Below are 57671 nucleotides of genomic sequence, written 5' to 3'. Positions count from 1 at the left end.
TCGCGATCTTTAGTCTGGAGATGGGAGCAGAACAACTTGTCATGAGGATGCTTTGTGCGGAAGGAAATATTGATGCACAAAATTTACGGACAGGTTCGCTTACAAATGAAGATTGGGGCAAGCTCACCATGGCGATGGGGAGCTTATCTAACTCAGGAATTTATATTGATGATACACCAGGAATTAAAATTGGTGAGATTCGCTCAAAATGTCGCCGTTTAAAACAAGAGCACGGACTTGGAATGATTTTAATTGACTATCTACAATTAATTCAAGGGAGTGGGAGTTCGAAGGAAAACCGGCAACAAGAAGTTTCCGAAATCTCTCGTTCACTAAAGGGTCTAGCCCGTGAATTAGAAGTTCCTGTTATAGCCTTATCACAGCTATCACGGGGAGTAGAGCAACGCCAGGATAAGCGCCCAATGATGTCCGATATTAGGGAATCAGGGAGTATTGAGCAGGATGCTGATATTGTGGCATTCTTATATCGGGATGATTATTATGATCATGAATCGGAAAACAAGAATATCATTGAAATCATCATTGCGAAGCAACGTAATGGTCCCGTTGGAACTGTCCAATTGGCTTTCGTCAAGGAATATAATAAATTTGTTAATTTGGAACGGCGTTTTGATGATTCTGCTGTTCCGTCGGGGGCTTAGAACGAAAAGGCAAGCACCATATTTCAGCAGTAATGAAAAAGCATCTTCCCCTTAATGAAAGGGAAAGATGCTTTTAATATTTCAAAATGAACGAAAAAAAGAAATCTCCATATAGTGATTGAGATCTTTTGAAAAATATGCTATATTAAAGAATGTGCCAAATTTGTAAAAGTCGTAATGTATATGTATCCATAATATATGTTACTACAAATCAAGTAGAATGTCAAGTAGATATTTTTTATAAAGGAGTGGTGTTGATGGAGCAGCGGAATGAGGAGTGGAAAAGGGAACAATCTCGGATAGAAATGATTCAGCAGGTAATTAAAGCAAAGCTTGAGAAGCTCCAAGAGCATATGGGAGGATTAAAGGAAGGGGTAATTGAGCTAAGACGTGATTTTTGGAAAGATGTCACGATCAATTTAGATCATCCCGATGATGTGATTGAGACCTTTACGAGTATTAAGCAGCAGGCTGAACTGTTAGCTGAACAAGAAAGAAACCATCGTCAGTCCTATCAGAAAGTGCAGCAACTTCTACGCTTGAATCAATCACCATATTTCGGCAGGATTGACTTTCAAGAGGAAGGAGAGCAAGGAGCGGAACAAATTTACATTGGAATTACCTCTCTAATGGATCAAGAAGACGAGGACTTTCTAATCTTTGATTGGCGAGCACCTATTTCAAGTCTTTATTATGATCACTCACCAGGACCTGCATCTTATCTAACGCCATCTGGCGAGATTAAAGGCAATATTGAATTAAAGAGACAATATATTATTAAAGGCAGCAAGTTAAAAGGAATGTTTGATACAGGTGTAACAATTGGGGACCAATTATTGCAGGAAGTATTAGGGGGAACAGCAAATACACAAATGAAAAGTATTGTGGCGACGATCCAACGGGAACAAAACCACATTATTAGAAATGAAAAAAGTCGATACTTAGTTGTACAAGGAGTTGCAGGAAGTGGGAAAACCTCCGCAGCTTTGCAACGTGCCGCTTATTTGTTATATCGCTATCGTCATACACTTACATCAGAAAATATTATGCTTTTTTCACCTAATCCACTATTCAATAGCTATGTGGCCACTGTGTTACCTGAATTAGGTGAAGACAATATGGTGCAAACGACATACCAGCAATACCTTATTTCACGATTTGGCAAAGGCTTTTCTGTAGAGGACTCCTATTCGCAAATTGAATATACACTAACAGCGATGGATGAACCAGAGTATAAGCAACGTCTGGAGGGTATTCGCTTTAAGACGAGTGTTGCTTATAAAGAGTGGATCGATGACTATGTAGCGAAACTCTCTACTAAGGGACTGAAATTTAAATCCTTTTATTTTCGTGGGGAACTGCTCTATTCCAGTGAAGAAATCCATGATTTATTTTATTCCTTTGACACAGATATTTCGATTCCCAATCGTTTAAAACTAACGTCAGAGAAGCTATTAAAGGACCTTTCAACTTTTGCAAAAATAGAACGAGAAAAGGATTGGGTTTTAGAAGAAGCAGAGCTTTTAGATAAAGAAGATTATTTAGAGGCCTTTCACCAAACACAAAAGCAAGAAGAAGACTTTGATGATATGGAACAGGAAGAACGCTTCTTAAAAAAGCGGATTGTTAGTAAGCATTTAAAATCAATTCGTCGGCAGTTGAAAGGATTGCAGTTATTAAATATTGAAGCACTTTATCGCATCTTTCTTCTATCAGAACATGTAGCTGGTCCTAAAGATTGGCCGGAGATTTACGAGTATACGATTAAACAAATAGATAATCGGGTCATCCCTTATGAAGATGCTACACCCTATCTATATTTACAGGATCAATTAGAGGGAAGAAAAGCAAACACATTGATTCGTCATTTATTTATCGATGAGGCGCAAGATTATTCACCATTTCAATTTGAATTTTTACGACAACAATTTCCCAATAGTAAAATGACGATCTTAGGTGATATGAATCAAGCCATCTATGCCCATTCTATACATGCGCCTACATTATTGAATGCAGAACTTGAAGGGGAGGAGAAAATCGTCCTTACGAAGAGTTATCGTTCCACTAAGCAAATTGTAGAATTCACTCGAAAAATGATTGCAGGTGGCGAACTTATCGAACCATTCAATCGCAATGGCGAAGAACCGACAGTTACAGAGGTAGACAATTTTGAAGCTTTGCATAAAGGGATTATGGATCGTGTTGAAACCTTGCAAAAGAAAGGGCATGAGACGATCGCGATTATTTGTAAGACCGCTGTGGAAAGTCAGCAGGCTTATGAGCAGCTAAACAAGCAAATAGATGTACGATTAATGAAAAAAGAAACAAATGCCTATGAAAAGGGAACGATAATTTTACCAGCCTATCTTGCAAAAGGAATCGAATTTGATGCAGTTATTGTCTATAATGCTTCCGAACAACAATATGGAAGAGAAATGGAAAGAAACTTATTCTATACAGCTTGCACAAGAGCTATGCATGAATTGCATCTTTATTCCTTAGGTATTTGTTCTCCCTTTATTAGTAAAGAGTAGTCTAAGGGAACTGTAATAACATTAGGTTTGCTGTAATTTTGTCGAAAGCTGTTGCCAAGCTAGAATATTCATGATAATATAAAAAACATTCATTACATTTTTCCTCAAGGAGTATTGCGATGACGTAGCCTCTCGCAATGCTTTTTTTATGCCAATTTTTACCATCCAACCTCTCTTACAGAATTGTTTGTAAATAAAATGTAATATAGATGATACTTTTTGTAATAAAACGTCTAAAACTTGTGCGATAAAGGGAATGAGCTGAAAATAGCGGTATAACAGGCCTTGCATGAGGTTTTGGGTTTCGCGTATTACAAGAAATGTCATCATTTATACATTTATATTACATTGTCTTATATTCCCTTTATTCCCAATATTTATATGGTAAAGTAAACCCGAAAAGAAAAAGATATAACTATTGACCTATACAGGCATGCTTGATCTAGAAAAGTACCTCCATAAATAGAGAGAGAATGGGGAAACGATCTTGGGAGGAAAAAGGGAAAATGAATTTTTATGAGAGAAAACGAGTCAATGGCGGAATATATCTTGTAGCAATGATGACAGTGTTTGCGCTGTTTATGAATGTATCGCTACCCGCACAGGCTGAAACGAGTTTAGATACGGTTTATCACGTGTATATGGATGAGGAGTATCTTGGTAATGTATCAAGCAAAGTAGTTGTAGAATCGGAAATCGATAAATTAATTGAAAAAGAAAAACAGCAATATCAAGAATATCAACTAGAATTAGTGAATGATATTACATATATAGAAGAGGACGTATTCCGTTCAGTCTCAGAGGATGACAGTATTCGCGAAAAAATTGCTGCGAAAGCAAAGTTTCAAGCTATTTCAACCGCCATTCTCATCGATGATGAGGCAGTTGTTTATGTGAAGAATGAAGAAGAAGCGAACAAGGTGCTTGAGCGTATACAACAAGAATATGTTACAGAAGATGAGTGGAAAGCATATCAGAAGCTCCAAGAAAACAAAGAGGAAGCTGCTGATCTAAAACCGGATGAATCAAGGATCATAAATATTAAAATCAAAGAAGAAACCAACTTGCAAGAAGTAACGGTTGATCCAAAAGATATATTGGTAGAAAAGGATGCTGTAGAACTTTTACAAAAGGGTTCATTAGAAGAAAAGCAACATGAAATCCTAGAAGGGGAAGTACTGGAATCTATTGCAGAAAAGTATGACCTATCTACGGAAGAATTAATGGAGCTAAATGAAGGCATTACAGAAGATACAGTTTTACAAATTGGGCAAACACTTCAAACCCTTGAGACAAAACCATTGCTTCATGTTTTAGTAGAAAAAGAGTTATATCAAGAAGAAACAGTTCCATTTGAGAAGGAAGTCATTGAAAATGATGAGATGCCGAAAGGTGAAACTGAAATAAAGCAAGAAGGCCAAGATGGAACAAGTGGATTTTTATATAATATCGTAGAGGAAAATGGAAGCGAAAAGAAGAAAGAAACGAAAAAGGAAACATCAATCAAAGAACCAGTAAAAGAAATTATTGAAAAAGGTACGAAGGCGATTCCAGCTCGTGGCTCAGGTAGTTTTGCTTGGCCAACAAATGGAGGATATATTTCCAGTAAAATGGGCCAACGTTGGGGTTCTCTCCATAAAGGAATTGATATTGCCCGTCCAAGTGATCGTACGATTAAAGCTGCGGATAACGGAGTAGTTGTATCAGCAGGCTGGGATGATGGTGGGTACGGAAATAAAGTGGTAATCGACCATCAAAATGGTTTTCGAACGGTTTATGCACATATGGACTCCATTAGTGTATCGGCTGGGCAAAAGGTAGAAAAAGGTTCCCAATTAGGTATTATGGGGTCCACTGGATTTGCAACCGGTGTTCATCTTCATTTCGAAGTTTATAAAGATGGTAGCCTGCAAAATCCATTAAGCTATTTGTAAAGTGAAAATAGCTCCAAATAGGGATAAATTACCACCAGATTATAAAGGGACAGATTCTAAAGAGTGACGAACTCCTTTGGACCTGTCTCTTTTCATATGGTAAAATAAATGAGATATCTAGAATTTTAAACAAATATGAATCATTTTATAGAATATAGTGAATGTCGTATTCATTTTAACCTATACAATGTCCGTAAACAGATAATGAGAGAGGACATTTTCGCGATGTTAATAAATTTCACCCCAGGATTGGCTGATTTTCTCTGGGTCTGTATTTAATTATTAGATGACGAAAGGGAGATTAGAAGCTATGGATAAGAAGATATTAGTTGTAGATGATGAGAGGCCCATTGCAGATATTTTACAGTTTAATCTGAAGAAAGAAGGATTTACTGTTCAATGTGCTTATGATGGTGATGAGGCATTGCAGCTTGTAGAAGAAATGAAACCAGATATGATTCTTTTAGATATTATGCTTCCGAATCGTGATGGAATGGAAGTTTGTCGAGAAGTACGCAAGAAATATGATATGCCGATTATTATGTTGACTGCGAAAGACTCGGAAATTGATAAGGTGTTAGGCCTTGAATTAGGGGCAGATGATTATGTAACAAAACCCTTCAGTACAAGAGAGTTAATTGCTCGGGTGAAGGCTAACTTACGTCGTCATACACAGATTGCTCAAAATGCAGAGGAAGAAGGAAATAATGAAATAACGGTAGGAGCCTTAACTATTCATCCAGATGCATATGTGGTCACGAAGAATGGAGAAACGATTGAATTAACCCATCGTGAATTCGAGTTAATCCATTATTTGGCAAAACATATCGGTCAAGTGATGACAAGGGAACATCTATTGCAAACTGTTTGGGGCTATGATTACTTTGGAGATGTCCGAACAGTGGATGTAACAGTTAGAAGACTGCGTGAAAAGGTAGAGGATAATCCAAGTCATCCAATGTGGATCGTTACAAGAAGAGGAGTCGGTTATTATTTGCGAACTCCTGATCAGGAGTAGGCTTCATGCGAAAGGTCAGCTTTTTTCGTTCGATTCACATTAAATTTGTCCTGATCTATGTCCTCTTAATTCTAATTGCTATGCAAATTATCGGTGTGTATTTTGTTGGGAAATTAGAAGATCAATTAGTTGAAAACTTTCAAAGTGGGATTAAAGGGCGTATCCCTTTACTAGAATACAATCTTAAAGAAGAGATGAATAAAGATCGTACAGGGGAAGATGTTCCACCACTTGAAGAAGAGATTAGGAACATCCTCTACGACTTTACCGCCAACGATATCTCAGAAGTTCAAGTTATTAATAACCGTAATGTTATTATTGGTACATCTGAGTCTGATAATCAAGGGGTCGTTGGACAAAAGATCCAAAACATGATGGTCAAAAGGACTATTTCCTTTGGGGAAGATTTGGATAAAATCCAGTTTGATAAGAAATCAGAAGGGCGAATTTGGGTTGTAACATCTCCGATTACCGCGAATGGAGAAGTAGTTGGGGCCATCCTCTTAGTCGCCAAAATTGAAACGGTCTTTGAACAATTAAGTGAAATTAATAGCATTTTCATTACTGGTACTGTGATTGCGATGTTGATAACCGCATTACTTGGTATTGTATTGGCACGCATGATTACAAAGCCGATTGCTGATATGAAAAAGCAAGCTACTGCCATGGCAAAGGGGAACTTTTCCCGCAAGGTACGTGTATATGGGGATGATGAGATTGGTCAATTGGCCAAATCATTTAACCATTTAACGAAGGGATTGCAGGAAGCCCAAGCAACTACTGAAGGAGAGCGAAGAAAATTATCATCCGTTCTTTCTTTTATGACAGACGGAGTTATTGCGACAGACCGGAAAGGCAGAGTGATTATCATCAATGAGCGGGCGGCAGAAATGTTGAATGTTTCACGTGAAACAGTGCTTTCTCAACCGATCGTTGAACTATTAGAGTTAAAAGAAGACTATAACTTTGATGATTTACTCGCTGAACAAGAATCGATTGTTCTCGATTATAGTACAAGGGAAAGTCATTTTATTTTACGAGCGAATATGTCTGTAATCCAAAGAGAGACAGGATTTGTGAATGGACTAATTGTTGTTTTACATGATGTAACAGAGCAAGAAAAATTAGACCGTGAACGTAGAGAGTTTGTATCCAATGTTTCCCACGAACTACGGACACCTTTAACAACGATGAGGAGTTATTTAGAAGCCTTATCAGATGGAGCAATAAAAGATGATGAATTGGGACCGCGCTTTTTAGGGGTAACACGTAATGAGACTGAGCGGATGATTCGATTGGTAAATGATCTCCTCGATCTTTCAAAAATGGATAGTCGTAATTTCACGATCAATCCTGATTGGATAAACTTTACCTCTTTTCTAAACCAAATCATTGACCGTTTTGAAATGTCTAAGGAAAGACATGTTCATTTTAAGCGTCTGCTGCCAAAAGAGGCAGTTTTTGTTGAGATAGACGAAGATAAACTGACACAAGTGATTGATAATATCATTTCAAATGCTTTGAAATATTCCCCTGAGGGAGGAACGATTACCTTCCGGGTCAAATTACTTGATGATCATATTGAAGTAAGTATTAGTGACCAAGGAATTGGAATTCCGAAGGATAATTTAACGAAAGTGTTTGAACGATTTTATCGGGTTGATCGTGCTCGGACAAGGCAGCTCGGTGGTACAGGGCTTGGTCTTGCCATTGCCAAGGAGATTATCGGTGTTCATGGCGGGGATATATGGGCGAAAAGCCAAGAAGGGAAAGGAACGACCATTATCTTTACATTGCCATATGACCCTGTACAAGAGGATGATTGGTTGTGAAATATGAAACGTTAAAATCTATAGTGCTGTTTCTATTAGTCGGTTTAAGTATTATACTGACATGGAGTTTATGGACGTATCAACCTAAATATGAATTTTTGGATCCAAGTAATGTGCATAACATCATGATTGCAGATCCCAAGGAAACTGCAGAGTTGATTAAGCCGAATCGGATTCTTTACCATAGGGACAATATGCATTACGGTTCTCAAAGTAAAGAAATTATTCGCTCAACGATAAAAGAAATTAGCTCATGGAATTTTTATGATATCGGTAATGGGACGGTCCGTGAGCCTAAGCAAATTCAAAAATTGCAAAATGGTGATGATCGGATTGTCATTGATTATCCAAGTAAGGTACCTTTTGAAGTGTACAAAGGAATTATTCAAGTAGAAGATCCAACACCTAATGCTGCCTTTGACCATGTTGTCATCCTCTCACCTGACGTATCAAAGGATGGGGCATCTGTCTATTTCATTTCCAACGAGGATAATCGTGTCTATGAAAGTCATATTAATCCTGATCGCTTAGAGCGGCTATTTGGTGCAATGGAGCAGAATTTAGGAACATTTAAGGAATATCAGGAGTTAGTAATGCCGGATGAGCGACTTCTCTATGTTCCGAAAGATAAAGTTGAAATGCCTAAATATAAGTATTATCCGGAAATGATTGATCTAAATGAATTTAAAAATGCACTCTTCCGAGATCCAAGTAAAGTGCAACGTGATCCTTTTACAAATGGGGTGCAATTTACAGACGATACAAGCATGATGAATGTGGATTACTTAACAGATGTGTTAAAGTATGTCAATCCAGGCCAAGATTCAGGTATTCATGTAGAACAAAGTAAAGCAGAAATTTTGAAACAAGGCATTGATTTTGTGAATGAACATGGTGGTTGGACGGATGATTACCGTTATGCAGAAATGTCTGTATATGAAAAGAAGTTAATTTTCCGCCTATATGTGGACAATTTTCCTGTATTTAATGAGAACGGAATGACTGAAGTTACACAAAACTGGGGAGCCGAGCAAATATCTGAATACAAACGCCCTTACTTTATATTAACAGTCCCGATACCTCCCCAAACGAAAGTAGAACTTCCTAGTGGGGAAACTGTTCTTGATTATTTGATTTCAGAAAAAAATCCGAAGCTTTTGCAGGATTTGGTGTTAGGCTATCGACTTTCAACAGATACAACGACGCAGAATGTAGTGGAATTGGAACCGACTTGGTATTATTTATATGGTGGTTCTTGGCTACCTTTTGATATAGAAGAAATGGGGAGGGGTCCAGATGGATTGGGGAAAGATTAAAGCCATTTTTATCATTGCCTTTCTGATTTTGGATATTTTCCTACTCACCCAATTACAGGTCAAAAGAGAGCAATATGAAGTGACATCAGATACTACTTTAGAGGAAAAATTAAAAGCTGATGGCATTGAGTATGGAGAGCTGCCGAAGGAAATTGTAGAGGATCATTATTTAAGTGCCAATACGATGGTATTTAAAAAAGAAATGTTTAAAGATTTGAAGGATCAACATATTCAACTGGATGATGGGACAATGATTCATAGTCAGTTGAAAAAGCCGCTTTTAGTAGAAGACTTTGAGGAATTTTCCGATCTCGATAAATTTGTAAAAGAGAATGTTTTAAATGGCGAGCAATATGCCTTTTGGAGTTATGATGAAGATGATTATGTCATTACGTATTATCAGCAAGTAGAAGACAAATTTATCTTTATGAATCAGAGTGCACAATTAACTTTCCACTTAAATATAGATGGAGAAATTACTTCTTATGATCAGACGATGTTAGATAATATTGAAACGATCAGTGATAAAGAAGAAGTGCTTGCACCAATCCGGGCCATAGAAGCTCTTTATCATCGGGGAGCTTTATCTAATAGTAAGGTGGAAGTGGATCTCGGCTATTATACACTTGTCAATATGGAAGCAACGCAAGTATTAACACCGACTTGGCATGTGCTAGTAGAAAAAGATGGTGAACAGATGGACATGCTTGTGAATGCTTATGAAGGAACTGTGATACAAGGGAAACCGGACAAGGAGAAAACGATATTGGAGTGAAGGGAATGTCAATGCAGTTTAGTGTACTCGCAAGTGGGAGTACCGGAAATGCCACTTATATAGAAACAGAAGATCATTCCATTCTTGTAGATGCAGGATTAAGCGGAAAACAAATGGATAAATTATTTGCCCAAATCGGACGAGACCCCGCCAATTTAGATGCCATTCTCGTGACACATGAGCATTCCGATCATATAAAGGGAGTCGGCATCATGGCTCGCAAATATAAATTACCCATTTATGCGAATGAAAAGACATGGAAAGCCATGGAGCATCAGTTAGGAACAATCGCGACAGACCAAAAGTTTGTTTTTGAAATGGAAACAGTTAAAAGCTTTGGTTCGTTGCAAATTGAATCCTTCGGTGTCTCTCATGACGCAGTAGAGCCTATGTTTTACAGCTTCCATTTAGGGGATAAAAAGCTAGTATTGATTACCGATACAGGTTATGTAAGTGATCGTATGAAAGGCACGATTGCCAACGCGGATATGTATGTATTTGAAAGTAATCATGATGTTCAGATGCTAAGAATGGGAAGATACCCATGGAATATTAAACGGCGAATTTTAAGCGATGTCGGCCATGTATCGAATGAAGATGCAGCACTTGCGATGTGTGACTGTATCGGCGATCGCACAAAGGGCATTTACCTAGCACATTTAAGCTTAGATAATAATATGAAAGATTTAGCCCGAATGAGTGTCCAACAAACATTAGAAGAAAAAGGCATGCCGGTTGGCAGCCAGTTTAAATTATTTGATACAGACCCAAGCAACGCGACAAAATTAACGGCGGTCTAAAAGATAAAATACCCTGCAAATTTGATTGTATTGTAGGGTGTTTTTTAGTGGAGAGAAAGGCCGGGGAGCCATTCTGATGATGAGGCACTGTGTAAATGGGGCATGACACTCTGATGGCAAATAAACAGGGACAATGATAAAAACAGGTAATGACGCGGAAAGGCGCATCGTGGTAAAAAAGCGACACGACGAATAAATCGAGATTAATGCCGCACAAAAGCAGCATGATGGCGAAAGTTCATTCTACCGGGCCATTTCACTTAAACTTAGAGGATCTTAGATATTCTCTATATCGCCATTATAAATGAACTTTATAAAGCGGATTTTATGGGATTCATGGCTTTCATAATATTGCTGATTAATTCGTGGAACAAGTTGATATCGATGATGATGTCCAAGAAGCGTTATCAAGCGACTTTTCACCTGAGCAAAATAGAACCTTCTGTCCTGAAAGTACTTTAGATTGGAGGTTCTTTGTTTGTCATACGAGAAAGATGGGAATAAGGTAGACAGAAAAGAATGCGATTCCTTTTTGAAAGTTGCACATTTAGATTATAATATAAGCAAGAAAAGCCAAACTAAACAGAAGAGTTTATAGAAGGGAATGGTGTGTGTGGGGTATTATGACGATCATAGCCCAAACCGCAGCCGAAAAAGGGGAAAAGGATCGAGCTTTCTATTGGGCTTGATTGGCGGAATCATTGGTGCACTTATCGTTGTGTTGGTTTATCCTAATGTCACGAATCTTACTTCCAATGATCAAACAAAAGTGGAAACAACGCAAAAAAATCAAAACAATGTTCCATCTAAAAATGTCTCACTTGATGTGACAACAGATGTTACCGCTGCAGTCGATAAAACAGCGAATGCAGTTGTTGGGATTACAAATATCCAAACCGCTAGCTTTTGGAATACAACGGAGAGTCAAGAAGCAGGAGTGGGCTCTGGTGTTATGTATAAGAAAGCGGGAGACACTGTCTATATCGTCACGAACCACCATGTTGTCGAAGGTGCCACACAATTAGAGGTTACTTTGCCAGATGGGACAAAGCTCCCCGCAGAATTACGGGGAAGTGATGTCTGGACAGACCTTGCTGTTGTAGAAGTGGATGCAAAAGATATTAAAGACGAGACAATCTCTGAATTTGGTGATTCAGATGCTTTAAAAATTGGTGAGCCAGTCATTGCGATTGGAAATCCACTCGGATTACAATTTTCTGGTTCTGTTACGCAAGGGATTATTTCAGGAGTCAATCGAACAGTTCCAGTTGATATTAATAAAGACGGAATTCCTGATTGGCAAGCAGAGGTAATTCAAACGGATGCTGCAATTAACCCAGGAAATAGTGGAGGAGCGCTTGTTAATATTGGAGGCCAAGTGATTGGCATTAACTCGATGAAGATTGCAGAAAGTGCTGTAGAGGGAATTGGTTTTTCTATACCGATTAACTATGTAATTCCAGTAATAGAGGATCTAGAGAAGTTTGGCGAGGTCAAACGGCCTTCAATGGGAGTTACCTTACGCAATGTCAATGAAGTTGCAGCTTATCATCAACAACAAACATTGAAATTACCGAAAGATGTTCAAGAAGGTGTAATGATTGATTCAGTTGTACCAAAATCTCCAGCCCAAAATGCCGGACTAAAAGAATTGGATGTTATTATTGAACTTGATGGCGAAAAAGTAGACGATATTCTTCAATTACGAAAACATCTTTATAATGAGAAAAGCGTCGGCGACTCTATGCAGGTGAAATATTACAGAGGCGGTAAAATTCACGAAGCAACGCTTAAATTAACTGATGAATCAAGAATGTAAATGTGGATAAGTGAAAAATGGGAAGGCAAAAAATTGTTTTCCCATTTTTTCATGGCAAAAAGATTGTGCTATAATCACTTGTGGATAACCTTGTCATAAGAATTTGTCGAAAAGCGCATATAAATTAAAAATAGAGCGGATGGAATAGAGAATTTCCATCTAAAATAGAGGCAAATGAATGTATGATAAAGTCAAGGAGGATGGGCATGTATGAAGGTTTATTGTTGCGAGGAACATATAGAATTAGCCTTAGATGTCATTGTAGATGAATGTGAAACAGCACCGATTATGGAGAAGCTCCAACCAGAAGGAGATTTATCAACAAGCTGTGAATATTGTCGAAACGCGGCAGCATATCTTGTGGGGAACTAATATTCTAATCGCAAAATGTGGATAGTATCTGTGAATATGTGGATAACAAATGTGGATAAGATGTTTGTAACCTGTGTGTAATAGAAGAAATATTATCCTGTGGATAACTTTATTCAGATTGTGGATAGAGGTAATTTGGAAACAAATAAGAGGCAATTTTGAAAAGGAGAAGACCACTAAAAAGACTGAAAGTTGCCAGTCCTTTTAGCGGTTTGCTTTTAGAGAAGCTACTCTTCCTTCAAACGATCTCTTTCTTCCTGTGCTTTATCACGAACTTGATCTCTTATCTCCAATCCTTTAGATCTTAGCTGATCGCGATAAGCAACCGCAGTTTTAAAAGCATAACTTCTAAGGGCTCTTCCTCTCCTACCAGCTTGAATCGTCAAAATCTTTTGATTGGATTCCTCTTCACTTAATGTTTCATTCCAATATGCTACCAACTCTTCTAAATGTTCCTCTTCTAACTTCGTTAAGTCTCTTGCTTTGTTTTCGATATCAAATAATTCATTGACTCTTTCATTTTGCAATTTGGAATAATGACTCGTGTTTTTATTGGACCACTTCTGCCATTCCGCTCGTAAAGCTTGTCTTTCTTGCTCGAAAAACCTTTGAAAATCTTGCTGTGAGCGAACTGTGGCATATTCGCCTTTTCCCGCTTTTGCGACTTTTTTCAAAGCTTTTTGTCCGGCATCATCGACATCAAAGCCAATAATATTGACGATCGCTTGGATATCAGATTGATTAAGCTTTTCTGCTGCTTTTACCGGGTCGCCATCACAGGTTTCTACGCCATCACTGACAACATATATAATATTTTCTACGTTTTCACCAGTTTCGTCTTTCAGATCATCCATTGCTGCTTCAATGGAGGCTGCAAGTGGAGTCCAACCAGCAGGGGCAAATTGATCCAATGCCTTGGAGAACTTCTTTTGTTCAAATGCCCCAAGCGGATAGACGACCTCTGAGCTACTACATGATAATTCCTTATCGGCATCACTGCCGGTTCCTTTATGCCCGTAAACTCGCAAAGAAACATTCACTTCTTCAGGAAGATCTTTGACAAAGTCATTGACGGCTTCTTTGGCTAAAGCCATTCTCGTCTTCCCGCCGATTTCGGCCCGCATACTGCCACTGGCATCAAATAAAACTTGCACATTGATTTGTTTGCTGGCTGCCTCTGGCATTGTCCCTAATTCCCCATCTGGTTGTGCAGATGGATCTTCATAATCGGTGTCTACGTCTTGCATCGCTTCATAAAAGAAGCGGTAATCCTCTGCGACAAGGGCAACAAGCCGGTAATAATAGTCATCAGGTGTCTCTCCCGATGGAAATTGATCAATTTCTTTTTTGATCGCTTCTAAATCATATTTGTCACCACTATAGGGACCCGGTTCCAACTGCACCATTTCTTCAGGATCATCAGTAAAATATTTGCGGAATTCCTCGTCAGCTTCCACAGGTTGTGTCTTTTCTACTTCTTCTGTTTGTTGCTCTTTTTCCTTATGAGCGGCTTCCTTTTTATTCTCATCATTGGAGCAACCGCCAAGGATGAGAAGGGCGATGAATAGGAAACAGCCAAAAATCTTATACTTGCGCATATAATACTCCTTTCCAAGTTTATAGGGAATTTAAATTTGGAATGCTGCAATTGAAATATGCTCGCTTTCCGCGAGCGGCTAATGAGCCTAGGCTTACAGGATGTAGGTCACAAAAGCGTTGCGCCAGCAAGGCGCGTAACTTAGCATTTTATCCCGCATGAGTCTCGCATCTTCCATTTGCTAGGTTGGTGATCACACAAACTATCTGGATATTAAAAAATTTAAATGTATATTGCCATTTCTTATAAAAGAATCTTCGATCAACATATTTTTACTTTGCGGTGAGTTAATCCCCTCAGAAGTCGCCGCCTCAATTTAAAGAAAATCTACGTATGCCGGCTGTTAGAATTGATGTAACGGACTGTAGTTGAATTTTTATTGATATAAGTATAACGGAAATCCAGCTATGTGACTGAGTTTGAGGGGAAAAAGCAACCAAACACCTAAATGATTGGAATGTGATGGGTCATGTTAGCTAGAAAGAGAGTAGGAAACAAGTCATGTTTTTGCTACACTAGAAGGAAAGAGAGTGCGACGAGGCAAGGGCTCGCATTGAATCGAAAAGTAAAGGAACGAATGAAATGAAAATTACCATCATCTCTGTTGGAAAGCTGAAAGAGAAATACTTAAAACAAGGCATTCAAGAATATTTAAAACGCTTAAGCGCCTACGCTAAAGTAGACATCATTGAAGTCGCAGATGAAAAGGCACCTGAAAACTTAAGTGAAGCAGATATGGAAGTGGTCAAACGTAAAGAAGGAGAACGGATCCTCGCCCATATATCCCAAGACACCTATGTCATCACACTAGAAATCAACGGCGCCATGCTCACCTCCGAACAACTCGCCCAAAAAATGGACGAACTTGCCACCTACGGTAAAAGCAAAATTGCCTTTACCATCGGGGGATCTCTTGGTTTGAGCAAAGAAGTTCAGCAGCGTAGCGATTACGCTCTCTCATTTTCCAAAATGACCTTTCCGCACCAGCTAATGAGATTGGTGTTGTTGGAGCAGGTGTATCGGGGGTTTCGGATTAATAGGGGTGAACCGTACCATAAATAGGTAATGATTTGGTTTAAAATATAAACCCTTTAAGATTAAAGGGATAGTGTTGTTAGATTTTATAATAAAGTCTTTTATAGATGTTTTAATAAATGAAGGAATCGAATTACACGATTCCTCTTCAGGTAAATGTGCAATAAAGGAAAAATGAATATGATTTAAACTCTTCTTCTTAGCATCTATTTTTTCAATAGATGCTACAATTAATTCTCTGAATTCCAAGGGCTCTAAATAGTTTTTTAAATCAAGAAACTCTTGAAGCTGTTGTCGGATGAAATCTCGGCTAACTGGTTTTAAAGAGGATTCCTTTTTGGAATGCTGTTCTTTTAACGAAAAGATTTTGCTTTTGTTTTCACTTATTGCCATTCTGATTTCTGTCATTCGTTCAACAGCTTCCTCTTCGGTGTATATTCCAGAACCGGTTGCCACAGAGTCTTGAATCCTTCTCTTTTGTTGTTCGAGTTTTGCTTGTTGGTCTTCCAGTATTTTAATTTCCTTCGTCTGTTCTGTGTATTTGGGATGCTGTTCAATCAAAGCATTAATTCGGTATGTGATACTTTCGATAATTGAATCAGACTGTAGGGCTTGAGTGAGTTTGTCAAATACTGTGTTTTCTAACCAATCTGCATTGATAAGGTTTGGATTACAAACGGATCTACCCTTGTTATGATATTGCCCACAAGCATAGTATCTCAATTTGGTTCCATCTTTTCTTTTTGCCCCGTATAGACTTGTCATGTAGGAGCCACACTCTGGGCACTTAGCAATGCTTGTTAATGGAAATGTACCTGAATATTGCCGAGGGGTACCTGTTCTTCGCTTTTTTCTTAGTTGAGCAGCCTTATTCCATGTTTCCTCATCAATGATGGGTTCATGAACCCCTTTTGATAAGATATAATCGGGATTTTTTCCTTTTCTTCGATCCCTTTCCCAATTTAACACTTGATTAAATCGGATGTATCCCTTATATGCGGGATTATCAAGAATAGTTGATACAGAGACTATGGAAAATGTTTTTCTTTTCTTTGTACGTTTTCCAATCTCATTAAGGTAATTGGAAATTTTCTTTGTACCCCAACCTTCATTAACATACTTTTCAAAGATTAGTTTTACTGTTTCAGCTTCTTCTTCATTAATGACTAATTCTTTGTTGACTGTATCGTAACCTAGTAATTGGCCACCGTTCCATTTACCCTCTCTAGCACGTTGAGACATTCCGAATTGCACATTTTCAGCGATCTCTTCTCTTTGATACTGTGCCACCGATGCTAAAATATTAAACTGCAAATTTCCATGTGGTGTACCGTATTCTCCTTCTTTGATACTTATAAATCGAACCTTCTCTCTATGGATCTCTTCGACGATTTTTAAGGAATCGGATAGTGAACGGCTTAATCTACTAACTTTATAAGTGATAATTGCATCTATATTCCCTTCTGCTACATCCCTCATCATCCGATTTAAAGCTGGACGATCCTTTGTGTTTTTACCACTAATACCGCCATCAACATAACTTTCAATTAAAATATCTTGCCCAAATTGGCGGTGTGCTTCTTTAGTGCCTTCTTCTAGTTGTGCATCTAATGAAAATCCATGCTCTAATTGTCTATTGGTTGAAACTCTAATATACAATCCTACTATTTTTTTAGTTTTAATATTCATTTTTTACACCTTCATTTTGTTTTTTTAACGCAACACCTTTCCTAGTTCCTTTAGCATGATCCACATGTTCGAATTGGGCAAGCAATTCCAATATCTCGAATTCCCGGCTTAATTGAAGAGGATTGTATTCTCCTTCAATTATACTGATAAGTCGGACTTTTGAGCAGTGAATTTCATTTATGATTTTTAATGCGTGTGAATATTTATTGCTAATTCTACTAACACAATAGGTGATAACGGCATCTAGCTTACCTTGTTTTACATCCTTCAACATTTGGTTTCTTTCAGTATTACAATTCGGTCCCATTCCTTGGTCTACATAGAATTTTATGTCGATGAAATCTCCAAATAATTCTTTTGCGATTTGTATGGCTTTCTTTTGATGTATTCCCAATCCTAATTGTACTTTTTGTTCAATTGAAACACGATTATATAATCCAATCACTTTTCTGTTATTTTTCATAATTATGCTCCTTTTTTCTCTGGTTTATCTTCCATTTTACGTTTGATTGCTTCTAATAAATAAAAAGCAATGGTATCAAGATTATCGAAATCTTATCGTTTGTAATTTGGGTTTCTTCATAGTTAAGGGAATTAGTTTTTGTGGAATTTTCCATAGGGGTGTTACCTCCATTTTGTTGTATTTTCTTTGATGGTGGATTTTGAAGTTTATATAGATGGGATTGAAGAGAATGGTTGAATTGTAAGGATAGAGTTAAAAAGGTGAATGACTGATCATAGATTTTTCTGAAAGAGTGGTTGTTAGAAGGTGAATATAAAGTAGAGGTTTGGATAATGTAGCAGTTTTACTTTCGACTGCATAACTAGAATATCATGAAAAATGCCCCGTGTGGTTGACGATTTGTCACCACTTTTTCAATTAGGAATTTATATAGCTTACTTAAAATAGCTAGAACAGGCTAAGACATTGAAAAGTTTTAGAAAGGTCTTGGTAGAGATATGATACGTGTATGAATAAGGCGATTATAGTTCATTATGCGAATCTCAATTTAGATTTTCCACTTTATATAGGAAGGTCGATGAGGAGAAATAAATATAGTCGGATTGGGAACAAAACTAGGTGTTAAATTCCTTGATACATAAGGTTTCAAGACTTCCCAAGTCAACTAAAAGGAGGAACTTAAAAATGATTCACACATTTAAACTTATGTTTGAACTTCACTACCAGGAAGTACAAGATTTGCAAAGAAGACATAATATCAAGTACACACAGCTAAACAAATACTTTGAAGGAGTATTTCCAGGAGTAACAATGACAATTTCACACTCTGGATATGGGAAGTGGATGTTGTACATGGTTGTAGATGCAATAGAGCTATTAGGAAAGCCCGATATTACTGAAGACGATTATATAAATATTAAAAAAGAAATAAAATATATGCTTTGGCATGTTGTAAGACATTCTAGTCATTACCGGAACCATACTTTACTTCGAATCGACTATAGATATGATGTTTTAATGAAAGATAAAAATAATCGTATGTTGTTGATGGATCTGTATAAAAAACTAACAAGCTCTTATAGGTTTCAAAAGAAGTACCTAGGAAAGTTAGAACATGGCGTATTCCAACCATATAAAACTACAGTGTACCATTCATCAAACTCAGTCGAGAGTATGGTCTATTTAAAGGAAGAAGAGAGAATTGATAAAGGTGAAAAGGTAGCAAGTTATGAAAAAGATATTGTTCGATATGAAGTACACGTAATGCGGGACCATCTCTACTATATGGAGAAAAAAAGTACAAATGCTAGACGACCAAGAAAACTTAGAGAATATATGAAGGAAGAAGTTTATAAAGAATATTTCCAAAAGTATATGTCTCATATTTACCATTCAGGTGACTTCTACAAAATTGACGAAGCGAGAAAAAAGCTAACTAAGTCCTCTTTATCTACTCAAAACAAAATAAAGCTAATTGATTTTCTCAAACAAATTAGCAGCCACAGCGTTGATACCCCCCTTAAAAATAAAAAGATGTCAAAAGGTACTTATAATAGTCGTTTGGCATTACTTCGAAAAGAAGGCATTCATCCCGTTTTAATCCCAAAAAATTATCAACCAAAGGCCCCCTCAATTCTAAAAAATCCTTTAAACAGATTCCCACGGTAAGTAATATTTCTCACAACTTATAATTTAATACTTATCTCAAATTGAAGTTTCAAGTAGAGATAGGTATGGAAATAATAGATTGAATATACTGAATATTAATGTATGAATTTACCTCTTTTGACTATAAGAAATGGTATAAAAGTAATTAAGTTAGCACAAAATAATAAGTTGAAATATATGAATAGGATTTTTCTTCGGGGATACACTAATCTTGAAATTACTTAAATGATCAAGGGAGGATATAATTTATGTTGACTTCTGAGGATATCAACAAGGAGTTTGCAAAATTAGTAAATCATTATCGTGAAAAGAAAGGTATTTCCCAAAACCAATTAGCTACTGAAGCGGGGATTTCGGCATCCCTTTTGTCACGTATTAATAAAGGAACTCGTAAAGCACCAACTTTAGATAAGGTCTATAACATTGTTAAAGTTTTAGATATCCATTAGACCACTTGTTTAATGGGTGGGATCATGATTGAGTAAGCTAGGTAGCAAAAAGGAATTTATCTTTACTCTTTATCTTAAAAAGTTTCCGCAAACCATTGAGAATTTAATAGGTGTTTCTATTGAAGGGGTTAGGACAGAAGTAAATTATGGTTCTAAATATGTAGACCTTTATGCAGTAAATCGTGATAGGAAGATAGAAGTCTTTGTTGAGAATCAAATCACACCCTCAGATAGAAGTGATCATCTGGTAGAAAAAATAACCCCGTTGATTAATAATGTTTCGGAAGGTTACTTAATCTGGATTGCTTCTAGGTTCAAACAAAATCATATTGATGAAGTTAAAAGAATACTTCGTGAAAATCCCCAGAAGTATATTAATTTCTATGCTGTGGAAATTCAAGATGAGGTGTTACACCGTATTGAATATTTGAATAATCTCTATGAATTGGTTGTTTGGGATAGTTTGGATTCCATTAATGAGATAGACAGGATATTGAAATTAGTTGATTGTCATTTACAGATGCCAATAACACATATTGGGAAGGCTCATATTGGAGAACGTTGGTATGACTTCGACAGAGATGATGATATTAAGGAGTATGTTTCTGTACAGTTGTGTGAAAAGATACCATATTATTTAAACCTTCATACCCAAAAGAAGCATTTAATGAATGATAGAACTTTAACAATAGGAGCGGGATTAGGAGAGATAACTTATTTTTGCTCTGCATTAGATAGAAGCAAACGTGCAGTTGTAGGGATTCGTTTTGAATATAGTAAGCAGGGTTGGTACCATTATTTTAAGCAAAATATGAAACTTTTACAGAATAATATTTCCCAGAACTTGTGTTTTAATGATAAATATAGAACCATCAGTTATTATATAGAGTCAGATAGAGAAAACATCCCTAAAGTTGCAGTTCAGATTATTGAGGTATTTGAAAGGTTTGTTTTGTTTTTTTCACCATATACTTATGGGAAAAAGGCAAAGATTTAATTAAATTCAAAGGTATCCTAAATATTGGGAAGGGAAACTAGAGGTGAAAAACGATAGAATTCCTCAAGTTGTTAAAGGTAAATGATTTAATTGGTTTGGAACAATATTTAAAAATACACGACGCTAATAAAGAAATTCATGGACAAAGTTTACTATACTGGGCTGTTTTTAATAAAAATCTGGAATTCAGCAAAATAATTATAGAGATGGGTGCTGATGTTAATCAAAAGGATCATCTTAGGAGGTCGCCTCTTTCTATTTCCTGTTTCCTTGGTTTTACTAAACTTACCAATTTATTGTTAGAAAATGGAGCAAAAATAGATGGTACATGTATGGAACGTGCGTATTATGGATGGAATGGTAATATCCAGATTGAAACTTTGGATATATTACAGGAGAAGGGGTGGATAAATCTTTATCTTGACGGTCTTCGGAAAGCTCCAAAGGGTTTTACCGTAGCAAGAAATGTAGAAGAAGCACTCTCAATAATGCAACATAATAAGATTCATATTTTGTCACTAGATCATGATTTAGGGATGGATGAAAAAGGGAACCTCTTACAAACTGGCTATGACTTGGTCAAAATTATGTGCCAAAGAGGTCTAAGAGCAAATAAAATATATTTACATACCAGTAATGTAGTTGGTCGGGAAGCTATGTATGAGACACTCAGGGCTTCACAAAGAAGGGGCTTTATTGATGATGATATTAAGATCTATTTTACAGAGAATAGCTTTACTGACTGTTAGAAGGTTAACCTACAGATATAGTAAAAACTCCATCAATATCACGATGGAGTTTTCTTATTCTGTTTTACGAAATCATAAAGACAATTCGAGACAATGTCTTTTAAACGTAGATGAGAAAATCGTCTTGTACATAGCTCACTAAACTCTTCATAGATTTCTTTATTTACCACTATTGACTTAGTTACACTTTTAGAATCTGGGGCATACACTTTTGGATCTAGTAGCAATTGAGTTTCATGTTGATTTAATAGCTGTTTTAATTCATTTAAGTGATTGACAATAAAACGTACCGCTTCATCACTTCCATTATCAATTGAAGTGGAAGTTTGGAATTCCTTATATTCCTCCAATGATATGGTTTTTTCGTACTGCTTTTTGCTTTGAGAATACGTAAATCCCCCTTCTCTCATTATTTTACAGAAGGCTGAATATTTCATACCAACTGCTTTTGCAGCATTTTTTAGATGGTCATCATCAAACTCCAATAGTAGTTTGTTGATGGATTCAGCTCGTTCTAATGAAGACATCTCTTGAAAAACTTTTGCATCCATTACCATCACTCCTTTAGTTTGATATGATAAACTCTTTACTTTTTGCCTTAATTCATAATAGACTCTATCAATCTATTTATTCATATATTGGCATTTTATCTGCTCTATAAAGGTTATAGATGGAAGGTTGAAGTCTATTATATAGAGATAATAAAAAGCTGGAACTGGTACTTGGTCAGTGCATTTTAGGAGGAGAAATATATGAATCAGTTAGAGGGAAGGTTAGCAAAAATAGAGAAAGCAGTTAACAATTTTGGTGGCTTGGTTTACGAGTTTCGAGTGGAAAATGCTTTGAGCTTACAGGATATGGCTGAAGTTGTATCTCTGAGTCCTTCGTATTTATGGAGAATAGAAAATGCAAGGAGAAAACCAGACTTAGATGTTCGAGTCCGTATTTTAACATCAGGAATGAATTGGTCAACGGTAGATATCCACTTATATCTTGAACAGATAATTGCTAGAGAATCAGCGAATATTGAACCTTGCTAATGTATGAAATGAAAAGTGCTACTAGATTAGATAAGCCATAATCACTATCTAGTAGCTTTTTTGTAACAATTATACTTAAATATAAAATTACCCACTTTGTTGAAGATGGGTGTAATCCAGTAATTCCTTGAGTAAAAACCAAACAAAGACTAAAATTAATATAAAGAATCAATACTAATTTAACATTCAAGGTATTGGAGCGTTTAGGTCTTTTGGAGGGATTAAGACAAATGGAAGAAAAAGTTGAATATCAAGTACGCCATTCATTTGATAAGATTATTGCTAGTTTGGAACGAGAAGATATGTCGCAAAGAGATCGTGGAACATTATTTGAGTTATTAGTTACGGCATATTTGAAAAAGGAACCTATGTATGCACGCTTATTTGATGAAGTATGGATGTTATCTGATGTTCCTGAAGAGTATGGTATTCCAAAAAGGGATACAGGAGTAGATTTAGTAGCACGGAATAGGGAAACAGGTGAATTATTTGCTATTCAATGTAAGTATTATTCGAAAGATACATCAATCCAAAAGGCTCATATTGATTCTTTCTTAAATGAGGTAGGAAAGAATTATTATGCAGAAGGGATTATTGTAACTTCTACGGATAAATGGAGTGATAATGCAAACGATGCATTATTAGATCGTGACAAAAATATCGCTCGAATCGGTTTATCACAATTGCGTGATAGTGAGATTGATTGGTCGCAATTCTCCTTCGAGAAACCGCAAACTGTTGAATTAAAATCACCTAAGCAACCACGTTCTCATCAGATTCCCGCCATTGAAGCGGTTATAAATGGATTTAAGGAAGCTGATCGTGGAAAGTTAATTATGGCTCCTGGAACAGGAAAAACATATACATCAATGGTTATTGCCGAGAAAATGGCAGAGAATAAAGATGGACCATTCAGGGTATTGTATCTTGTTCCTAGTATACAGTTGCTTTCCCAATCATTAAGAGGCTGGACTGCTGATTCGAAGTACCGTTATGATATGGATACTTTTGCTGTATGTTCGGATAGAAAAGTTACGAAAAAGGTAAAAGGCGAAAACGAGTTTGAGGATATTGCTGCTGCTGACTTAGGCTACCCTGCGACTACTGACTATGAAAAGCTCTTGGAACGTCAAAAGGGTATAGATTCAGCCGATAGTCAAAGTAAATTCTTGGTAGTATTTTCAACATACCAATCCATAGATGTAATCATAGAGGCTCAGAAGAACGGATTCTATGAGTTTGATTTAGTTGTATGTGATGAAGCACACCGTACAACTGGTGCAACTGAAGCTGGGAAAGAAGCTAGTGCATTCGTTAAAGTACATAGTGACGATAATATTAAAGCTAAGAAACGTTTGTATCAGACAGCAACTCCACGTATATATGGGGAAGATGCTAAGCAAAAGGCAGATGAAATGTCTGTTGTTATTGCAGATATGAATGATGAATCTATATATGGTGAGGAACTCTATCGTATAGGTTTTGGTGATGCAGTTAATAAAGGCATTTTAACTGACTACAAAGTAATGGTTCTAGCCGTTGATGAAGAGATGATTGCTCGGAGTTTCCAAAACATGTTGGCGAATAAACGTGATACGGAACTAGAGTTTGATGATGTAACAAAAATTATTGGATGTTGGAATGGTTTAATTAAACGAAAGAGTAATTCTAATGTTATCTCAGCTAATCCAATGAAACGAGCAATTGCCTTCACTGGAACAATACGAGAGTCAAAACTGATTAGGGAAATGTTTACTGAAGTGGTGGACATGTATATTAATACGTCAGGAGATCAAAGAGAGCCAGTACGAGTAGAGATAGAGCACGCCGATGGTTCGATGAATGCTTTGCAGAAAAATGAGAAAATATCTTGGTTGAAGTCAGAAGTTCCAGATAATACATGTCGTATCCTTTCTAATGCACGTTTTCTTACAGAAGGTGTAGACGTACCTGATCTGGATGCAGTTATGTTCCTAAAACCACGTAGATCAAAGATTGACATAGCTCAAGCAGTAGGACGTGTAATGCGTAAAGCACCAGGTAAAGATTATGGATACGTTATCCTTCCAATCGGTGTACCAGCGGGAGTAGACGCAAATAATGTATTAGATAAAAATGAAAAGTATCAGGTAGTATGGGATGTACTAAATGCCTTACGTTCTATAGATGAACGATTCGATGCAACCATCAATAAATTGGAGTTAAATAAGAAGAAACCAGAACAGATACAAGTTATTGGCGTTGGTTCAGCCCCTGATGAAAGTGAAGGCGGATTTTCTGTTGCAGAGCCAGAAACAGAACAATTGGCCCTTGGCCTTGATGAAGAAGATTTTACTGATATTGAACGAGCCATTTACGGAAAGATTGTAAAGAAAGTTGGAAACGTGAGATATTGGGAAGATTGGGCTAAGGACGTTTCTGAAATTGCCCAACAACATATGATGCGAATCCGAGTATTGTTAGAAGACGAAAGTAGTGAAGCATTTAAGGCATTTCAAAAATTCATATCAGGTCTACGAAGAAACATTAATGGTGGTATTTCAGAACAACAAGCAGTTGAAATGTTGGCACAGCATTTAATTACTAAACCAGTATTTGAAGCATTGTTTGATTCATATAGTTTTGCCAATGATAACCCTGTCTCACAAGCAATGGATACCGTGTTAGCAGTTATGGATGATCAGGGCCTTTCGAAGGAACAGGAGCGATTAACTGGATTCTATGAGAGTGTGCGAATCCGAGCCGAGGGAATTGATAATCTAAAAGCAAAACAGGATATTATTATCCAACTATATGAAAAGTTTTTTAAAGTTGGATTTAGGGAAACGACCGAACGCTTAGGAATCGTGTTTACACCTACAGAGGCTGTGGACTTTATCATTCATTCTGTTGAAGATGTTTTGAATAAGCACTTTGGAAAGTCACTAAGTGATAAAGGGGTCCATATCCTTGATCCATTTACTGGTACAGGTACTTTTATTGTAAGATTATTGCAAAGTGGCTTAATTTCAAAAGAGGACTTGCTACGTAAATATATGCAAGAGTTACACGCAAATGAAATTATATTGCTAAGTTATTACATTGCGGCAATTAATATCGAAGAAACATTCCATTCTATTGTTAAAGGGGAATATAAACCATTTGAGGGTATTGTTTTGACAGATACATTTGAAAGCACTGAAAAGCAAAATTCCTTTGAGGATGATCTATTTGGTGAGAATAACGAACGTCTTGAAAAACAACGTAGGGATCCCATTTTTGCCATAATTGGAAACCCACCATATAGTGCTAGACAAACAAGTGATAACGATAACAACAAAAATAATACCTATCCAGTAATTGATGAGAAAATAAGAGATACTTATGTAAAGTATTCAAGCGTAACTAACAAAAACACTCTCTATGATTCCCTTGTAAGAGCATTTCGTTGGTCAACAGATAGGATTGGTGAGAGAGGTGTTATTGGATTTGTTACAAATAATTCCTTTATTGATGCTCAGACAACTTCGGGAATCAGAAAGTGTTTTTACGAGGACTTTAACTATCTTTACGTAATTAATTTGAGAGGTTCAGTAAGGGGTCGCTCAGGAGATGATGCAAAACGTGAAGGTCAAAGCATCTTCGACATTTTAACAGGTGTAGCAATATGTTTGCTCGTTAAAGATGGTTCTGATAATCACGAGCTTAAATACTTTGATATCGGTGATTATTTAACCCGTAAAGACAAACTAGAAAAACTATCTGAACTTAAATCTATTAAAAATGTAGAATGGTCTACTATTATTCCAGATAAAAATAATGATTGGATAAACCAACGAGATGAAAATTATTCAGAGTTTACATCAATTGATCCTGAGAATAATGGAATCTTTAAAATAAAATCTCTGGGAGTCAGTACGAACCGTGATGCCTGGGTATACGGATTCTCAAGAGAAAATGTACGAAATAATGTCACTAGAATGGTAGAAAACGTAAACTCAGAAATAGATCGTTTGAAAAATGTTGTTGATAAACAAGATAGAATATCTCAATTAAATTTAGACCCTAAGTATGTTAGTTGGAGTGCAGGACTTAAAAGAGTTTTCTCAAATGGAGAAAAAATCACTCTCAACCCAAGTGAGCTTAATATACATTTATATAGACCATTCACCAAAAAGTGGCTTTACTATGAAAATCAGATTATTGAACGTCCACGTAAATGGAAAAATATTTTTGGTGAAAGTAATAAAGTGATATTAGTTCCAGGAAATGGTTCAAGAAGAAGTTTCTCATGTTTAATGGTAGATGCAATTCCTGATTTGAATGTTTTAGATGCAGGTGCTCAAGGCTTTTCGATGTATAATAAAGAAGATATAGAAGGATTATTTGAAGGTGATTATAGCAATATATCTTCTAAGAGAGCAGAGGAATTTGGCCTTTCATCTGAAGAACTCTTTTATTACGCATATGCCGTGCTACATTCTAATGAGTACCGAGAAAAGTACCAAAGTGATTTAAAGAAACAATTACCACGTATTCCGAAATTAAATAATAAGGAGCTGTATGTGGAAATTGGCCGGAAACTTGCTTATTTACATCTGAATTATGAATCCACTCCACCTTTTGAAGATGTTGAGATTATAAGTAAGGAAAATCCATCATTTAAAGTTGAAAAGATGAAACATCCAAAAAGAGGTGTCTTAGATAAGATTGTGTTTAATAATGATATTACCATCTCTAATATTCCTGAGAGAGCATATGAATATGTGGTAAACGGTCGTCCAGCTATTGAGTGGATAATAGATCAGTATAAAGTAAAGACGGATAAGAAGTCAGGTATTGTAGATGACCCTAACTTGTATTCTGATGATGAACGCTACATTTTTAATTTGCTACTAAGCATAATTAATGTATCTGTTCAGACGGTAGATTTGGTTAATAGCTTGCCACCACTAGAAATTGTAGATTAATTAAGTGGTGTACCTAACGGGATAAATAAAAAGATCGGTATTGTATAATGCCGGTCTTTTTTGCTTGGATGAACTTCCATATTTCTCCTGGAGAAACAAGAGGTTTTTTAAGAAAAAATTAGGTGTAATGCTTTATAATAAAGATAAATTACAAATACTTTTTCGAGATGTAAATTATTCTCGTATTCGTAATTTCTATATGAAGTAGAGATAACGGAGCACTGGAGGAATTGTTTTGAATAAGGAATTAAATGAACTTCTTATAAATGTTTTATTATTATTTGATACCGATGAAATAAACAGAAAGTTAGAGAGAATTCATTCAGAGTATAAAAAGATCTATGAAGCGGAAGTTGAAATACAAACGGGTTTTGGCCATACTTTTTCAAGAAACAGTTTTATGAGATTTGAAGAAGCCATTAAAAGAAACAGGAAAGATCAATATGAGGATTTCCATCAATATATAAACAAGTTAATGTTTGAAAAGGAAATAACAAATTCCGAATTATCAAAACGGAGTTTGATTAAAAAGTCAACTCTAAGCAGATATATAAATGGATCAAGGGAAGTCCCAACAAAAATGCTATTCCGTATAGCATTAGCTTTAAGGCTGAATATAATGGAAACCGAAGTTTTGTTAAGAAAAGTAGGTAAGAGATTTAAAGAAGCCTATATGGATGGTGTTATAATGGAAGCGATTGAACAAGGAATATATGATGTAATAAAAGTTGAGGCAGTTTTGCGAGAGTTTACGGAAGGCAAGGAGTCTCTGTTTACTAAGAAAGAGCAAGAAGAGCTTGGTTTGACAGACGAAAATTTAGAGATAGAACTGATTTACTAAAAATTGAGTAGTGATAAATAATGAGCGTCTTTCCACGAACTAAACGATGGAATAGTAATTGTGAGCTATTTTAAGAAGTAATAGAAACGGAGGAAGGTACCCTTGCTAGAACGAAGTAAATTATCCCAACATAAATTTGAAAAAGGGAAGTTAATTGCCCCATTTAATCAGCATTTTCAAGACTTACTTAAAGAGGAATCCTGGTACTATGGAAAAATGCCAGAGTATGTATGGTTAGGTTTAATAGTAAATGATGGAGATAGGAATAAACAGTTAGATAAATGCATTAGAATATTAAATTATATTCATGAATTAGCTGAAAGTGAAAAAGTTGATTTTCCAAAATTATCACTAATATTTAAACTTCCTGATGAGAAACAAAAGGCTATTTATGAGTTCATGAATAAGCTACAAGTCTTAGAACCACTCAGACCCCTATCCTTAATTTTCCCTGATCAGTCTGCTGAATTTTCAAAGGCAGTAAAGGGATATAATATTTCTATTAAAAACCGTATTGGAATACTGAATGAGATTCTTGAAGATCTCTCCTACCAACATAGTAATTTAACTACTGATGTACGGTTTTTAATTCTCTATAAATTTATGTTATCGGGTAAATTCCATGTTTCAACTGATAGTATTTTTCCTGAGATGATTTCTCGTTATGCCTATATTTCACATGATGATCCTGAAATGGCAATATACAGACCGAACATTCGTGCAACTGAAATGATGGTAAGTACAGGAGTAGGCGAAGAAGAGTCCGTGAATATTGAATTTGTTAGAGATTTTTGGAAGAGGTTAAGTTTATTAACTGATTGTGAGGCATTTTACGTGGATACTGAAAGTAAAGAAAATAAACCGATTAATCTTGAAAAGTATAAACAGCATGTATACGAAGTTTTGAATTATTATACTAAATTATTTACAGAAACTAGACCACTAGATAATAGAATGCTAGTTCTCTTAGGAATTGCCACATATTCTTATAAAAGACTAATTGAGCTAGTTGATCATGATTTAGAAAATACTATATCTGGTCGTACAATAATGAGATCCATCATTGAAAACTATATGATGACAAAATATTTGTTATTAGAGGAACCAAATCATGATGATATATGGGGTGAGTATCAGGATTACGGTATTGGTCAATATAAAATGATATATGGACGCTATGCTGATGAAGGACCAAAAGTTGAAGGAAGCCATGTCCCTTTTGAATATATAAAATTATTAGTTTCAGAGTTTAAAAATGAAGAATTTATTGATATTGATACTAGCTATTTTGGCAAAGGGAATATTAGAAAAAAGTTTAAGGATGTTAATGAGGAAGACCTATGGAAATTTTACTATGATTATGATTCTATATATGAACATGGACTATGGGGGGCGATAAGAGAAAGTTCTATTCTTAAATGTAATGCCCCTGGCCATCAATATCATGGGATACCTGACATAGATAATCTCCAAAAGCTCCCTAGCGTTGCCCACGATTGTATAATGATAATGAATAGACATTTAAAGTTGTTGGAGGAACAATTTGGTCTCCCGGAGATACTCCAGGAGGGAGATCAAAATGAGTAACACATTATTTGAAGAGCTAAATATTGTTCAAAATAAATACCTTTCTTTACTAAAGGAAATAGGAGAGGTTCCAACGGAAGATATTTCTCTGTCTATGATAGATTCAGTTAATGTATTTTGGTATGAAAATAGGAATATCGTGAGATTAGTATTTGATTATCTTTTTAAAGCAAGGGATACGTATTGTTTTAGTGCTGCAACTATATTTGATGTTGATGATAGGGGTCAGGACAGCTTCTTCCTTCTTGGAGAATATCATGTTTTTGATGATCCCATCTCAAGCTATCTAAATACTGTAAATGGTATTTCGGACAAAATATATTTGAAAAAAATGAAATCAATAATTTCTGACACAATTAAGGATAACATTCGAATATTAGAAGAAATGGGAAATCATTTATTTATTTTACCATTGAGATACTCATCAGTAATAGTAAATCGACATGCTAAAGAACTCAATGAAATAGCAGAATATTTATTTTGTAATTTGTTTACTAATATCTCAAATATTGAAGAATACAGAAGTAAAGTAGTAACGACCGACGATTTAGTGCAGCATTTTGATAAACATAATTCTGCATTCATTCTCCTATTTGAAGGCGACAATCCATCGGAGTCCTGGGAAAATCGAATAGAAAAGTTTAAAGAAGAAAATGATTATCTTGATAAAAAGATGCTTTCTAATGGAGACCTTTTCTTTATGGCGGTATATGGAAATCTCAGGCAAGCGTTAGCACTATTTGACATGGCAGACACTTTCGGGATAATACCTTTTATTCGTTCTTTTATTCCACTTCACTATTATATATTATTGGTATCTACACTCGAATCCAATCTAAAATCGAAGTCAGATATTACCGAAGTGAAGAATAGTTTATGGAAAACTAAAGTTTCTTACTTTTTATATCGTGAATTTAGGAAACGAGAATTTAATTATTCATTAGATGAATTAATACAAAATGCTAGAGATATAGATTTTGAAAATGAGATCTTCAACGATTTAGATTATCCAAACGACAATCAAGAAATTTCTGAGACTATTGACATTGTGAATAAATTCTTAGATAAAATTTGTGTAACTTAATTCTTTTTACAAGAGAATTATCAGTCTGAATATAAAATAAAACAGCATACATTCATTTAGAAAAGATTGACTGCATGCTGTTTTATTATAAATCATTGCCTTTAAATCGTTACGGTGAACCGTATCATAAGTAAATGAGGTTTTTGGAACTTGATTAACTATTTATGAAAGTCATAATTGAAGACTATAATTATGGTGAACCTCTTATATAATATCAAGTTAACTTACAGTGATAAGGCAGAGCTCTGTATCTATATCTGCTTTCCTCACCTCCACTATAATATGTATAATACGAATTGGCTGCCAATATAGACTTTTGCAGTTGAGCTTGGTTCAAATGGAGACTATGCTAAGGATTGTAAAAAAGGCATTTAAGGAGGCAAGAATGGTTGCCGTATAAATCCAGGCAATTGAACAAGAAATTTATAATGCCTTAAATTTTGAACGATCTTGGGAAAGTTTATAGATGGTAGGATTCGCTATTTACAGAGAAAGAGCAAGGGTAAGAGAAATTTAGCTTTAATGACGAGGATTTTGAAATAGAAGTGATTGAACGAAAAGGCGTGTAAAGATGAACAAACGAGATTACTTAGTAAAAACCTTCTCACGTACCAAAAGGAAAGACTATGAGAATTATATTTTAACTGCTGTCTGGCACAAATTGGATAATATGAACCTCAAACCAGTTAGCCAACAATACGTTAAACGCCCAAATGGTACTCATGCTTTGATGGATCTTTATTTCCCGCAACTACATATTGGGATAGAAGTGGATGAAGCATACCACCAAGATAATCAAACAGGGGATAAACTTCGTATGGATGATATTATTTCCGCAGTTAATGAAGAATCTATCAAGGATTTTCAATGCTTTAGAATAGATGCTACCAAATCGTTAGAAGAAATAAATGAAAGAATCAACGAAGTTGTAGTAGGTATTAAGGATAAGGCTTCAAAAACTACATTAAAGTGGCAAACATATGAAGAGGAATTACAGCATTTAAAACTTAAGAAGTATTTAACAATTTATGATGATGTATCATTCATGGATATAAAGGATATCGCAAATACGGTATTTGAGAAGAACTCTAAAAGGTATCAACGGAGTTATTTCAGGTTGAAAGATAAAATATGGCTATGGTGTCCTAAACTTTCCATTACTATAAATGGTGATGCCAAATCGGCAGCTGGGGGCTGGCTAAATTTTTTGGCAGAGGACTGGTCCTATATTGATGAATCCCACCAGGACGAAGCAATTGTCGAAGAAAGAAAAGAAAACTATATAGAAGAAGTTAACTTTGGTCGTGAAAGGGCTGTGTTTGCGAAATACAAAGACAATCTTGGCTTTAACAGATACAGATTCGTTGGTATCTTCAAAATCCTAGGGATCTCTCCCGACAATGAGAATTGTATTAGATATTTACGTATTGCTGATAGGGTAGAAATTGTTAGGTAGTCCGTGATAGATAACGTTAAGCGATTGCTTATTCGATCGTCCCTCAATGGTGAAGCTTGAAGAAGGCGCAAGGACTCGTTACTTTGAGACTGAGGCTATGGAACTGGAGATGAAAATGCTTGATGACAGAGCGTGTTTGCCGGGAGTCCAACCGCAGGAGACGCTATGCGCCCTTGTCGAGATAATGTGGCCGGATGAGTTTAACGAAATCGCTCCGCGTTTGAATAGAGTGGAGTCTCTAGCTTTACAAGCACGACTGGCGAAAGCGGTGGTGTAAAAGACAGGTCGATTTACAACTTGGAAAGTAAGTAATTCACAATCAGATGTAGGAGTGGTACGGGATGATCGTTTTAAAAGATATCGGGAGGTTTAAGGAACTGCCGGAAATCGCCATGCAGATTTATGAAGGAAATATTTCCGCTTTGCGCGCTGCCATTACAGCAGGTTGGGATATTGAGGAAGGTATTGTACTGAGCAAGCATATTACATTAAGCCCGTTGGATCTGGCGCTTGTATCACAGAGAAGTGAAGTTGTAAAGCTGCTTGTAGAGCACGGGGCCAACCTGAATGTCGATCAGAATCCGGCTTTTTTGCGAGCTGTCCGCTATTGCAAGGAAGACATCGTCCGCTACATCGCAGCGCATGGAGCCAAGTTGGAGATGCTTAATCAAACAGGTTCAGGAGCATATTCAGAGGCCTACTATGGCAATAAAAAAAACATCCCGCTTATTCATGAGCTGGGATTGGATATCAAGCTACATGGCGGCGCTGTATTGCGCGAAGCCGCATCAGACCACGACCTTAAGACACTCACGTATTTGCTCGATCATGGGGTTGACATCAATTATAATAAGCCGGATATGGTCTATCCGTATCAAGCGACTCCGTTAACCGTTGCCGCGCGTATGGGGAATTTGGCCATGATTAAGTTTTTGATTGAACACGGGGCGGACGTTACTTTGGCGGAAAAGGACGGCGAGAGGCCTTATACGATTGCGGTCAGTAATAAAAATACAGTCATGGCCGATTATTTAAAATCGCTGGAGCCGGCTGAATTACATAATCTAGAAAACAAAAAGCACGAGCTGAAAAAATATAAATTGTCTGATGAACTGATCACATTTCTTACCGGAGACAAGCTTCGTCTTGAGCTAGAACAAAATGAATTTGAAATAGGCCATATCGACTTTTTTACATTAATCGATACGATTGAGATGGAGGTTGGCAGGCAAAAGTTACTGCGTCTATCAGCTGATATCGACAATTATTCTGATCTGCAGATAGTTTGGAATCCGAAGAAAAAGGGCCTGATCGGTTGTTATGACGTGGAGCATCAGACTTATGCGGATTTATGCAGCTTAACAGAGTTCCTTGCGCAGCCTGAAATGTACCTCATTCAGTTTCTTGAGGGAGAGTTATAAATGAGGAACCGCACGAATATTTTAGTTGAGCGAACAGACTGTATTCTTTATTATGCGGGACAAGGCCTGTCGAATGAACATGGTACAGGCTGGATCGGCGGGAATGCACCTGACTTCTTTGATGATTAAGCAGTCCTTGTTTATGAAGGGAACCAAAAATACTATTTTTACATAAGCCTCAGCCATCCCTTTAAACCTGAGAGTATGATTTCAATCTTCATCCCAGAGGGCTATGCAGAATTTTTGGACAAAGGTGTTTATCCGAATCGCTTGATAAAGGTGATTGAACATCCCATTTCAATGGAAAGCGTCAAAGACTTGTTTACCCATCCAGGTTATCAAGCATGTAATTTCGGATGGGGAGATATGCAATGACGAAAGAGCTATGGATCAACCTTTTTGATTAAACTAGGCGGAAACCCAAGACTGATTCAAAATGAAAACTATTATTTTACGAAGCTGGAGGAGGAATCATTTTCTTTTTTCTTGCAAATAGATGAAGATGGTTACCCCGAAACGTTGCTTCGAGACGATTACAGCTATCCTTTCAGTTTTGGGTCTCTATATATCTTTGTTAAAATTGGAGCAAATGATATACAAAATCCAGTAGTGGGTTTTTGGCAATTCTCTTGAAGTAATGCAGGGAAAGTAAAATAATGGAACTGATTCTGGAGGGTGGCCGTAAACGATATAAGGATACCACCCTGCGTTTAATGTTTATTTTATATCGAAGGAGTAGTCGAGATGCTATCGGAAAAAGTGATCAATCATTGCAAAAGCAAAAACTGGTGGTTTGAAGACATTACAGAGGAGTATGCACACGCATTAGTAAAGTTAGACATTGATTTGAATTCAGATTTTGCTACGTTTTATTTGCATGCGGAGGATGGACCGACTTTCTTTAATAGACGCCGTGAAATCTACCAGATTTGTTGGTTTATGATCAATTCTTCTGATTATATGTTAGGCATGGGGAGAACTCATGCTGTTTTAAAACTGCCTGAAGAATATATTCCGTTGGATAACTTTGAAGGGGAATTCGGCTTTTTTTATAATAAGAATACAGACGAAGTGTTAGGCTTAGGATTGGGCCAGCAAATGGAGGCTTTTTTTGCTGGTAAATTGAAGCCGCAATAGGAAAGCTTTAACTTTTTCTTAGAGTGGTATTTTGAACTGGCAGATTCTAGTGTCACTATATAGAAGAGTTAGATTTGAAGCTATGGACGTTAGTTATAACCGCCAAAACATTCGCTATCCATTTATTCTAGATTGCGTATAAATAATTGGAAAACAACAGCATTAAATCAACTTAACCATATTTATCACATTAAAGGTAAACAACTTTTAGTTGTATCTCTTGATTTACAACAAGATTTTAGCGGTATATCGGAAAACTTATTAGCATATGCCAATCAATTCTATACATAGTTTCATAAAGCAGCCTTTTCTATTAGTGTGCCCGACATCGTTGATTAAATGCTATTAAAATAATAGTAACAGACCCTTATACACAGGGTATATTCGATATAACGTAAGAAAGGATCGGAACGAAAAAGACGTGATCTAGGTAACTAATTATTATTCTTTCATTCACGCAAAAATATCAACCTAGACAGATAGTAAAGCGATTATTCAGCGCTAAACTGACTTTACCTTGAATTCGTTGAAAACTTTGAAAAAAATATTATATTAATTGAGTGATATGAAGTTAAAGTGTAAAACGAAATTGTCTTCATTTTACTTATACTATTAAAGACTATATACTATAATTGTTGGAAAATTTAATTTTATTTCATGTGAATTTTATTAAAATTTTTAAATGAATGAAGCACAAATCAAGGGGGATTTTAAAGTGACGAAGGATCGTTATCAACAAGGTATAGAGAAAATAAAGGAGCTTACATCATCTAGTGATGAAAATCCAACGGGCTTTATGGATATTGGGGAAGGATTTAAAGATATAGCTCCTGATTTAAGTAGGTATGTGGTTGAATTTGCTTTTGGCGATATTTATTCACGCCCAGGATTGGATAATAAGCAAAAAGTTCTTACAACGATTACAGCCCTTGTTGCCCAAGGAAAACCGCAGATTGAGATGCATATCAAAACCGGGCTTAGTGTTGGTTTAAAACCAGAAGAGATTGTAGGTTGCATCATTCACCTTATCCCGTATACAGGATTCCCAAGTGTTTTGAATGCTTTAAAGGTTGCTCAAAAGGTGTTTGCAGAACAAGGTGTAAAAGTGACAACATCAGTTGATTGAATAGCACGCTAATATAAAATTAATCCTTAAGGATGAATGGGGGTAGGCTAAATATGATAAATGATTTGGATTTGAAGTACCTGCGACGTTGTGTTGAACTAGCAAAAACAGCGTTGGATAAAGGTGATGAGCCATTTGGTTCAGTCCTTGTTTCAGCTGATGGAGATGTGCTTTTTGAAGATCATAACCACGTTGCAGGCGGTGATCATACCCAGCACCCTGAATTCGCCATAGCGCGATGGGCAGCTAATCATATGACACCTGAAGAAAGAAGCAAGGCGACAGTTTATACCTCTGGTGAACATTGCCCCATGTGCGCTGCGGCCCATGGTTGGGTTGGTTTAGGGCGAATTGTTTATGCAAGTTCATCCGAACAGCTAGTACAATGGTTGAGTGAAATGGAAGTAGCTCCATCACGCGTTCGGAGTCTTCCTATTCAAGATATTGTTCGGGATATTACAGTAGATGGGCCTGTTCCTGAACTGGCAGAGCAAATTCGTCAACTTCACCACCAGCTTTATTCAGAAAGACGTTGACTATCATAGTCAGTGGCTTTATAAAGTGATACAGTTGACTCTATATTTATTGTGTTTGTTCCGTGATGTTTAATTCGCGAGCCACTCCCGTACCCTCTTACCATCCTCCACCGTTCCCACTCTTCAGTTTAAATTCTTGAGCGCCTCGCATGTTCACAGACTGGCTCAATAATTGGTGTGAAGAGACTGGGATCATAAATCGGGCAATATGTATCAAAAGAGGCTGGGCCAAAAGTATTCTCATCAATAAAAAACCGAACTACTAAGTGCATATAACCCGCTTCGGAAATATACTTCGCTTTCCGCGGGCGGCTGGTGAGCTTCCTCGTGCTAGCGCACTCCGGGATCTCACCGATGCTCTATCCCTTTTCTCCCTATAGGAGTCTACGTATATTTCCTTCGCTATGGTAATACACCGTTCGCCTTTGACCCCCAGCCTCTATAAATATGGCAAGACCAGGGATGTCCCCAAGTCTTGCCAGCTTCCACCATATCACTCGCTACTTCAACTTTTACCGGAACAAATCCAAGAATCTCTCCCAAAGACCTTGCTTTTCTACCTTTGTTTCTTCTATGTCTTCAGATTCTTCTACTTTAATTGCTTCAGTCTGTAAAGCGAATTGTACGACATCGACATTTTTATTTTCTTTAGACACAAACGAGATTGGCTCAAAATCAGATGTATCATATTCTTCCAACATTTTATCTAGTTCAGATTGCATTTCGTCAGGCAAGTCGCTAGTTTCTCCTTCTAGTTCTTCCGTGCCGTCCTGAAGGGCTCCGGCGCCTTTCTCAAGAGAAGCAGTACCGCTGGCAAGTCCTTTAATCCCTTTATCAATCCCAGGATAGTTCGCTGCTAAATTGCTAACGCCATTGGTGTATTCTACTAAACCCTGATGGAAAGTTTGATACTGTGAGGCGAGTTCTGAGATGCCTGATTGTAAATCTCCTAGTTGATCCAAACCATCTACATTATCCAAACCATTCTCAACTTCGGCTGCGGTAGAGTTTGCTTCGTCACCCATTTTTCGTACTGCACTAGAAACATTATCCAATGTTCCCGTCACCGCATCAAATACGGGTTTCACTGACTCATACGTCCCTTTAGTTTTCTGAGCTGATTCATAGGAATCTAGTAATTGGTTAACAACTTCCTGATCAACATCGCTTTTTAATAATTCCTCTATTTGGTCTTTCGTGATATTATTATTCGGGATCCCGTTTATTGCTTCAGCTAGATTACTATAGGCCTTATTATAGTTGTCTCCTAATTCATCAAGTCCATTTGCCGTTTCGTTTAAGCCATCTGCTAGTGCACGAAGGCCTTCTGGTAATTGCTTAAGATCATCTATATCAGGAGTCTCATTTGGAGCATTTTGCAATGCACCTGCCACTTGCTGTAGAGCCTTTTGGACTTCCGAGGATCCCCCGACCAGTTTACCGGACGATTGATTCAATTGATTGATTCCATTCATGTAACTACTGGAACCGGTACTCAGTTCAGTGGCCCCACTATTCAAGTCTGAAATGCCACCCTGCAAATCACCGACCCCATCATTAATCTTCTTAATCGCGTCGGACAGGGACTTCATATCCCCTTTCATATCTCCCAAATCCGGATCATCGAAAGGAATTGCAGCTGGTGTTGCTGATATGTTAATCGGATCCAGTTCGAAATCTGTCACATCGGCTGATACAATGAATGTTTCTTCCTTTTTCGGCATAATGGTAAAGGTCAGCATCGTATCTTTACCGGATTTCGCTTTGTTTGCATCAGGAGCTTGGATTTGTGCAAAATTTATTGGATCAAGCGTCAGCGAGATTTGCATCATATAATTCTCGAAAAACGCAGGATCTGCATCATCATTGCCAGAAGTCTTAATCCGCAATTCTAGGGATCCACTTTTTCCAGCTAATTCATGAGGATCGATTTTCTTTCCATCCAGCATATAGGTGATTTCGATATTCCATGGCAGGGGCCGATGTTCAATGGTACCTTGATAATAAAAATTGTCATCGCCTTTTTCCACCTGAAACCGGACTTGACCATCATCCATCTGTTCGATATCCAATAAATTACTCAAGTTTCGAACATCCGTATAATCGCCATGATCTGTGATGGTACCAGGCTTGGCGTCATGGAATGTATTAACTACATACATATCCTGTAAGTCTCCATTTGCTTCTAGTTTGCCGTAAATAGCTTCGTCTTTTGTGGCATATTTCCCTTCTTCATTCTCATTATCTTTCGCGAACACAGAAAAAGGAAGTGAGCCAAATACCAAAAAGGTTCCCATCATTACGGCTGCTAATTGTTTATGTCGCATCATATCACTCCTCATTCCTTTTATAAAAATTCGATTTCCAAGTTGTTTTTGCAAGCAATCGGTCGAGTACGATGAGCAGTGCCGGCAGTAAAAGCAAAACGGCAATAAAGGCTAACAACGCACCGCGTCCGAGTAAGAGCCCAATGGACGAGACGATCGGATCGGATGACGTCGCCGACAAAATAAATCCAACACTGGACAGAATAGACGCAGACACCCCAATAGAGAATGTCTTTTCATCAATGGTCTTCTTCACGGCATCTAATGCACTCATGTCCTTCCGAAGTTGCGTATAGTTTTCGGTAAATAAGATGCCGTAGTCGACCGTCGCTGCCAGCTGGACCGTACTGATGATCAGATATCCGATATAAACAAGTGGTGAATCGGTTAAGTACGGGACGGCCAAGTTAATCCATACGGATGTCTCAATCGTCAGCAATAAGACGACTGGGAAGGAAATGGAACGGAATGTGATGAGTAGAACAAGGGCAATGGAAATCACCGTCAGTGCGTTGACTAACGTATTGTCCTTCTCCACAATATCCTTCATATCATACATCGTCACACTTTCACCTAGGGCATGGTAATCATCACTGTAATAATCAGCGGCAATCTGTTTAACCTTTTCGACAAGGGCAAATGCCTCATCCCCCTCCGAATCCGTTGTCGTATTTAAAGTGATACGACTATAATGCTCCGAAAAGAATGATTTCGTTATCGATTCATCGAGATACGCTGATGGTATACCTGACCCGACAGTATTCACATAGGAAATCGTACTTTTCACTTCATCAAGATCATCAAGGTCCTGAACGAGTAGCTCTTCTCGTGCTAGATCTCCCTTTGGTACTAACAGAACCATCGGGGTATATTTATCAAACACATCTTCAATTGCTTGCTCATCCTGACCAGCCCGTGTATCATCGGGATTGCCACCAGTTCCATAGAGGAAGTCCGTATTTCCTTGTGCCAAAAAGGCCGGAACAATGAGAATAGCCACAATTAATAAGACAGGAATACGAAGCTTCACAATATATTTTCCGAAATTATATTTACTAGGCAAGAAGGCGCGATGCTTGGTTCTATCAATCCATTTATACAACATCAATGTGAGAGCTGGGAGGAAGACCATCACACTGATGAAGCTGAGTATAATTCCTTTCAGCAGATTCAAGCCTAAATCGGCACCAAGTCCAAAATCCATAAACATCAAAGCCGTAAATCCAAAGACTGTTGTGGAGGCACTCGCCGCAATAGCGGGAAACGATCGCTTCATTGCCAGCTTCATTGCTTCCGCTGGCGTCTCCTCTGTCTCTCGATAATCGGTGAAGCTATGTAGCAGAAATATGGCGTAATCAAGTGACACAGCCAGCTGCAAAATCGGCGCTACCGCTTGGGTGACAAAGGAAACCTCACCCAGAAAGATATTCGTTCCCATATTAATCAGTACCGAGACACCTATAGTTATAAGGAAAAAGACTGGTTCCAGCCATGATGTTGTAGATAGTAGCAAAATCAAAATCACAACGGGTACTAAAATCAACGCTGCATTCATCGTCTCACTCGTTGTTGATTGTTGCGAGTTCGCTGTATTCAGCGCCTCTCCTGACATTGCATTATCCTTCCCAATCAAATCATAGACAGCATCTGTCGTTTCCACTTCTTTTCCACTTTCAATTTCAAAGGAAAACAAGGCATTGCCATCTTTATAGTATGTCTCAACGGTATCTTTATTTTCCATTTCAATCGGTGTTGTAACATCCATTACATCATCGAGCCACATCACCCCAGAGACACCAGCAATGGCTTCTAATTTCTGTTTGTATGCTAAGGCTTCTTGGATGCTGACATCCTTTATCATGACCCGTGTATTGGGCACATCATCATTAAATTCCTTATCCATCACATCTGTCGATTTAATCGATGGTGCATCATCAGATAGATAATCGACCATATCATAATTGGTCTTCACGCCAAATTGCACGACCACACTAACCATTGCCAGAACGATAAAGGTGATGACAATCGATTTTTTATATTTTAATATAAGCTCTGTCATTGCAGTCTCTGTTCATCCTTTCTTGCTACTTATAAATTTATAAAACTCTAACTTATGGTTAACCTCTAACAGGAAGGATTATCATTTAGCGCCTAGCCCGAGAAGCTTACAGAATGTGAGTCCGGCAAAAACGTGTGGACGACTTTAGCTGTTTATCTTTACAGCATGGCAATTGCGCTTTTGTTGATCCATCCAGTCAAACACGATATCATTATACTCGACACCGTGTTGGATATACAACAAACAGTTTTGCGCTGAAAGTGTAAAATCCAACATATGAGATAGATGTGTTGAAGAAAAGTAAAAAGAAGGCGTGACAATTTAATGAACAAAAAACTCGATCGACGAAAGAAGTACACCCGAAAGGTTTTAATGGATAGCTTAATCACTTTATTGAAGATCAAATCGATTTCTGCTATCACCGTTAAAGAAATCTGCGAACGGGCCGATATTAACCGTTCCACTTTTTACTCGCACTACAAAGACCAATTTGACTTACTTGCGCAAATTGAAGAAGAAATCATCACAGAACTACAGATGTATTTAAATCAATATAATTTTGAGCAGGAACAAGAAGCCCTGCAGATGACAGAAAGACTTCTAGAATATGTCGTCTCCAAATATGAAGTATGCCAGGTACTCCTCAATGAAAATGCCGATCATACCTTTGAAAGACGCGTGATGCACGTCGCTCGCTCGTTTCTAATCCAAAGTAAGTTCACCCACGATGATGTAGATTCGGATATTTCCGAATATGTGGTTACTTATTACATCAGTGGCAGCATTTACGTTATCAAACAATGGGTTGCCAACAATATGGATCAGTCACCAAAACAGATTGCACAGCTCATTAATAGTTTTAGGTATAAGGTGTGATCTAGCATTATCATTTTTAAGCCGGGGCTAACACTCTTTTATAAAGCAAATTTCCTATAATGGATCATAACGGAGGGAGAATATGAATGAGAGGAAAGATATTTTAGATGCTTGGATTACGATCGAGCAACTATCCGAAGGTTCTATAAATAAAAAAGACAAATTGCTAAAGCCTTTACATACAAAAGAAGAGGATTGGAATCAGTTTTTTTCAGACTTTTTAACGAAACAAAAAGAACAACAAGATGTATCAGATAAGTTCTTTAAGAAGTCGGGCTTAGTATTATATTTTGATATTTTTAATTTTCAAGAGGTTGTTGATATATTGAGGGAGAAATACAAGATTGCTAAAACCTACGAAGAAGTTAGTAACTCTGACAAATTCACCTTCTCTTTATATTTTGATAACCAGTTAAATTTTATAGCGGATAAATTGTTCTTTACGATGAGCGGTTATATTCGCCAACATGGTGATTTACCAGAGGATTTTTTAAAAGTCGAAAACTCATTTAGAGAGGATTTGAATAGGAAATTTGCTGAGGATTTTAATAGCACGATTTCAGACCTTTTACAAAAGTATAATGCTTCCACTGAAAACTTCCGCTATGCATTTGTGAAAAACTTGGATAATGGAGATGTAAATTTACATTCTTTCTTTATTGAAGATCTGAACAAAGCAAAGACAATCACGAATAAAAATTTGGATCGATATTTTAATGGCTTTTCTGGAGATAGGCAAAATCTAGATAGCAAAAAAGAATCCATTCATTTTAACCCACATATTTTCGAGACAATGATTCTACAACCTAAATTTTACCCGTTGGGACGGTTCCCCAGTAATCCTGATTTTGCCCTTTCATTTATGCAACAGGTGGCGGTAAATCTCGCTTTAAATGATGAAAATGATATTCGTAGTGTCAATGGACCACCAGGAACTGGGAAAACAACATTGTTAAAAGATATTTTTGCTGATTTAGTCGTACAACAGGCAGTGGAAATTTCCCAGCTTGCTGATAAAAGAATTCAAGGTGGTCTAGTTTATTGGCGAAATGCGAAACTAGGTGTTTTACCACTTTCCATTGCAGATAAGAATATTATTGTAGCAAGCTCAAACAATGGGGCAGTCCAAAACATTGTTAAGGAGTTACCAAAGAAAGAGGAGATAGCTGCTGATTTTCAAAGGCAATTAGAGGAAGCGGATTATTTTCAAGATGTTGCTAATTCTAAATTAACCGGTGAAGGTTTCGGAAAGAGTCGCGAGATTAAAAGTGAGCTATTACATGAGGAAAATTGGGGTACATTCTCGTTGGAAGGTGGAGCATCCACAAACATTAACAAGTTACTGTTAAACATTGAAGTAATCGAAAAAGATTTAGAAGAAAATTATCAAGCGAATCCAGGTGTATATCAAGAATTCTTACGTCTCTATGAAGAATTAAAAATGGAAAGAGAAAAAGTTCAAGCATATAGCGAGAAAATGTATGATCTTAAAAAATTAAAAACAAAGCATCAGGAGCACTTGCTTGCTTTTGAACAAGAAGAAAAAAGGAAACGCGCAAATATGCTTTTACAGGAAAAAGCAGGGAAGCGTGAACTTGAGAGACTGCGACAAGAAAGTGTAAATCTGCAAAAAGATGTATCGAATGTTTCCAGTGAAATGGAAAATGTAACGAATGTACAAGCGCAAGCTGAAAGGAATTATGAAGTAGTTATCGCACAAAAGCCAAGTTTGTTATGGTTCCAGAAAATATTTAATAAACCAAAGGTTGAGCAGTATTTCAAAAATCTTAATGATGCAAACGATCATTTAAATCGTCTTTCTCAACAAAAGACTACATTATTGAATGACCGTAGGCAACTGGAAAATGAGATAAAGGAAAATGCTACAAAAAGTGAGTATGCTCAAAAGCAAATCCAGGACACAAAAGCTAATTTCGATCGATGGATAACGACTCAACAAAGTGATTTGAAAAAATTGGAACAAGAAATGGCGTTATTGGAAGAGCTCAAACGGCAAAGTGGCATAAAAGAACTCGATTTTTCACTATCATATGATGAACTTCAAAAGTCTAATCCATGGTTTACGAAGCAGTTTCGGATTTTACAATCGGAGTTATTTATTTCAGCTCTAAAAGTCAGAAAGCAATTCCTCTATGAAAACAGAAAGAATTTGAAAGCGGCAAGGATGATTTGGAATAAACAGTCCGAATACATTGGCAAGGAGAATGGCCATCAGTTAATTTCAGAGTCATGGCAATGGTTGAATTTCACTATCCCTGTTATCAGCACCACTTTTGCTAGTTTTGGTAGAATGTTTAAAAATCTTAGTGAAAATTCAATCGGTAATCTATTCATAGATGAGGCTGGTCAAGCCCTGCCACAAGCTAGTGTTGGCGCAATTTTTAGAAGTAAAAAGGTTATGGTCGTTGGGGACCCATCACAAATAAAACCAGTGCTGACGTTAGATTCAAATGTTCTGACCTTGATTGGAAGATATTACAAAGTTGATGAAAAATTTGTCTCAGCTGATGCATCTACACAAACAATTGTCGATGCCACAAGTCAGTATGGTTTCCAAAAAAATGAGGATGAATGGATTGGCATCCCACTTTGGGTACATAGACGTTCAAACTATCCGATGTTTACAATCTCAAATGAAATCTCGTATGATGGGCTGATGGTACAAGGTAAACCAGAAGATAAGTCACAAGGAACATCACAATGGTATGATTCAACAGGAAAAGCAAATGACAAATTTGTTAAAGAACAAGCCGACTTAGTGAAAAGCCTGATTGATAAACGATTGCGGGAAGACCCAGGTTTGGCGGAAGAAATCTATGTGATATCCCCATTTAGAAATGTCGCTTATAAACTTGCCCAAGTCTTAGATGAAATGAACTTCACGAAGCGAGAGAATGGGAAAATAACAAATATTGGAACAGTCCATACTTTTCAAGGGAAAGAAGCGAAAATTGTCTATTTTGTTCTTGGAGCGGATTCTAATAGTAGTGGGGCAGCGAGATGGGCTGTTTCTGATCCCAACATGATGAATGTCGCAGCTACACGAGCTAAAGAAGAATTTTATGTGATTGGCGATAAGAAATTGTATGCCTCACTTGGAAGTGAAGTGGCCAATAAAACAATTTCAATTATTGATGACTATAATAGTAAGCAAATGAAATAAAGAAAGGGCAGTTATTAAATAGATAACTGCCGTTTTTAAATGGTGCTATTCAAAGGTATGACTCAATCACTTTCTTGAAATCCTGATTAATCATGGAGTTAAAGGCCTTATTCATTAACACTTTGCTTTGATTGTTTAATACAAGGATTGGATAATAACTTACGACTGGACTTCTTCTAACTTTCACTTCCTGATATTCGATATGACTTATCTGTTCTTTTGGAATGGAAAGTTCCTGCCCCTTTATAGTCAAAACAATCATGTTTTCATAGATTAAAACTTTTTCACTTCGTTTAAATAGAAGTAAGTATAATCCGATGAGTGCTAGCACTCCTCCAATGATCATTAACATCATTTTTGCATAGATAAAATTTGCACCGACAAAGGAGATAATTCCTAAAAGAATAAATACAATGCCATTTTTGTTATTGTCGGTCTTGCCAGCATATAAAAGTTCACCAAAATCATTCAAGCTTATTCCTCCTAATTGTTTTCATAGATAGATACATTATTTTAATCCTATCCAACAGATGACGCCAGTACTGATAGTACCATTATACAAATGAGTAGATTGACGTTTATGGGAGGACATCACTATTACGGTAAAAGTAAGATTGCCTTTAGCCTGGTTCTAATTATCAGAATGGATGGATATTATTTTTTAGGATTTATATAATATAAAGATAGACAAAATAAGGGGCAAGGGGATGCGGATGAGTAAAAATAAGTCAAGGAAGCGATTACCTTTTTATGGGTTACTGGCAATATTAATATTTTTATTTGGGATTGTCATTGGATTGACGCCTTTACAAGCACCGGATAAAGATAAGGCAAAGCCGTCGGAGGTTTCTTTTGAAAGTACTTGGGGATTTCTTGAAAATATCGCACAGAAACCTCATCCGGTTGGATCAGATGAACATGAGAGGGTCAAAAATGATCTTATCCAAACAATAGAGGAAATGGGTTTGGATGTGGAAGTACAAGACACGATTGTTCATAAACCGGAATTTGAAAGGGCTACCCGTGTTCAAAATATCCTAACGAAGATGGAAGGTGCCGATTCCTCTGGTACCGTCATGCTTGCTGCTCACTACGATAGTACTTTCGTAAGTCCTGGTGCAAGTGATGATGGCTATGGTGTTGCCGCATTGCTGGAAACGGCTCGAATACTTAAAGACAAGTCTCTTAAAAATGATGTGATTATGTTAATAACAGATGGGGAGGAATTGGGCCTTCTTGGTGCACATGCCTTTGTCAATGAACATCCATGGGCAAAAGATGTGGACGTCGTGTTAAATTTCGAGGCAAGAGGAATTAACGGGGCCACGGTGATGTTTGAAACAAGTGGTGGAAATGGCGCGCTTATTAAGGAGTTCCAAAAAGCAACAAGTAGCCCAGCTTCCAATTCATTCCTAAAAGAAGTATATGATGTCATGCCAAATGGAACAGATCTAACGGAATTTGTTGGTTCCGGTATGCAAGGGTTGAATTTCGCAAGTGCACAGAGTTTTAATTCCTATCATACTACTATTGATAGTTTAGCTTTTGTTGATAAAAATACACTCATGCATCATGCTACATACGCATATGAACTTGCGACTCACTTTGGCAATATCGACTTAAAAAAGTTTGATCATCAATCAGAGAAAAATGCTGTTTATTTTAATCCGTTTGCTCAAACATTCGTTTCTTATTCTGAGAATCTTGTTATTCCTTTATTAATCGTTACATTCATTGGGCTTATGGCAACGATCATTCACGGAATCAGAAGAAAGCTTGTGTCAGTATTAGGTGCACTAATCGGATTTCTTTTATTCTTAGTATCGCTTGCCGTTGCCTATAGTATTTCTTTATTCGCTTTCAAGCTTGTCACATTTTTTGCCGAGGATGTGAGCTGGCTATTGGAATTTGACCAGCATATTGCCAGTATCTATTTAATTGGTTTTTTACTTATTACTACAGCCGTGTTAATCCTTTTCACCTACGTCGTACAGAAGAAAATAGGGGCATTCCAAGTTGTGACGGGGGCTTTGATTGGATGGTATCTATTAGCTAGTGTTTCTAGCTTTCTAATGACTGGAGCAAGTTATTTATTTGTTTGGCCACTAATCTTTAGTTTGATTGGAACGAATCTAGTATTTTGGAAAGACAAGAAGTTCTCTACTGAAAATAATGTTCTCTTATATAGTGCTTTTCTTGTTCCGGGTATCGTCCTATTTACATTTTTAGTTTATAGCGTATATATTGCGTTAACCATAACCGTCATCCATATCGTGATGACCGTTGCTGCTTTCAGTCTGATGTTATTTGTCCCTGTTTTTGTAAGGTTAAAAGGAAGCTGGAAATATGCGATTGGATTGCTCTTACTTGGTATTAGTATCGTAACCTATGAAACAATAGCGGTGGAGGCAACCAGTGAACATCCGATTGGAAATCAAGTCTATTACATGGCTGATGGGGACTTGGAGAAGGCCATTTGGGGAATAGAGACAAAGCCAGATTCCTTTACGAAACAGTTTGTAGCAGATGAATCACAGTTCGATGATCACCCGCTTCCATCCTTCACATACGGGGAAATGTATACAGCAGATGCACCGTACTATGATACCAATCTTCCCCAATCCGAGTTAATTTCGGATGTGACCAAAGATGGGTGGAAGACGATTACATTAGAGATCGCAGCACCAAATGCAATTGCCATCGAACTTGGTACAAATAGCGATATTTCAATCAATGAATTATCCATTAATGGTAAAGCACTACAATTAGATGCAAAGCATTACTCAAAGGAAAATCCCTATTTTATTGAACTTTTTGGCTTAAGCAAAGGCTTTACAATGTCCTTTACGATAAAAGAAGGAGAGAGTCTCGATTTTTATTTAATTGGTAAGACATTTGAACTTCCGGAAGAGCATTCTTATACGGAAAGACCTGCTAATATGACGACACATGGGGATTATAATATGGTTTTGAAGTCTTTTCGTTATTAGTTTTTAGGAGTGCGATTAAAAAGTTATTTAATGTTCTGTTGATAACAACTTTACATGCTCTTTCTACGAATGAGGGGTAAATCCAGATTACGTAGATTTTATCCAGAGTTTTATAACAGATAAATGTTGTTGAATAACCATTTACAGTCAGAGGAGGACTAACTACTGATAGTATTTTTTTCACTTCACCTGCTACTGAAGAGGTCATTCGGTTTGTACGTGAACAAATAATATATTAAGGGATAAAGTGAAATTTTCGCGGAGAAATTACAACAAGCATATTAAAAGTAGGATAAGGAGGAAGGAAGAAAATTACTAGGCTTTCTTTAAGGGACATCAGGTAACATAGATCCATAGCATCTATTGCTAGCTTATTTGGTATAGTGCTTTAATACTAATAAAATTAAAGGGCTATAAAAGAGCTTTATCTTTTATAACCCTTTTTCTTTATAGTTTACTGTTAAAAATGTCGCGGTGAACCGCACCATAAGCAAAACTATCCTCTACAGAATTTTTTCTAAGCTCCTCTGTACACGCTCCTTTTCCAACTTCAATACCTTCTGTCTAACAGAATCCTCCGCTTCCTCATGTCGATTTAACGCAAGTGATGCGACATTGGACTCTCTAGCGTACAGATCGAATAGTTTTGATTTCTGGCCTAATACTTCTAGCATGGTTACATCAATGCTTTCCTCGGTCAATAGGCGATATACGATCACGTTTCTAGATTGTCCCATGCGGTACGCGCGGCTAATGGCTTGTTCTTCTATAGAGGGCTTCCACTGCGGCTCACATAGAATTACAATGTTTGCAGCCTGGATGTTTAATCCAACTCCACCGGCGGTAATTTGGCTAATTAATACGGATCCTGGTTTGGCTTTTGTGAATTCATCGATAATTTCTTGTCTTCTTGCATTCGGTACATCACCTGTAATAGCCTCAAATGTCTTTCCTTCTAAGTGTTGCTGAATGATGCGAATGACGTCTTTGAAAAAGGAAAATACTAATACTTTGTGTCCATTTTCACCAGCTGCTTCACATATGTCTAATAGCTTTTCTAATTTAGGAGACTCTTTCGGTGAACCACCTTGCCATGCTGCCCGTCGCATAGCCATTAACTTATCTGCCATGACGGCTTGGTAATAATACTTTTCTTCCTTCTCACCAAAATTCGTCCACTGTGGGATGATTTCTAGTTCTGGTAGCTCACTCAGCACATCTTTTCGATTCCGTCGTAAATAAATGGGTGATACAACTTGTTTAAACTCATGTGGTTGGAGAAGATGCAACTCTTGTGTTAATTTTTCAGCAATGTCTGGTTGTAAAATTGACATTAATTGCTTCATTTCTCCTAATCTATTTTCCAGTGGAGTTCCACTCATGAATAATACATATTCCGCAATAGCTGCTAGTTTATATACACTTTGGGAACGCCTAGCTTCCGGATTTTTAACATAATGGGCTTCATCAACAATTAATACGTGTAGGGAATATTCATTATCGAAGTTCATTTTCAATGTTTGCTCATAGGTTGTGATCAAGACACCGCCACTTGTTTGCCATTTTTCAAACTCGGCATCACGGTTATTTCCGTGGAAGATAAATGAATTTAATGTGGAGCGCAGGCTAATCTCTCTTTTCCAGTTTGCTACAACACTTAATGGACAAACAACCAGGGCATACTCCTGCTCGGTTTGAGCCAAATGATTGATCATCGCTAAGGCTTGAATGGTTTTACCCAGCCCCATCTCATCTCCAAGTAAAGTCCGCTTATAATGGAGCGCATATTTCGCGCCAAACTCTTGGTAATGCCGTAATGTAACTTCTAGGCGGTTTGTATTTAAGTCAAAACGATTTACTGCCTCTACGATATCTGTTGGTAGGCTTTCGTGTGATTCAACCGGTTGAGAGTGTGTAACTTTTTCGATCTCTGTATAATAAGAGGCGTTCTCATCAATAAAATGTTGGATTAATTCTTCCTTACTCACTTCGAAATGAAGGATAAAATTGAGGTTTCCTCTTATGTTTTCTAGCTCTTTCTTATATTCCTCTCGATTAAGGTTTTCCAAAGCTACCTTAATCTTTTCCTTTTCAGATTTTGACTGGAATAGAGAACCAATAAAACCTTTTTGCTTTTTTATCGTATCTATATCGGGAGCGATCGCCTTATTAAAACGATCGAGATCATCCCTTAAAGCTTCGATCGCCTTTAAGAGTTCCCATTTCTTATAAATCATTTCTAGAAGTTTTGTATGATCTTCTGATAGATTGTCTGGGTTCAATTTAGGAATAGCTTGTTGATAGGTGGATTCTTTTATTTTTGCGACAGCATTGTAAATTAGATATGCACTCTTCTCCCCAACGCCGTTTATTTGCAAGAGGTCGTTGGCCACTTGATCTTTTATATCGTAAATCGTAAGGAAGCCGTTATTGACTAAATGGTTAATGGGCATCCCTTTTCCTAAAGTAGAAATAACATCCATTGGCATTGATTTTAACTTTTCATAACCCTCAATTATCTTAAGATCTTCCCACAAAGCTGTAATCTGTTGATTAAAATAATTATCTGTGAATGGATTTAAATTACTCCGAATCTGATTTAATTCAGCTTTTAGAAGATTCACATCCCTTTTGTTTTTAATCATGATAAGCCCCCTGAAAAAGTATACAAGTGTGTATTTATACCTATCATTATAGCACTTTTCTTTCCATGACCAGACACTCTTTAAAAAGGGGAATAGCTGTTTTAATGATACTAGGACCCTAGAATTCTTTGCTCCCGCCTTTAGTTAATAGCGTAAAGATATAGAAACCTGGAGAATTGTTACCTCTTAATGGGAAGGGGTTTAGAAAGAACCCCTAATCTAGTACAATAGTTACATACATAATTGTAAGCGCAATAGAATCTCATCAAGGAGTGAGTTTATGTCTAACTATAATGTAAATAATATGACTGTGAATATTTTGCTGGGTTGGATTGAAGAGGATATCATTGCTATCCCAGAGATTCAACGACCATTTGTGTGGAAGCCTTCCAAAGTGAGAGATTTACTAGACTCTTTATATAAAGACTATCCTGTAGGGTATATTATTACATGGCAAAACCCTGATGCGAGATTGAAAGATGGAACTATCTCGCAGGGCAAGAGAATATTAATAGATGGTCAACAAAGAATAACTGCATTAATGGCTGCTATTTCTGGAAAAGAGGTAGTGAATGACAATTACCAGAAGAAACGTATCAAAATTGCATTCAATCCTATTGCCGAGAAATTTGAAGTACTTAACCCGGCAATTCAAAAAGATAAAAGATGGATACCGGACATTTCCAGTATCTTTGATTCGCAATTTGATACCTTTGAATTCATCGATAATTATTGCCAAGTTAATCCGGAGATTACAAGGAATGAGTTAAATAGAATCCTGCAAAAGCTAATCCAAGTGAAACAAAGTTCTATAGGGGTTATTGAACTGGCACATACTTTGGATATTGAAACAGTAACTGAAATATTTATCCGGATAAATTCAGCAGGAGTTAATTTGAGTCAGGCCGACTTTGCTATGTCAAAAATCTCCGTTAACGATGAATTCGATGGTCCGCTTATTCGAAAAACAATTGATTATTTCTCCCATATGAAGAAGAGCCCTTCTATATACGAGAACATTAAGAATAACGACACAGATTTCGCAAGCAGTGGAAGTTTTTCGAAGATAAAATGGGTGAAGGACTATTACACAAATATTTATGAACCAAGTTATTCAGATGTATTAAGAGTGGCCTTTACATTTAAATTTTTACGCGGCCCAATTTCAAATCTTGTTAGTCTATTATCTGGTAGAGACTTTGAAACAAGAGAATATAAGATGGAAATCACAGAGAAATCCTTTAAACAATTGAAAGATGGCGTACTTAAATTTGTGGATGAAACAAATTTTAAACGTTTCATCATGATTTTAAAATCAGCCGGCGTTATCCATAAAAAACTAGTCCGATCACAAAACTCTATAAATTTTGCCTATGCTTTGTTCTTATTATTGCGTGAACGAGGTATTGCTGGTTCACAAATTAATATAATTGTCCGTAAATGGTATGTTGCTTCTATACTGACAGAGAGATATTCTAGCTCCCCAGAGTCCACTTTTGATTTTGATATTAAACGTTTTGCAACGTACGATGATCCAATGGATTATGTAAAGTCCGTTGAAGCAGGCGAACTATCAGATGCATATTGGGATAATATACTGATTGCTAATCTAGATACTTCTGTTACAAGCAGTCCATATTTCAACTTGTTTATAATGGCCCAAATCTACCAGAAAGATGCAGCATTCCTATCAAAATCTATCACTGTCCAACAGTTAATAGAAGAACGTGGTGACGTGCACCATGTATTCCCAAAAAGATACCTCCAGAAGAACGGCTACAATAATAGAAGGCAATATAACCAAATCGCCAATTATGTCTATACGGAACAGGTGGTCAACCTAGCTATTAAAGATCAGTCCCCAGTACAGTATATGGACAAGGTTAAACAACAAATAGAGGATCATAATATGCGAATTGGCGAAATTAAAGATGAGTCAGAAGTGAAAAGGAATATGGTGGAGAATTGCATACCAGAATCGATATTTGAGATGGAAGCCATGGATTATGGAAAGTTTTTAGCTGAAAGAAGACAATTAATGGCGAAGAAGATAAAGGGTTATTTCCAGAGTTTGTAGTTTAGGTAATAGAAACATAAAAAAACAACTGAACAGCGATTAAGCAAAGTTCAGCTGTTTACTATAAATCCTTCTTTTCACTTGAATTTCACAAGCTCGTCAGTAGGTTAAACCTATAAGAAGGAATGGCTACTTTTATAGAGATGATGCTTGCCACAGTAGAGTACAAGGAATTAATAAAAGTAGTTAAACTTGTCATAGGATTCACTCCTTTAAGATCCGAAAAAATACAAGAAATGAAAAGGAAAATAATAAACAAGCCTGTCATCATCAGCAATGGTAAGCCAATCCCATTGGACACAAATGTGTTTCGACAAATTCATTATACCATTTTTTGAAGAGTGGGGTAACTGAAACATGTAATGTAAATTATGTATGCTAGGTATTTATCAGCACATGGAGTTTTTTTGGGCGCTCACATCGCCAGAAATGTACACTTTACCTGTTGGCATTCCAACATTGATGTCAACCTACTTGGTCGACTTTGTCGTCCCTATGACCGTCAACGCCGTCGCTTCCGTCCCAGTGATTATATTATTCATCCTCTTCCAGCGGCAAATCATTCAAGGGATTAGCTTTACTGGGGGGAAATAGAAAAGAACCAGATACCGGATGGTGTCTGGTTCTCTTTTTAGGAGGTTCATTCCTTTTATTGCCTTATAGCCAAAGGTTCATTTCAGCCCAGAGTGATTCTATTGATAATTAATAATCGCCGGGCTAGGGTCAAGTTTCAAAACTTCTTCAGGAGTTAACACAGGCTCATCTTTTTTATAAAAGATTTTAAAACCGCCATATTGGACTGCTTCGTTTCGTACGAATTTGCGATAGAGCGACATTTTTGTGTTGCCGTCACCCCAACCATCATAGTTTAAGGCGACTTCTACATTTTCAGTTGGTTGGATGGCTTCTTTGTTTGTTAAGGCATCGTCGACGAATTGATGGACTAAGACGATTTTATCTGGCAAATCATTTTCTTCTACCATGTCTGAGAGGTAGTCTACCGCTTCTTGTACTTCAGCTCCGTCCACTTGGCCAAGATCAATACCAGGTGTTTGTCCTTCCTTTACATGGAATTCAGTATCAATCGCAAGGTGAACATAAGGGAGCTTCAGCCATTTCTCCAGTAATTTCACGTGATCCAGCACAGAATCTGTTCCGAGTTGGACATCCAGCATTAGCAGCGCATCGTTCTTTTTGGCGAGTTCGGCATACTCGTCAATTTGCTCTGGTGAAGTACTATGGAAGTACTTCCCTTCAGGGCCTGGGTCTCGCTGGGCAACGGTCGAGATTAATTCAATCATTGGCACAGCGGGACGGGATGGATCGGCATCTGAATATGCTTGGGTCTGTTCTTTCAACTTCTCCATGAATTGCTCTGGTTCCAATTCCCCAAGTATCCCCATATTGGTGGAATTCGGGTGTCCGTAATAGGCAACAAGTCTATGATTCTTTAAAGGTCCGTCTGTTTGATCCTCAGCATCTTTGACCAATGTTTCTCCCACTTCAACCATTCTCGTCCGATCATCTCCATAGGATTCTGCTTGCGGCATCTGCTCCAATTCCTCTTCAGATACTTTATCTTTAAGAGGGGTAGCATCTCCTGCCGGTTCTAGTGGTTTGTAAGGTTGTGGAGGCTTCTTTTCTTCCACCTTTTCTGCTTCTTCTTTTTTATCCTTCTTATCTGCTGTGCCGTCCTCCTGTACCGGTTTTTCATCATTTCCTTCGCTTTCTTTGTTAGCAGTGGCGCTCTCCGAACAAGCGATGAGGAAAAAGGTGAGGAGCACGCTAGATATTAGCAAGGCTATTTTTTTCATGTTGTTCACTTCCTTATGTATGGTTTCCTCTCTATCTATTACCTTAGGTGTATTCCCTAAGTTTAATAAATTTAACAAGTATGGATAAATTTAACATAGCCATTTTTAAGTTACAACCGCCTCGGTCATAAAGTCGAATTGCTATGAAATTCTCCGCATACACTTCTTCTCCAATTTCAATACCCTCTGTTTAATTGATTCTACAATATTGATAGAGCCTAATTAGGATAAAAGCTCTTTTTATTACTCCTAGTAATAAACGTCAGTTGCTAGAGGGTAAAGGCGTTCTTCTTTTACTAAATGATAGGTATCCCGACCCGTAAGTATACATGTTTACAAAAAGTAAACGAATGTGCACAAAAATGTAAACATGTATACAAACATGTTTACATCTCTGAGAGACAGTATGTGTACAATCTTGTCATTGTTGTTTACAAAAACGTTTACAGTAGAAGTTATGTTTACGAAATGTTTACAAGTTTACAGTTTTATTTTATTTTGTAACTGTCATTGAAGGGGTTCGTAATCTCTTATACACTTAAATAAAGTGGTATTTGTTTTACATAGTAAATTTGATCGTAAAAATCTATTAAGTGAAAAGGGATGATATGGATGTCTATGTCGAGAATTGCGGCAGTTGATGTTGGGAATGATTCAGTTAAGTCTATTTTTGGGGAACTAGAGTATGAATTAAATATTCCTAACATTATTGCAAGGGATACAGAAGATCGTCCGGTAATTGGAATAGAGGATTTAGATAGTAAGGATCCGCTCGAAGGGATTCATTTGAAGGTGCATTCTCCAGCTCTAAAGGAAAATAATGTCGTTTATCGTATTGGTCATTTAGCGACAAAGAGTAGTAATGCTCAAGAGTTAGATCCAGGAAGTCTAAAATCTGAAGAAGATCAAACATTGGTCATGCTGCTTTCCACATTGGCATTAGATGCAGTGAGGGAAGAGAATGCGGCTATTTTCCCCCGTGAGAAAAACGTTGTGGATGCGAACTATACGTTGGGAACGGGCCTCCCCCTCCGTGAAGTAAAAGAGGGCAAGGATGCTGGATACCGTTCGAAATTAACAGGCTCTGTCCATCAAGTAGAGTTTCTCGTAACACCAAAGTACCAGGGACTCAAGGTGAATATTAAATTTAATGAGGTAAAGGTGTATCCTGAGGGCTTTGCTGCCTTTATTAATCTTGTAATGGATCATAACCTTAAAGTCATTAACAAAGATTTAATCGATAAAAGAATTTTAATTCAAGATATTGGCGGCTTATCCACAGATATCGCTGTTATAAGAAACAGGAATGTCGACGATGATAAGGCACAAGGATTTAATCTTGGGGTATCTGAATCACTAGAGGCGATAAGGGAAGAAATTAGATCCAAACATGGAGTGGAATTAGATAGCCGCCGTGATGTTGTAGATATTATAACTAGGAAAAATAATCGCAATCACATTTTGGTAAAAGGGAATCGGACAAGCGTTCATGATATTACAGACCGCCTACTCCTAGAGTTAGCCAAAAAACAATATCGTTTATTACGCAATACATGGCTAAAAAACTCACAAACTGAAATTTGTTACTTTGTCGGTGGAGGGTCAATCGTACTAAAAGATTATCTAAAATCGATCAATAACAATCTAGATGGTTATAACATTGAATTCTTTGAAGATGAAAAAGAGAGTATCTGGATGATGGCAAACGCTTATTATAAACTTATTACTGACTTTGCAAGGAAGACAGAGAAGAAAAAGGCTCCCCAAGAAATGGTAAAAAAGTAGAATTAAGGTGATTCCGTGAAAAAGTCTGTCTCAAATGAGGTGAAGAGAGGCCAAGCCATTTCATTTCGCATACCCTCTGATACACCTGATCATTTATTAAAACACCTACAAAGGTTAAAGGAAACGGAAAGAAGAAACTTTTCTAGCAAAATGGCTGAGTTTGTAATGCAGGGGGTCGGTCAGTCACTTTCAAGGGAAAAAGAAGTCCTTTCTATTCCCCTCCCTCAGAAATTAACGAAAGCACAGCGAAATTGGCTAAAGCATGAACATTCTGAGGCATTGCTTGGTAGCATTATTTACCAACTATTAAATGATCCAGCCCGTGCTGCTTCCTTGCTGGCTTCGTTGAATAGTCATTCCCTGAACCTAGATGATGCTTTATATCTTCAAGAGGAAATGACCATGGATAAATCCAAGGTAGGAGAAGAGAATGTGGAAACCCATTCACCTTCTTTAGAGAAACCAACTTCACCAAATGAGTCCCATATGTTCGATGATGATTTAGATTCATTTCAGTTGGAAGGCGTAAGAGAAGATCACTCCGCAGAAATGGAGGAGAAAGAGGATTCATCTGACAATGATTTAGAGAGCCTTTTGGGAGATTTCCTTGCAGAAATGAATAAGTAAAATACAGTATTTCATCCATTAGGATTATTGGTATTGCTCTAGGAGGATACCAATAATCCTATTTTGCGTAGAGTATGATTGGATGGAATGTATGGTTGTGAACCAATGTGTGGATTAGAGTGAGTTCGCTTTGTCATTGCTACGGATGATAAATTTTGTTCAAATGATGGCTTCGGCCTTTGAAATGCTAAATACGTAATAGCATCAATGCCTTCTTGTTCCAATGATCAGTCGAACATAGTTCGATAGGTACACCTCTGTTCATTCGTCAGGTTTATCAATTTCAGTAAAGTGTAGAATGGACATTTTTGCTAAAGAGTTGTTACGCCTCCTTCACATAATGAATAACATAATACTGAAGGAATAGGACGGTGAGAGTTTTGGATAATCATACAGCAGAA

At 37.1% G+C, this 57671-nt stretch carries 46 protein-coding genes (2 of these 46 cut by a window edge); 37 read left to right on the top strand and 9 right to left on the bottom strand.

The features are described from left to right. From dnaB to J2Z23_RS10425, 11 genes are all read left to right on the top strand, one after another. On the top strand, positions 1 to 662 hold the final stretch of the coding sequence (dnaB, locus tag J2Z23_RS10475) for a replicative DNA helicase (RefSeq protein ID WP_057989652.1). The gene continues 703 nt to the left of window position 1, outside the view; only the last 662 of its 1365 coding nucleotides appear in the window; its start codon lies off the left edge, out of view; it ends in the stop codon at positions 660 to 662. Between the two features lie 257 nt (positions 663 to 919). Next, positions 920 to 3196: an RNA polymerase recycling motor HelD gene (gene helD / locus J2Z23_RS10470; RefSeq protein WP_064467541.1), complete on the top strand. Its 2277-nt coding sequence runs from the start codon at positions 920 to 922 to the stop codon at positions 3194 to 3196. A gap of 473 nt (positions 3197 to 3669) precedes the next feature. After that, on the top strand, positions 3670 to 5130 hold the full coding sequence (locus tag J2Z23_RS10465) for a M23 family metallopeptidase (RefSeq protein ID WP_064467542.1): 1461 nt from the start codon (positions 3670 to 3672) through the stop codon (positions 5128 to 5130). Between the two features lie 310 nt (positions 5131 to 5440). After that, the gene (gene yycF, locus J2Z23_RS10460; RefSeq protein WP_057989644.1) at positions 5441 to 6148 is read left to right on the top strand and encodes a response regulator YycF; all 708 of its coding nucleotides are present in this window, start codon (positions 5441 to 5443) and stop codon (positions 6146 to 6148) included. A gap of 5 nt (positions 6149 to 6153) precedes the next feature. Continuing rightward, positions 6154 to 7980 (top strand): cell wall metabolism sensor histidine kinase WalK, encoded by a 1827-nt coding sequence (walK, locus tag J2Z23_RS10455; protein WP_209973905.1) that lies wholly within the window; start codon positions 6154 to 6156, stop codon positions 7978 to 7980. Beyond that, positions 7977 to 9296 carry a YycH family regulatory protein gene (locus tag J2Z23_RS10450; RefSeq protein ID WP_057989640.1) on the top strand — a complete coding sequence of 440 codons (1320 nt, stop codon included), beginning with the start codon at positions 7977 to 7979 and terminating at the stop codon, positions 9294 to 9296. The genes walK and J2Z23_RS10450 overlap by 4 nt, the downstream gene beginning before the upstream one ends. Continuing rightward, positions 9277 to 10071, top strand: coding sequence for a two-component system regulatory protein YycI (locus tag J2Z23_RS10445; RefSeq protein ID WP_057989639.1), 795 nt, complete (start codon positions 9277 to 9279; stop codon positions 10069 to 10071). Before J2Z23_RS10450 ends, J2Z23_RS10445 begins: the two co-directional genes overlap by 20 nt. A 5-nt stretch (positions 10072 to 10076) precedes the next feature. After that, entirely contained in the window at positions 10077 to 10871 is a 795-nt protein-coding gene (locus J2Z23_RS10440) for an MBL fold metallo-hydrolase (RefSeq protein WP_057989638.1), read from the top strand. Positions 10872 to 11236: 365 nt separating this feature from the next. Further along, positions 11237 to 11380: a hypothetical protein gene (locus J2Z23_RS10435; RefSeq protein WP_209973903.1), complete on the top strand. Its 144-nt coding sequence runs from the start codon at positions 11237 to 11239 to the stop codon at positions 11378 to 11380. Between the two features lie 104 nt (positions 11381 to 11484). Next, positions 11485 to 12690 (top strand): S1C family serine protease, encoded by a 1206-nt coding sequence (locus tag J2Z23_RS10430; RefSeq protein WP_209973925.1) that lies wholly within the window; start codon positions 11485 to 11487, stop codon positions 12688 to 12690. A 210-nt stretch (positions 12691 to 12900) separates the two neighbouring features. Then, a complete protein-coding gene (locus tag J2Z23_RS10425; protein WP_064467544.1) occupies positions 12901 to 13062 on the top strand; it encodes a CxxH/CxxC protein in 162 nt (53 codons plus the stop codon). A gap of 227 nt (positions 13063 to 13289) precedes the next feature. On the opposite strand, the gene J2Z23_RS10420 is transcribed toward J2Z23_RS10425, so the two are convergent. Next, entirely contained in the window at positions 13290 to 14660 is a 1371-nt protein-coding gene (locus J2Z23_RS10420) for a vWA domain-containing protein (RefSeq protein WP_209973901.1), read from the bottom strand. A gap of 581 nt (positions 14661 to 15241) precedes the next feature. Between J2Z23_RS10420 and rlmH the strand changes: the two genes are divergently transcribed. After that, positions 15242 to 15721, top strand: a complete 480-nt coding sequence (rlmH, locus tag J2Z23_RS10415) for a 23S rRNA (pseudouridine(1915)-N(3))-methyltransferase RlmH (RefSeq protein WP_209973900.1) — start codon at positions 15242 to 15244, stop codon at positions 15719 to 15721. Here rlmH and J2Z23_RS10410 read toward each other — a convergent pair. Further along, the gene (locus J2Z23_RS10410; protein WP_209973898.1) at positions 15647 to 17383 is read right to left on the bottom strand and encodes a recombinase family protein; all 1737 of its coding nucleotides are present in this window, start codon (positions 17381 to 17383) and stop codon (positions 15647 to 15649) included. The two genes, rlmH and J2Z23_RS10410, sit on opposite strands and share 75 nt — an antisense overlap. Beyond that, positions 17373 to 17846 carry a recombinase family protein gene (locus J2Z23_RS10405; RefSeq protein WP_209973896.1) on the bottom strand — a complete coding sequence of 158 codons (474 nt, stop codon included), beginning with the start codon at positions 17844 to 17846 and terminating at the stop codon, positions 17373 to 17375. Before J2Z23_RS10405 ends, J2Z23_RS10410 begins: the two co-directional genes overlap by 11 nt. Positions 17847 to 18530: 684 nt before the next feature. On the opposite strand from J2Z23_RS10405, the gene J2Z23_RS10400 reads away from it, so the two are divergent. From J2Z23_RS10400 to J2Z23_RS22725, 4 genes are all read left to right on the top strand, one after another. Then, on the top strand, positions 18531 to 19514 hold the full coding sequence (locus tag J2Z23_RS10400; RefSeq protein ID WP_209973895.1) for a hypothetical protein: 984 nt from the start codon (positions 18531 to 18533) through the stop codon (positions 19512 to 19514). A gap of 248 nt (positions 19515 to 19762) precedes the next feature. Next, entirely contained in the window at positions 19763 to 19963 is a 201-nt protein-coding gene (locus J2Z23_RS10395) for a helix-turn-helix domain-containing protein (protein ID WP_209973893.1), read from the top strand. Between the two features lie 28 nt (positions 19964 to 19991). Next, the gene (locus J2Z23_RS10390) at positions 19992 to 20960 is read left to right on the top strand and encodes a hypothetical protein (RefSeq protein WP_209973890.1); all 969 of its coding nucleotides are present in this window, start codon (positions 19992 to 19994) and stop codon (positions 20958 to 20960) included. Positions 20961 to 21028: 68 nt separating this feature from the next. Next, the gene (locus J2Z23_RS22725) at positions 21029 to 21709 is read left to right on the top strand and encodes a cyclic-phosphate processing receiver domain-containing protein (protein ID WP_338018423.1); all 681 of its coding nucleotides are present in this window, start codon (positions 21029 to 21031) and stop codon (positions 21707 to 21709) included. A gap of 38 nt (positions 21710 to 21747) precedes the next feature. Here J2Z23_RS22725 and J2Z23_RS10380 read toward each other — a convergent pair whose 3' ends face one another. Beyond that, positions 21748 to 22260 carry a hypothetical protein gene (locus tag J2Z23_RS10380; RefSeq protein WP_209973887.1) on the bottom strand — a complete coding sequence of 171 codons (513 nt, stop codon included), beginning with the start codon at positions 22258 to 22260 and terminating at the stop codon, positions 21748 to 21750. 201 nt (positions 22261 to 22461) lie between these two features. On the opposite strand from J2Z23_RS10380, the gene J2Z23_RS10375 reads away from it, so the two are divergent. From J2Z23_RS10375 to J2Z23_RS10320, 13 genes are all read left to right on the top strand, one after another. Continuing rightward, positions 22462 to 22749, top strand: coding sequence for a helix-turn-helix domain-containing protein (locus J2Z23_RS10375; RefSeq protein ID WP_209973886.1), 288 nt, complete (start codon positions 22462 to 22464; stop codon positions 22747 to 22749). Between the two features lie 230 nt (positions 22750 to 22979). Then, positions 22980 to 27698 (top strand): DEAD/DEAH box helicase, encoded by a 4719-nt coding sequence (locus tag J2Z23_RS10370; protein WP_209973884.1) that lies wholly within the window; start codon positions 22980 to 22982, stop codon positions 27696 to 27698. Between the two features lie 235 nt (positions 27699 to 27933). Continuing rightward, positions 27934 to 28539, top strand: a complete 606-nt coding sequence (locus tag J2Z23_RS10365) for a helix-turn-helix domain-containing protein (RefSeq protein WP_209973881.1) — start codon at positions 27934 to 27936, stop codon at positions 28537 to 28539. Positions 28540 to 28755: 216 nt separating this feature from the next. Next, positions 28756 to 30126 carry a DUF5677 domain-containing protein gene (locus J2Z23_RS10360; RefSeq protein WP_209973879.1) on the top strand — a complete coding sequence of 457 codons (1371 nt, stop codon included), beginning with the start codon at positions 28756 to 28758 and terminating at the stop codon, positions 30124 to 30126. Then, positions 30119 to 31210 (top strand): hypothetical protein, encoded by a 1092-nt coding sequence (locus J2Z23_RS10355; RefSeq protein ID WP_209973877.1) that lies wholly within the window; start codon positions 30119 to 30121, stop codon positions 31208 to 31210. The genes J2Z23_RS10360 and J2Z23_RS10355 overlap by 8 nt, the downstream gene beginning before the upstream one ends. A gap of 571 nt (positions 31211 to 31781) precedes the next feature. Further along, positions 31782 to 32666, top strand: a complete 885-nt coding sequence (locus tag J2Z23_RS10350) for an AbaSI family restriction endonuclease (RefSeq protein ID WP_209973875.1) — start codon at positions 31782 to 31784, stop codon at positions 32664 to 32666. Positions 32667 to 32712: 46 nt separating this feature from the next. Continuing rightward, a complete protein-coding gene (locus J2Z23_RS10345) occupies positions 32713 to 32943 on the top strand; it encodes a hypothetical protein (protein ID WP_209973873.1) in 231 nt (76 codons plus the stop codon). 64 nt (positions 32944 to 33007) lie between these two features. After that, positions 33008 to 34087, top strand: a complete 1080-nt coding sequence (locus J2Z23_RS10340; protein ID WP_209973871.1) for an ankyrin repeat domain-containing protein — start codon at positions 33008 to 33010, stop codon at positions 34085 to 34087. Further along, complete coding sequence (locus J2Z23_RS22600; protein WP_274387267.1) at positions 34088 to 34216, top strand: hypothetical protein; 129 nt, start codon at positions 34088 to 34090, stop codon at positions 34214 to 34216. It begins immediately after the preceding gene. A gap of 75 nt (positions 34217 to 34291) precedes the next feature. Next, positions 34292 to 34462, top strand: coding sequence for a hypothetical protein (locus J2Z23_RS22290; protein WP_238482709.1), 171 nt, complete (start codon positions 34292 to 34294; stop codon positions 34460 to 34462). A gap of 369 nt (positions 34463 to 34831) precedes the next feature. Beyond that, positions 34832 to 35224: a hypothetical protein gene (locus J2Z23_RS10330; RefSeq protein ID WP_238482708.1), complete on the top strand. Its 393-nt coding sequence runs from the start codon at positions 34832 to 34834 to the stop codon at positions 35222 to 35224. Between the two features lie 715 nt (positions 35225 to 35939). Next, positions 35940 to 36350 carry a carboxymuconolactone decarboxylase family protein gene (locus J2Z23_RS10325; protein ID WP_057981563.1) on the top strand — a complete coding sequence of 137 codons (411 nt, stop codon included), beginning with the start codon at positions 35940 to 35942 and terminating at the stop codon, positions 36348 to 36350. A 53-nt stretch (positions 36351 to 36403) separates the two neighbouring features. After that, a complete protein-coding gene (locus J2Z23_RS10320; protein ID WP_209973869.1) occupies positions 36404 to 36886 on the top strand; it encodes a nucleoside deaminase in 483 nt (160 codons plus the stop codon). Between the two features lie 512 nt (positions 36887 to 37398). Here J2Z23_RS10320 and J2Z23_RS10315 read toward each other — a convergent pair. Then, on the bottom strand, positions 37399 to 39213 hold the full coding sequence (locus J2Z23_RS10315) for a methyl-accepting chemotaxis protein (RefSeq protein ID WP_209973867.1): 1815 nt from the start codon (positions 39211 to 39213) through the stop codon (positions 37399 to 37401). A 4-nt stretch (positions 39214 to 39217) separates the two neighbouring features. Continuing rightward, the gene (locus J2Z23_RS10310; protein WP_209973865.1) at positions 39218 to 41272 is read right to left on the bottom strand and encodes an efflux RND transporter permease subunit; all 2055 of its coding nucleotides are present in this window, start codon (positions 41270 to 41272) and stop codon (positions 39218 to 39220) included. A gap of 324 nt (positions 41273 to 41596) precedes the next feature. On the opposite strand from J2Z23_RS10310, the gene J2Z23_RS10305 reads away from it, so the two are divergent. Both J2Z23_RS10305 and J2Z23_RS10300 read left to right on the top strand, forming a co-directional pair. Beyond that, positions 41597 to 42148: a TetR/AcrR family transcriptional regulator gene (locus tag J2Z23_RS10305; RefSeq protein ID WP_209973863.1), complete on the top strand. Its 552-nt coding sequence runs from the start codon at positions 41597 to 41599 to the stop codon at positions 42146 to 42148. A gap of 82 nt (positions 42149 to 42230) precedes the next feature. Further along, positions 42231 to 45332: a DEAD/DEAH box helicase gene (locus J2Z23_RS10300; RefSeq protein WP_209973860.1), complete on the top strand. Its 3102-nt coding sequence runs from the start codon at positions 42231 to 42233 to the stop codon at positions 45330 to 45332. 49 nt (positions 45333 to 45381) lie between these two features. Here J2Z23_RS10300 and J2Z23_RS10295 read toward each other — a convergent pair whose 3' ends face one another. After that, complete coding sequence (locus J2Z23_RS10295) at positions 45382 to 45804, bottom strand: hypothetical protein (RefSeq protein ID WP_057993839.1); 423 nt, start codon at positions 45802 to 45804, stop codon at positions 45382 to 45384. A 241-nt stretch (positions 45805 to 46045) separates the two neighbouring features. Between J2Z23_RS10295 and J2Z23_RS10290 the strand changes: the two genes are divergently transcribed. Next, entirely contained in the window at positions 46046 to 48322 is a 2277-nt protein-coding gene (locus J2Z23_RS10290) for a M28 family peptidase (RefSeq protein WP_209973859.1), read from the top strand. 503 nt (positions 48323 to 48825) lie between these two features. Here the strand turns inward: J2Z23_RS10290 and J2Z23_RS10285 are convergent. Then, a complete protein-coding gene (locus J2Z23_RS10285) occupies positions 48826 to 50967 on the bottom strand; it encodes a DEAD/DEAH box helicase (protein WP_209973857.1) in 2142 nt (713 codons plus the stop codon). Between the two features lie 280 nt (positions 50968 to 51247). Between J2Z23_RS10285 and J2Z23_RS10280 the strand changes: the two genes are divergently transcribed. Together J2Z23_RS10280 and J2Z23_RS10275 are read left to right on the top strand one after the other, a co-directional pair. Continuing rightward, entirely contained in the window at positions 51248 to 53044 is a 1797-nt protein-coding gene (locus tag J2Z23_RS10280; protein WP_057981572.1) for a GmrSD restriction endonuclease domain-containing protein, read from the top strand. A gap of 396 nt (positions 53045 to 53440) precedes the next feature. Further along, positions 53441 to 53638 (top strand): ABC transporter permease family protein, encoded by a 198-nt coding sequence (locus J2Z23_RS10275; RefSeq protein ID WP_209973855.1) that lies wholly within the window; start codon positions 53441 to 53443, stop codon positions 53636 to 53638. Between the two features lie 98 nt (positions 53639 to 53736). Here J2Z23_RS10275 and J2Z23_RS10270 read toward each other — a convergent pair whose 3' ends face one another. Continuing rightward, positions 53737 to 54858 carry a hypothetical protein gene (locus J2Z23_RS10270; protein WP_057981574.1) on the bottom strand — a complete coding sequence of 374 codons (1122 nt, stop codon included), beginning with the start codon at positions 54856 to 54858 and terminating at the stop codon, positions 53737 to 53739. 612 nt (positions 54859 to 55470) lie between these two features. Here J2Z23_RS10270 and J2Z23_RS10265 point away from each other — a divergent pair. The 3 genes from J2Z23_RS10265 to J2Z23_RS10255 all read left to right on the top strand — a co-directional run. Then, on the top strand, positions 55471 to 56643 hold the full coding sequence (locus J2Z23_RS10265) for a ParM/StbA family protein (RefSeq protein ID WP_057981575.1): 1173 nt from the start codon (positions 55471 to 55473) through the stop codon (positions 56641 to 56643). 15 nt (positions 56644 to 56658) lie between these two features. Beyond that, complete coding sequence (locus J2Z23_RS10260) at positions 56659 to 57270, top strand: hypothetical protein (RefSeq protein ID WP_209973853.1); 612 nt, start codon at positions 56659 to 56661, stop codon at positions 57268 to 57270. A 380-nt stretch (positions 57271 to 57650) separates the two neighbouring features. Further along, positions 57651 to 57671 carry the beginning of a hypothetical protein gene (locus J2Z23_RS10255; RefSeq protein WP_209973850.1) on the top strand. The gene runs 375 nt beyond the window's last position, so only the first 21 of its 396 coding nucleotides appear in the window; its start codon is at positions 57651 to 57653; its stop codon lies beyond the right edge, outside the window.

Source organism: Lederbergia galactosidilytica, assembly GCF_017873565.1.
Classification (GTDB): domain Bacteria; phylum Bacillota; class Bacilli; order Bacillales; family Bacillaceae_C; genus Lederbergia; species Lederbergia galactosidilytica.
This window is presented reverse-complemented; position numbering and strand designations above follow the sequence as displayed.

What these genes read in the sequence shown, in the direction of transcription:
- helD (WP_064467541.1), top strand. Translation starts at nt 920, where the DNA reads ATGGAGCAGCGGAATGAGGAGTGGAAAAGGGAACAATCTCGGATAGAA.
- J2Z23_RS10465 (WP_064467542.1), top strand. Translation starts at nt 3,670, where the DNA reads ATGGGGAAACGATCTTGGGAGGAAAAAGGGAAAATGAATTTTTATGAG.
- yycF (WP_057989644.1), top strand. Translation starts at nt 5,441, where the DNA reads ATGGATAAGAAGATATTAGTTGTAGATGATGAGAGGCCCATTGCAGAT.
- walK (WP_209973905.1), top strand. Translation starts at nt 6,154, where the DNA reads ATGCGAAAGGTCAGCTTTTTTCGTTCGATTCACATTAAATTTGTCCTG.
- J2Z23_RS10445 (WP_057989639.1), top strand. Translation starts at nt 9,277, where the DNA reads ATGGATTGGGGAAAGATTAAAGCCATTTTTATCATTGCCTTTCTGATT.
- J2Z23_RS10440 (WP_057989638.1), top strand. Translation starts at nt 10,077, where the DNA reads ATGTCAATGCAGTTTAGTGTACTCGCAAGTGGGAGTACCGGAAATGCC.
- J2Z23_RS10425 (WP_064467544.1), top strand. Translation starts at nt 12,901, where the DNA reads ATGAAGGTTTATTGTTGCGAGGAACATATAGAATTAGCCTTAGATGTC.
- J2Z23_RS10420 (WP_209973901.1), bottom strand. Translation starts at nt 14,660, where the DNA reads ATGCGCAAGTATAAGATTTTTGGCTGTTTCCTATTCATCGCCCTTCTC.
- rlmH (WP_209973900.1), top strand. Translation starts at nt 15,242, where the DNA reads ATGAAAATTACCATCATCTCTGTTGGAAAGCTGAAAGAGAAATACTTA.
- J2Z23_RS10410 (WP_209973898.1), bottom strand. Translation starts at nt 17,383, where the DNA reads ATGAATATTAAAACTAAAAAAATAGTAGGATTGTATATTAGAGTTTCA.
- J2Z23_RS10405 (WP_209973896.1), bottom strand. Translation starts at nt 17,846, where the DNA reads ATGAAAAATAACAGAAAAGTGATTGGATTATATAATCGTGTTTCAATT.
- J2Z23_RS10400 (WP_209973895.1), top strand. Translation starts at nt 18,531, where the DNA reads ATGATTCACACATTTAAACTTATGTTTGAACTTCACTACCAGGAAGTA.
- J2Z23_RS10395 (WP_209973893.1), top strand. Translation starts at nt 19,763, where the DNA reads ATGTTGACTTCTGAGGATATCAACAAGGAGTTTGCAAAATTAGTAAAT.
- J2Z23_RS10380 (WP_209973887.1), bottom strand. Translation starts at nt 22,260, where the DNA reads ATGGATGCAAAAGTTTTTCAAGAGATGTCTTCATTAGAACGAGCTGAA.
- J2Z23_RS10375 (WP_209973886.1), top strand. Translation starts at nt 22,462, where the DNA reads ATGAATCAGTTAGAGGGAAGGTTAGCAAAAATAGAGAAAGCAGTTAAC.
- J2Z23_RS10370 (WP_209973884.1), top strand. Translation starts at nt 22,980, where the DNA reads ATGGAAGAAAAAGTTGAATATCAAGTACGCCATTCATTTGATAAGATT.
- J2Z23_RS10360 (WP_209973879.1), top strand. Translation starts at nt 28,756, where the DNA reads ATGCCAGAGTATGTATGGTTAGGTTTAATAGTAAATGATGGAGATAGG.
- J2Z23_RS10355 (WP_209973877.1), top strand. Translation starts at nt 30,119, where the DNA reads ATGAGTAACACATTATTTGAAGAGCTAAATATTGTTCAAAATAAATAC.
- J2Z23_RS10350 (WP_209973875.1), top strand. Translation starts at nt 31,782, where the DNA reads ATGAACAAACGAGATTACTTAGTAAAAACCTTCTCACGTACCAAAAGG.
- J2Z23_RS10345 (WP_209973873.1), top strand. Translation starts at nt 32,713, where the DNA reads ATGGTGAAGCTTGAAGAAGGCGCAAGGACTCGTTACTTTGAGACTGAG.
- J2Z23_RS10340 (WP_209973871.1), top strand. Translation starts at nt 33,008, where the DNA reads ATGATCGTTTTAAAAGATATCGGGAGGTTTAAGGAACTGCCGGAAATC.
- J2Z23_RS22600 (WP_274387267.1), top strand. Translation starts at nt 34,088, where the DNA reads ATGAGGAACCGCACGAATATTTTAGTTGAGCGAACAGACTGTATTCTT.
- J2Z23_RS22290 (WP_238482709.1), top strand. Translation starts at nt 34,292, where the DNA reads ATGATTTCAATCTTCATCCCAGAGGGCTATGCAGAATTTTTGGACAAA.
- J2Z23_RS10330 (WP_238482708.1), top strand. Translation starts at nt 34,832, where the DNA reads ATGCTATCGGAAAAAGTGATCAATCATTGCAAAAGCAAAAACTGGTGG.
- J2Z23_RS10320 (WP_209973869.1), top strand. Translation starts at nt 36,404, where the DNA reads ATGATAAATGATTTGGATTTGAAGTACCTGCGACGTTGTGTTGAACTA.
- J2Z23_RS10315 (WP_209973867.1), bottom strand. Translation starts at nt 39,213, where the DNA reads ATGCGACATAAACAATTAGCAGCCGTAATGATGGGAACCTTTTTGGTA.
- J2Z23_RS10310 (WP_209973865.1), bottom strand. Translation starts at nt 41,272, where the DNA reads ATGACAGAGCTTATATTAAAATATAAAAAATCGATTGTCATCACCTTT.
- J2Z23_RS10305 (WP_209973863.1), top strand. Translation starts at nt 41,597, where the DNA reads ATGAACAAAAAACTCGATCGACGAAAGAAGTACACCCGAAAGGTTTTA.
- J2Z23_RS10300 (WP_209973860.1), top strand. Translation starts at nt 42,231, where the DNA reads ATGAATGAGAGGAAAGATATTTTAGATGCTTGGATTACGATCGAGCAA.
- J2Z23_RS10290 (WP_209973859.1), top strand. Translation starts at nt 46,046, where the DNA reads ATGAGTAAAAATAAGTCAAGGAAGCGATTACCTTTTTATGGGTTACTG.
- J2Z23_RS10285 (WP_209973857.1), bottom strand. Translation starts at nt 50,967, where the DNA reads ATGATTAAAAACAAAAGGGATGTGAATCTTCTAAAAGCTGAATTAAAT.
- J2Z23_RS10280 (WP_057981572.1), top strand. Translation starts at nt 51,248, where the DNA reads ATGTCTAACTATAATGTAAATAATATGACTGTGAATATTTTGCTGGGT.
- J2Z23_RS10275 (WP_209973855.1), top strand. Translation starts at nt 53,441, where the DNA reads ATGGAGTTTTTTTGGGCGCTCACATCGCCAGAAATGTACACTTTACCT.
- J2Z23_RS10270 (WP_057981574.1), bottom strand. Translation starts at nt 54,858, where the DNA reads ATGAAAAAAATAGCCTTGCTAATATCTAGCGTGCTCCTCACCTTTTTC.
- J2Z23_RS10265 (WP_057981575.1), top strand. Translation starts at nt 55,471, where the DNA reads ATGTCTATGTCGAGAATTGCGGCAGTTGATGTTGGGAATGATTCAGTT.